This window comes from Streptomyces sp. ADI95-16 (genome assembly GCF_003721495.1).
Taxonomy (GTDB): domain Bacteria; phylum Actinomycetota; class Actinomycetes; order Streptomycetales; family Streptomycetaceae; genus Streptomyces; species Streptomyces goshikiensis.
This window is the reverse complement of the sequence record NZ_CP033583.1, coordinates 55,918-112,381: the sequence shown is the minus strand read 5'-3', so window position 1 is coordinate 112,381 and position 56,464 is coordinate 55,918. Positions and strand designations below refer to the sequence as shown.

Annotated in this window: 50 protein-coding genes, 7 pseudogenes and 2 CRISPR repeat arrays (1 of these 59 cut by a window edge); of the genes and pseudogenes, 15 read left to right on the top strand and 42 right to left on the bottom strand. The window is 69.9% G+C overall.

Features of this window, described 5'->3' with window-relative positions:
* Positions 1-557: 557 nt before the first annotated feature.
* The 4 genes from EES41_RS40440 to EES41_RS40420 all read right to left on the bottom strand — a co-directional run bounded on the left by EES41_RS40440 (position 558) and on the right by EES41_RS40420 (position 4,681).
* Positions 558-932 (bottom strand): DUF6009 family protein, encoded by a 375-nt coding sequence (locus tag EES41_RS40440; RefSeq protein ID WP_008742100.1) that lies wholly within the window; start codon positions 930-932, stop codon positions 558-560.
* Positions 929-2,446, bottom strand: coding sequence for a phage/plasmid primase, P4 family (locus tag EES41_RS40435; protein WP_047961336.1), 1,518 nt, complete (start codon positions 2,444-2,446; stop codon positions 929-931). The genes EES41_RS40440 and EES41_RS40435 overlap by 4 nt, the downstream gene beginning before the upstream one ends.
* On the bottom strand, positions 2,443-3,546 hold the full coding sequence (locus EES41_RS40430; RefSeq protein WP_254211963.1) for a bifunctional DNA primase/polymerase: 1,104 nt from the start codon (positions 3,544-3,546) through the stop codon (positions 2,443-2,445). The genes EES41_RS40435 and EES41_RS40430 overlap by 4 nt, the downstream gene beginning before the upstream one ends.
* Positions 3,547-4,492: 946 nt before the next feature.
* A complete protein-coding gene (locus EES41_RS40420) occupies positions 4,493-4,681 on the bottom strand; it encodes a hypothetical protein (RefSeq protein ID WP_216827332.1) in 189 nt (62 codons plus the stop codon).
* Positions 4,682-5,027: 346 nt separating this feature from the next.
* Here EES41_RS40420 and EES41_RS40415 point away from each other — a divergent pair, with 346 nt between their 5' ends.
* The gene (locus EES41_RS40415; RefSeq protein ID WP_008742104.1) at positions 5,028-5,456 is read left to right on the top strand and encodes a hypothetical protein; all 429 of its coding nucleotides are present in this window, start codon (positions 5,028-5,030) and stop codon (positions 5,454-5,456) included.
* Positions 5,457-6,229: 773 nt separating this feature from the next.
* Here EES41_RS40415 and EES41_RS40405 read toward each other — a convergent pair.
* The 8 genes from EES41_RS40405 to EES41_RS40375 form a co-directional block, all read right to left on the bottom strand.
* The gene (locus EES41_RS40405) at positions 6,230-6,502 is read right to left on the bottom strand and encodes a hypothetical protein (protein ID WP_008742106.1); all 273 of its coding nucleotides are present in this window, start codon (positions 6,500-6,502) and stop codon (positions 6,230-6,232) included.
* Entirely contained in the window at positions 6,502-6,735 is a 234-nt protein-coding gene (locus tag EES41_RS40400; RefSeq protein WP_008742107.1) for a hypothetical protein, read from the bottom strand. The genes EES41_RS40405 and EES41_RS40400 overlap by 1 nt, the downstream gene beginning before the upstream one ends.
* Positions 6,736-6,839: 104 nt before the next feature.
* Complete coding sequence (locus tag EES41_RS40395; protein WP_037793743.1) at positions 6,840-7,181, bottom strand: hypothetical protein; 342 nt, start codon at positions 7,179-7,181, stop codon at positions 6,840-6,842.
* Positions 7,182-7,399: 218 nt separating this feature from the next.
* The gene (locus EES41_RS40390; RefSeq protein WP_123083506.1) at positions 7,400-7,855 is read right to left on the bottom strand and encodes a hypothetical protein; all 456 of its coding nucleotides are present in this window, start codon (positions 7,853-7,855) and stop codon (positions 7,400-7,402) included.
* A gap of 460 nt (positions 7,856-8,315) precedes the next feature.
* Positions 8,316-8,576: a hypothetical protein gene (locus EES41_RS40385; protein ID WP_008742110.1), complete on the bottom strand. Its 261-nt coding sequence runs from the start codon at positions 8,574-8,576 to the stop codon at positions 8,316-8,318.
* Positions 8,573-8,971, bottom strand: a complete 399-nt coding sequence (locus EES41_RS43665; RefSeq protein ID WP_235441345.1) for a hypothetical protein — start codon at positions 8,969-8,971, stop codon at positions 8,573-8,575. Before EES41_RS43665 ends, EES41_RS40385 begins: the two co-directional genes overlap by 4 nt.
* A gap of 120 nt (positions 8,972-9,091) precedes the next feature.
* The gene (locus EES41_RS43660; RefSeq protein ID WP_164496246.1) at positions 9,092-9,334 is read right to left on the bottom strand and encodes a hypothetical protein; all 243 of its coding nucleotides are present in this window, start codon (positions 9,332-9,334) and stop codon (positions 9,092-9,094) included.
* A gap of 440 nt (positions 9,335-9,774) precedes the next feature.
* The gene (locus EES41_RS40375; protein ID WP_123083505.1) at positions 9,775-10,632 is read right to left on the bottom strand and encodes an alpha/beta fold hydrolase; all 858 of its coding nucleotides are present in this window, start codon (positions 10,630-10,632) and stop codon (positions 9,775-9,777) included.
* Positions 10,633-10,694: 62 nt separating this feature from the next.
* Here EES41_RS40375 and EES41_RS40370 point away from each other — a divergent pair, with 62 nt between their 5' ends.
* Positions 10,695-11,285 (top strand): TetR/AcrR family transcriptional regulator, encoded by a 591-nt coding sequence (locus EES41_RS40370; RefSeq protein WP_008742114.1) that lies wholly within the window; start codon positions 10,695-10,697, stop codon positions 11,283-11,285.
* A 513-nt stretch (positions 11,286-11,798) separates the two neighbouring features.
* Complete coding sequence (locus EES41_RS43655) at positions 11,799-13,355, top strand: TnsA-like heteromeric transposase endonuclease subunit (RefSeq protein ID WP_254211961.1); 1,557 nt, start codon at positions 11,799-11,801, stop codon at positions 13,353-13,355.
* On the opposite strand, the gene EES41_RS40360 is transcribed toward EES41_RS43655, so the two are convergent.
* The 7 genes and pseudogenes from EES41_RS40360 to EES41_RS40330 all read right to left on the bottom strand — a co-directional run bounded on the left by EES41_RS40360 (position 13,318) and on the right by EES41_RS40330 (position 17,920).
* Positions 13,318-13,821: an NUDIX hydrolase gene (locus EES41_RS40360; RefSeq protein WP_254211960.1), complete on the bottom strand. Its 504-nt coding sequence runs from the start codon at positions 13,819-13,821 to the stop codon at positions 13,318-13,320. The genes EES41_RS43655 and EES41_RS40360 overlap by 38 nt on opposite strands.
* Before the next feature lie 79 nt (positions 13,822-13,900).
* Positions 13,901-14,219, bottom strand: a pseudogene (locus EES41_RS40355) (trans-aconitate 2-methyltransferase); the annotation flags it as partial.
* 47 nt (positions 14,220-14,266) lie between these two features.
* Positions 14,267-14,776 carry a hypothetical protein gene (locus EES41_RS40350; protein WP_123083503.1) on the bottom strand — a complete coding sequence of 170 codons (510 nt, stop codon included), beginning with the start codon at positions 14,774-14,776 and terminating at the stop codon, positions 14,267-14,269.
* Between the two features lie 22 nt (positions 14,777-14,798).
* Positions 14,799-15,869 (bottom strand): MerR family transcriptional regulator, encoded by a 1,071-nt coding sequence (locus EES41_RS40345; RefSeq protein WP_123083502.1) that lies wholly within the window; start codon positions 15,867-15,869, stop codon positions 14,799-14,801.
* Between the two features lie 103 nt (positions 15,870-15,972).
* Positions 15,973-16,952 (bottom strand): annotated as a pseudogene (locus EES41_RS40340) (IS5 family transposase).
* Positions 16,953-17,143: 191 nt separating this feature from the next.
* Positions 17,144-17,314 (bottom strand): annotated as a pseudogene (locus EES41_RS40335) (terminal protein); the annotation flags it as partial.
* Between the two features lie 150 nt (positions 17,315-17,464).
* Entirely contained in the window at positions 17,465-17,920 is a 456-nt protein-coding gene (locus EES41_RS40330; RefSeq protein ID WP_123083501.1) for a DUF732 domain-containing protein, read from the bottom strand.
* Positions 17,921-18,074: 154 nt separating this feature from the next.
* Between EES41_RS40330 and EES41_RS44005 the strand changes: the two genes are divergently transcribed.
* Positions 18,075-18,206, top strand: a complete 132-nt coding sequence (locus EES41_RS44005) for a hypothetical protein (protein ID WP_302186206.1) — start codon at positions 18,075-18,077, stop codon at positions 18,204-18,206.
* Positions 18,207-18,376: 170 nt separating this feature from the next.
* On the opposite strand, the gene EES41_RS40325 is transcribed toward EES41_RS44005, so the two are convergent.
* Positions 18,377-19,447, bottom strand: a complete 1,071-nt coding sequence (locus tag EES41_RS40325; protein ID WP_254211958.1) for a hypothetical protein — start codon at positions 19,445-19,447, stop codon at positions 18,377-18,379.
* A complete protein-coding gene (locus EES41_RS40320) occupies positions 19,444-22,899 on the bottom strand; it encodes a DNA polymerase III subunit alpha (protein WP_123083499.1) in 3,456 nt (1,151 codons plus the stop codon). The genes EES41_RS40325 and EES41_RS40320 overlap by 4 nt, the downstream gene beginning before the upstream one ends.
* 161 nt (positions 22,900-23,060) lie before the next feature.
* Here EES41_RS40320 and EES41_RS40315 point away from each other — a divergent pair, with 161 nt between their 5' ends.
* The gene (locus tag EES41_RS40315; RefSeq protein ID WP_367995825.1) at positions 23,061-24,056 is read left to right on the top strand and encodes a Ku protein; all 996 of its coding nucleotides are present in this window, start codon (positions 23,061-23,063) and stop codon (positions 24,054-24,056) included.
* The gene (locus EES41_RS42000) at positions 24,053-24,193 is read left to right on the top strand and encodes a hypothetical protein (protein WP_164496250.1); all 141 of its coding nucleotides are present in this window, start codon (positions 24,053-24,055) and stop codon (positions 24,191-24,193) included. The genes EES41_RS40315 and EES41_RS42000 overlap by 4 nt, the downstream gene beginning before the upstream one ends.
* Positions 24,194-24,249: 56 nt before the next feature.
* On the opposite strand, the gene EES41_RS40310 is transcribed toward EES41_RS42000, so the two are convergent.
* From EES41_RS40310 to EES41_RS40285, 6 genes are all read right to left on the bottom strand, one after another.
* Entirely contained in the window at positions 24,250-24,450 is a 201-nt protein-coding gene (locus EES41_RS40310; protein WP_008742125.1) for a hypothetical protein, read from the bottom strand.
* Positions 24,451-24,578: 128 nt separating this feature from the next.
* Positions 24,579-24,845 carry a metal-sensitive transcriptional regulator gene (locus EES41_RS40305; RefSeq protein WP_008742126.1) on the bottom strand — a complete coding sequence of 89 codons (267 nt, stop codon included), beginning with the start codon at positions 24,843-24,845 and terminating at the stop codon, positions 24,579-24,581.
* A 66-nt stretch (positions 24,846-24,911) separates the two neighbouring features.
* Complete coding sequence (locus tag EES41_RS40300) at positions 24,912-25,484, bottom strand: rhodanese-like domain-containing protein (RefSeq protein ID WP_123083497.1); 573 nt, start codon at positions 25,482-25,484, stop codon at positions 24,912-24,914.
* Between the two features lie 111 nt (positions 25,485-25,595).
* The gene (locus tag EES41_RS40295; protein ID WP_008742128.1) at positions 25,596-26,342 is read right to left on the bottom strand and encodes a sulfite exporter TauE/SafE family protein; all 747 of its coding nucleotides are present in this window, start codon (positions 26,340-26,342) and stop codon (positions 25,596-25,598) included.
* Complete coding sequence (locus EES41_RS40290) at positions 26,339-26,698, bottom strand: rhodanese-like domain-containing protein (RefSeq protein ID WP_008742129.1); 360 nt, start codon at positions 26,696-26,698, stop codon at positions 26,339-26,341. Before EES41_RS40290 ends, EES41_RS40295 begins: the two co-directional genes overlap by 4 nt.
* Positions 26,699-26,754: 56 nt before the next feature.
* Positions 26,755-28,140: an MBL fold metallo-hydrolase gene (locus tag EES41_RS40285; RefSeq protein WP_123083496.1), complete on the bottom strand. Its 1,386-nt coding sequence runs from the start codon at positions 28,138-28,140 to the stop codon at positions 26,755-26,757.
* Between the two features lie 152 nt (positions 28,141-28,292).
* Here EES41_RS40285 and EES41_RS40280 point away from each other — a divergent pair, with 152 nt between their 5' ends.
* Positions 28,293-28,688: a DUF302 domain-containing protein gene (locus EES41_RS40280; RefSeq protein WP_123083495.1), complete on the top strand. Its 396-nt coding sequence runs from the start codon at positions 28,293-28,295 to the stop codon at positions 28,686-28,688.
* Positions 28,689-28,925: 237 nt separating this feature from the next.
* Positions 28,926-29,417 carry an OsmC family protein gene (locus EES41_RS40275; RefSeq protein WP_123083494.1) on the top strand — a complete coding sequence of 164 codons (492 nt, stop codon included), beginning with the start codon at positions 28,926-28,928 and terminating at the stop codon, positions 29,415-29,417.
* Positions 29,418-29,700: 283 nt separating this feature from the next.
* Here EES41_RS40275 and EES41_RS40265 read toward each other — a convergent pair whose 3' ends face one another.
* Positions 29,701-30,372: an HNH endonuclease family protein gene (locus EES41_RS40265; RefSeq protein WP_346775113.1), complete on the bottom strand. Its 672-nt coding sequence runs from the start codon at positions 30,370-30,372 to the stop codon at positions 29,701-29,703.
* A gap of 305 nt (positions 30,373-30,677) precedes the next feature.
* Here EES41_RS40265 and EES41_RS44360 point away from each other — a divergent pair.
* From EES41_RS44360 to EES41_RS40240, 6 genes and pseudogenes are all read left to right on the top strand, one after another.
* Positions 30,678-30,869 (top strand): annotated as a pseudogene (locus EES41_RS44360) (hypothetical protein); the annotation flags it as partial.
* 73 nt (positions 30,870-30,942) lie between these two features.
* Positions 30,943-31,922 (top strand): annotated as a pseudogene (locus EES41_RS40255) (IS5 family transposase).
* A gap of 7 nt (positions 31,923-31,929) precedes the next feature.
* Positions 31,930-32,160, top strand: a pseudogene (locus tag EES41_RS44355) (phosphotransferase); the annotation flags it as partial.
* 6 nt (positions 32,161-32,166) lie between these two features.
* Positions 32,167-32,352 carry a hypothetical protein gene (locus tag EES41_RS44350; RefSeq protein ID WP_008742137.1) on the top strand — a complete coding sequence of 62 codons (186 nt, stop codon included), beginning with the start codon at positions 32,167-32,169 and terminating at the stop codon, positions 32,350-32,352.
* A gap of 181 nt (positions 32,353-32,533) precedes the next feature.
* Positions 32,534-33,931 carry a hypothetical protein gene (locus tag EES41_RS40245; RefSeq protein ID WP_050779372.1) on the top strand — a complete coding sequence of 466 codons (1,398 nt, stop codon included), beginning with the start codon at positions 32,534-32,536 and terminating at the stop codon, positions 33,929-33,931.
* Between the two features lie 521 nt (positions 33,932-34,452).
* Positions 34,453-34,698, top strand: a complete 246-nt coding sequence (locus EES41_RS40240) for a hypothetical protein (protein ID WP_008742140.1) — start codon at positions 34,453-34,455, stop codon at positions 34,696-34,698.
* A 6-nt stretch (positions 34,699-34,704) separates the two neighbouring features.
* Here EES41_RS40240 and EES41_RS40235 read toward each other — a convergent pair whose 3' ends face one another.
* Positions 34,705-34,995 (bottom strand): hypothetical protein, encoded by a 291-nt coding sequence (locus EES41_RS40235; protein ID WP_008742142.1) that lies wholly within the window; start codon positions 34,993-34,995, stop codon positions 34,705-34,707.
* A gap of 49 nt (positions 34,996-35,044) precedes the next feature.
* On the opposite strand from EES41_RS40235, the gene EES41_RS40230 reads away from it, so the two are divergent.
* Positions 35,045-35,389 (top strand): hypothetical protein, encoded by a 345-nt coding sequence (locus tag EES41_RS40230; RefSeq protein WP_050779373.1) that lies wholly within the window; start codon positions 35,045-35,047, stop codon positions 35,387-35,389.
* Here EES41_RS40230 and EES41_RS41995 read toward each other — a convergent pair.
* The 13 genes and pseudogenes from EES41_RS41995 to cas3 all read right to left on the bottom strand — a co-directional run bounded on the left by EES41_RS41995 (position 35,376) and on the right by cas3 (position 50,277).
* Positions 35,376-35,534, bottom strand: coding sequence for a hypothetical protein (locus EES41_RS41995; protein WP_164496245.1), 159 nt, complete (start codon positions 35,532-35,534; stop codon positions 35,376-35,378). The genes EES41_RS40230 and EES41_RS41995 overlap by 14 nt on opposite strands.
* 50 nt (positions 35,535-35,584) lie before the next feature.
* Positions 35,585-35,842: a transposase gene (locus EES41_RS40225; protein ID WP_164496249.1), complete on the bottom strand. Its 258-nt coding sequence runs from the start codon at positions 35,840-35,842 to the stop codon at positions 35,585-35,587.
* Between the two features lie 412 nt (positions 35,843-36,254).
* Positions 36,255-37,829, bottom strand: coding sequence for an amidohydrolase (locus EES41_RS40215; RefSeq protein WP_254211956.1), 1,575 nt, complete (start codon positions 37,827-37,829; stop codon positions 36,255-36,257).
* Complete coding sequence (locus tag EES41_RS40210) at positions 37,735-38,607, bottom strand: IS3 family transposase (RefSeq protein WP_123083449.1); 873 nt, start codon at positions 38,605-38,607, stop codon at positions 37,735-37,737. The genes EES41_RS40215 and EES41_RS40210 overlap by 95 nt, the downstream gene beginning before the upstream one ends.
* Positions 38,608-38,624: 17 nt before the next feature.
* Positions 38,625-38,903 (bottom strand): annotated as a pseudogene (locus EES41_RS40205) (transposase); the annotation flags it as partial.
* A gap of 265 nt (positions 38,904-39,168) precedes the next feature.
* Positions 39,169-40,844: a CRISPR direct-repeat array (repeat unit 29 nt; unit sequence CGGTTCACCCCCGCGTCGGCGGGGAGCAC).
* Between the two features lie 20 nt (positions 40,845-40,864).
* Positions 40,865-41,188, bottom strand: coding sequence for a type I-E CRISPR-associated endoribonuclease Cas2e (gene cas2e / locus EES41_RS40200; RefSeq protein ID WP_123083492.1), 324 nt, complete (start codon positions 41,186-41,188; stop codon positions 40,865-40,867).
* 1 nt (position 41,189) lies between these two features.
* The gene (gene cas1e, locus EES41_RS40195; RefSeq protein ID WP_123083491.1) at positions 41,190-42,119 is read right to left on the bottom strand and encodes a type I-E CRISPR-associated endonuclease Cas1e; all 930 of its coding nucleotides are present in this window, start codon (positions 42,117-42,119) and stop codon (positions 41,190-41,192) included.
* Positions 42,120-42,175: 56 nt separating this feature from the next.
* Positions 42,176-42,826 (bottom strand): type I-E CRISPR-associated protein Cas6/Cse3/CasE, encoded by a 651-nt coding sequence (locus EES41_RS40190; protein WP_123083490.1) that lies wholly within the window; start codon positions 42,824-42,826, stop codon positions 42,176-42,178.
* Complete coding sequence (gene cas5e, locus EES41_RS40185) at positions 42,823-43,632, bottom strand: type I-E CRISPR-associated protein Cas5/CasD (RefSeq protein ID WP_123083489.1); 810 nt, start codon at positions 43,630-43,632, stop codon at positions 42,823-42,825. Before cas5e ends, EES41_RS40190 begins: the two co-directional genes overlap by 4 nt.
* On the bottom strand, positions 43,629-44,759 hold the full coding sequence (gene cas7e, locus EES41_RS40180; RefSeq protein WP_123083488.1) for a type I-E CRISPR-associated protein Cas7/Cse4/CasC: 1,131 nt from the start codon (positions 44,757-44,759) through the stop codon (positions 43,629-43,631). The genes cas5e and cas7e overlap by 4 nt, the downstream gene beginning before the upstream one ends.
* Positions 44,756-45,484 (bottom strand): type I-E CRISPR-associated protein Cse2/CasB, encoded by a 729-nt coding sequence (locus tag EES41_RS40175; RefSeq protein ID WP_254211954.1) that lies wholly within the window; start codon positions 45,482-45,484, stop codon positions 44,756-44,758. Before EES41_RS40175 ends, cas7e begins: the two co-directional genes overlap by 4 nt.
* Positions 45,481-47,097, bottom strand: coding sequence for a type I-E CRISPR-associated protein Cse1/CasA (casA, locus tag EES41_RS40170; protein WP_123083487.1), 1,617 nt, complete (start codon positions 47,095-47,097; stop codon positions 45,481-45,483). The genes EES41_RS40175 and casA overlap by 4 nt, the downstream gene beginning before the upstream one ends.
* A gap of 291 nt (positions 47,098-47,388) precedes the next feature.
* On the bottom strand, positions 47,389-50,277 hold the full coding sequence (gene cas3 / locus EES41_RS40165) for a CRISPR-associated helicase Cas3' (RefSeq protein WP_123083486.1): 2,889 nt from the start codon (positions 50,275-50,277) through the stop codon (positions 47,389-47,391).
* A gap of 168 nt (positions 50,278-50,445) precedes the next feature.
* A CRISPR array of direct repeats spans positions 50,446-56,464; the repeat unit is 24 nt; unit sequence GTGCTCCCCGCCGACGCGGGGGTG; it runs 42 nt beyond the window's last position.

Sequence of the window (56,464 nt, the reverse complement as noted above, 5' to 3'; positions counted from 1 at the left end):
TAGCGACGGCGACCGGAGGCGTTCCGGCACGGGCGGTTTCCGCCCTGGCCAACCCGGGCCAGGCAGACGCCCGTTGTCGGCTCTCACGGTAGGGAGGGGCCTGCCGGGGCGGCTACTTCTCCCGTGCGGAATACGCCCCCGTCACGCGCTCGGTCCGCCCGGCTGGCCCGGACCCGCCCCGTGTCAGGATGGCCCCAATACCGCCTCGACCGTGTTGTCGCTCCTCCGGAACCGCACTGACGGATCGTTCCTCTCGCTCTGGTCGAAGGATTCGGTCCTGTCCATCGGCTCGGTCGGCAGTGCCCGGTGGTACTGACCCCAGAGCGCTCTGGGCACCGGGCACCCGTGCACCCAATCCGGCACGAGCTGAACCCGACCCTGTCCTCAGCGATGCCGGGCGCAGGATGCAGATGAGTAGAGACGGATGTCCGCTGGTTGAGTCGCTGCACACAAAGATGCAGGTCAGATGACATGAAGCCAGATGGTCAGCGACTGAAGCGACCGAACTTCAAACAATCACGTACAGAAAGCAAGGCGTCTGCCGCAGAACCGTCCTGTCAGGCGTCCGCAGCCTGCGCGGGCCTTTCCGAACGTTCCGTCTTGCGGCCTCTGCTGCCGGCGGTGAGCGTGGTCGGGTCGACAGCTTCGGCGGGGGCGCCGGTGGCGTAGAGGCCGTCGGGGACGGTGTCGCGGTCGTGCGGCAGGAGCCAGAAGACCCGGCGGCGGAAGGTACCGCTGGAGCGCGAGGGCTTGGCCTGGGGGCCGAGCTGAGCGTAGCCGACGAGGCGGCCGTCTCGGTGGTAGGCGGGTTTGCCTCGGCGGGTGGGGAGGCGGTCGAGGGACTGGCGGACGTAGTCGAGTTCGGAGACGTCTTCGAGCCAGATGAGGTCGATTTCGTGGTGGAGCTCGTCGTCGGAGATGAGGGAGCTCATGCGTTCTCCTCTTCTGCGAGCAGTCCGATGCCGGGGTAGTACTTCTTCGAGTTGGACAAGATCATTTCTTTGGGTGAGGCAAGGCCTACGAGCTCGCGTGCCCGCGACGCGAAGGCGCGGGAGGAGACGGTGGGCGCGCCTTCATTCTGGCACCAGGTGCGGTAGACGCTGTAGAGGCGGGCTTGTTCCGCGCGGTGGTCGGGGTCAAAGGTGCAGCATTCTTCGAAGAAGCGGCCGGTGTGGTCTTCGGTTTCCGCGTAGGCGGTGGTGGCGATGCGGACCGGGGCGGGGCCGGTGAGGTCTTTCTCGCCGGCGAGGTAGCGGCGGGCTCCGTCGATCAGCCAGGCGAGGATGCCGGGGCCTTCTTCGGTGACGAGGATGTCGGCGAGGTTGTCGATCTTCCGGTCGTCGGAGACGACTTTCTCGAAGGGGACCAGGCGCATGCGGCGCCAGAAGGCGAAGCCGCCGGTGCCGACCTCGGGGCGGTGGTTGCCGATGAGCCACAGTTTGTGGGTGGGGGCGAAGGAGAAGAAGTCCTGTCGCATCCGGCGGGCTTTGATGCGGTCGCCGCCGGTGAGGAGCTTGACACGGGCTTCGTCGAACTTGTCGCCGGGCTTGACCTCGGAGCAGACGATGACGCGCCGACCGTGGAGTTCGGCGAGTTCGGTGGGGTGTCCTTCGAAGGTGCGGGCCATGAGGAAGCCGGGCGGGGCGGCGTCGGCGTAGTCACCCAGGAGTTTCATCAGGACGTCCAGGAGGACGCTCTTGCCGTTCTTGCCGGATCCGAAGAGGAAGGGCATGACCTGGGCTCCGACGTCTCCGGTAATGGAGTAGCCGAGCATCAGGTGCAGGAAGTCGGTCATCTCCCGGCCTTCGGCATCGTCTCCGAAGGTGTCGGCCAGGAAGCGGTTCCAGCGCGGGGTGGGCTGCGACTTGGGGGCAGTGGATGTCGAGCGGGAGTGGAAGTCCTTGTCCGGCTCGGGGGTACGGATGAGGCCGGTGTGGAGGTCGACGATGCCCGCGGGGGTGCACAGGGCATAGGGGTCGGCATCGAGGAGCTCTGCTCGCAGGACCATGCCGGGGGCGGCTTTGGCCTGGGTGAGCATGGCGTTCATGCCGGAGGTGCTCAGGGCGCGGCGGCGGTGCTTCTGCAGGGCTTGGTTGCTGTGGATACCGCGGGGGTCGGTGGTGGCGATGGCTTCGGCGAGGTCTCCGGCGGCCCAGACGACGGTGTCATCCTCGTCGACTTGCCAGCGGGTGGTGTCCCATCGGTACCAGCCGAGTCCGGGGACGTGCCGGTAGTCCCCGGCGTACAGGCGCACGAACAGCTTGGCGTTGCCGCGGTCGCTGAGGGTGTCGGGGATGAGGCCTGCGACTGTCGCGTGGTGCAGGTGTGCCTGTTCCCCTCCTTGCGCGGGGACGGGGGGCGGGGCGGGCTGGGCGAGGATCTGTGCGGCGATGGCCTCGGGGTCGAAGTTGAAGAGGAAGCCATCGGTTTCGGGTGGGGTGCTCACCGTCGGCCTCCGAGGTGCAGGGGGCGCTTGGCGCCGGCGGTCATGCCGCTGCGGATGATCTGGCCGGAGCGCTGCGTTTGTCCCGGGCGGACCGCTTCCGCGGTTTCCTGGAGTGCTGTTTCGGCGTCGGTGACGGAGAGGTGGCCGGCTGCGGCGAGTCCGCCGAGAGTGTAGGCCGCCCGGTTCAGTTTCTCTGTGAAGCCGGCGCCTTCGGTGACTTGGGCGCACGCCGCGACGTCCGCGAGGAGCGCGGTCAGCAGGCGGGATGTCTGGTTGTGGCCTCCGCCTGCCGCGAGGACTGCCTGGCGGGCTCGGGGTGGGACCGGCCGCGGAGCGGGGATGTGCGGGGCGGGAAGGTGTCCGGTGCGCTGCAGTTCCTGGGCTAGCCAGGCGGGCAGCGGAGCGGGCCTGCGCTCGGGGCCGACGGGGGTGTAGCTACCCGCGGTCGTGGTGGTTCCGGGGGCGATGATGTAGCCGCCGTGGGCGCGGACGTCGACCTGCCAGGCCAGGGCTCGCTTGCCGGACCCGGTGGAGCACTGCCAGCGGCGGCCATCGGTGGCGCGGTACCAGACGTGCAGGCCGCCTGAGGGAGTGCGGACTCGCAGGGTGGAGGTGTCCTCGGCGGGGCTGGGTTCGCCTCGGAGGGCCGCGAGTACGGCGAGGGAGTGGTAGCCGGTGGTCATGCCGGAGAGGTCGATGTGCTCACCGATGGGGATGCCCGGAAGTACCTTGTCACGGTGTGGGGGTTCGCTCTGGTGCGCGTCGATGTCGATGACGACGAGGCTGGCGGGGCCGCAGGCTACAGCGACGCCGAGTGATGGGGTTTTACCCCACCACTGGTCAATGCGCTCGTAGTCCAGGGTCGCTGCATGGAAGCCGTGGCACCAGCGGCCGGCGGCCGGGCAGAGGCATCCGGTGCGGGTGTGCCCGGGTTGGGAGCATTCGCGGCAATTGGCAGCAGGTGTCTTCCGGCCCGGGGCCAGTGGGTGGACCGGCCAGCCGTTGCTGGCGCACCAGCGGGCCAGTCTCAGGGCAGCGACTGAACGCTCAGGGGTGGGCTGCCCTGAGTCGCTGCGAGAAAACCGCAGCTCAGCGGGCATGTACTTCCCCTCACAGCGACTGAAGCGACTCAACAATGAACACAGACTAGCGAAACCTGCCAGAGACCGTGCGCAGTGTGTCGCACGTACCTCGATCGGCGTGTCGCGCTCCATGGTCTGGAGGACCGTGGAGCGACTGAACTCAGGAGCGGAGCGACCGAGTCAGCTTCAGTCGCTTGAGTCACTTCCGGAGTAACTCCTGGTCAAGAGGCTGAGGGGTTGGAAACAGCGACTGAAGCGACTGAAGCCTCCTATATATGACGCACACGCGCACACATGAATGTCCTCATATACCGGAAGTTGAGTCGCTTCAGTCGCTGTCTGACGAGAGAGAACGCTCTGAGCTGCGGTTTCATCAGCGACTGAAGCCAGCGACTGAACTTCTCCCCGGTCGCTTGCCTTTCGTTTGCCAAGGCTCTGGGGAGCGACCGAAGGCGCGACGCTGGGTAGGAGTTGAGAGATGCCGGCCTTCCCTGGCGGAGTCCGGTCAGCTGGGGAGGGCTAGCGAGGTGAGTCCGGTGAGATCCCGAACCGGCTTCTGCACCGTGCTTGCTGGTGCACGTTTTTTGCTGGTGGCCCGTTCAGCGGACCGCCTTGGGCCCGTCGGCCAGGTCGGGCGCTGTGGGAGCGGGTAGGTGCCGTGAGCCGGAAGGGGGTCTCTGGAGGTGGTGGTGGTCGTGGCACGTTCTGCGCGGGTCGGGAATGTGTCGTTCGGGCTGGTCAGCCAGCTGGTGGGCTTGTACACGGCCGCTGGCAGTCACACGATCCATTTCCATCAGCTGCAGGCCGGTACCTCCGACCGGATCCGCAACTGTCGCGTGAACGAAGGAACGGGGGGACGAGGTCGCCGGCATAGTGAAGGCCTACGCCGCCGGCGGCGAGTACATCTTCATTTAGCCGAAGGAGCTGGACGAGATTGCCTCGGGCCGTTCCCGCTCGCTGGACATCAACGGCTCGGCATCTTTTTCGACGTGGGTTCAACGACCCCCGCGAGCAGCATCGAGCCGTCAAGGCGCTCCCCCAGGACATGCGACTGGACGGCGGCGACTTCGAAGACGAGTACGAGCGCCGCTTCCAGCTCCACCTGGCCGAGAAAGCCCGCAAGGCCGAAGCGCAAGGCCAAGGGCGACGTCACACCCATCACCAAGTCGACTCGCCTCAAGCGCGTCCACTGACTTGGCACCGCAGCCCGGCGCCGCACTGAGAGGTGCGGCGCCGGGCTGCGGTGCCAGCAGGATGTACGCCCGGTGCCCAGCCCGACAAGCGTTGGTAGCACCAGGGGTACCGTCCTGTTCTGGTAACAAGGGTGAAGAACCGCGCCGCTTCCGTGTATCCCCCACAGCGGTTCCAGAGTGCGCGGTGCTCCGGTCAGTAGCACTAGGTGAACCGCGTTGTTCTGGATATGCAGAACAACCCGATGGCTCGAACGGCGACCCGCGCGCCGCCTGCCAGCGTTGCGGCGTTGGCGGTACGTATGGGAGGTGACCCACAACTACCGTTCCTACCTTTGCCGGGCGCTGACCACTCGCTACGGCGTCTCCACCGTCGACTGGCCCCCGAGCGCGGAGTACGTCGTTCCGCTCTTCTCTGCCATCATCGACGCGGTCGATCTGGAAGAAGCAGCGGAGCTTTTCGGGGCCGGCATCCGAGCCCACCGTCAAGCCACGCGGCCCCAGACGGGGCCCCGTGGGCGCGATTTTGCGGGGTCCCTGGCGCTTCAGCTCCCCCAGAAGGACTCATCATCCCTCGCCGATATCGCCGTATGGGCGTCGTTTCAAACGATTCACGGGCTGGTGCAGCAGGATGATGCTGCTGACTTCGAGACGTACTTGGAGTGCGCCCTCGACGCGTGCGAGCGGGACGGCGGCCGACCCCGGCGTGAACAGGTCACCGCGGCTGCAGGGGCGTAGATCTGTAGCGGTGCATGCACACGAGCAGCCGCCGCGCGCCGCACGGGCCGTGCGAATGCTGCGCTGTGCTCCTCGGTCCAGAAGCCCAAGCTGCACCCTGGCCGACCAACCAACAGCGCCGCGAGCAGCGGACTCGCCTTGTGCCCTTCAGGCAGCAGAGGCACAGTGAGCAGTCCTCCGTGCTGCGCTTGGCTGCTGCCTGAAGGGCTGCGGCCGGGGTCCGGCCACCAGAGCCGTCCTACACCCCGGCCGGTCACCGGTCAGGTGACGGACAGGGGCCGTGGTAGCCAGGCGCGGACTCGGCCAGGCCTGCAACGCGGGGTGCAACACGCGCCCGGATCCCGCTGTGCGAGGTGTTGCCGCAGGCCAGGCTCGCAACGCGGCCCTTCGGGCGAGCAGGACGCGGTCGGCCTGGTCCAGGACGTGGGCCCACCCGTCCTGCGCCGCCGAGTCCACTCCGGTCAGGGACGTGAGCCACAGGTCCGCGCGCGACTGGAGCTGCTGCTCGCCGGAGCGGTAGTCGAGCACGGTGCCGCACGACATGGTGCCGGTGTCCGGGTGGTCCGCGGCGCCAGGCCAGCCGCCGAGATCCGCGGCGTGCACGGGACACAGGTACGCAAGCCAGGCCGCGCCCGGCCCGGGGTCCTGCGCCGGGCCTTCGCGAAGCACGGTCGCCTGGGCCTGGCACACCACCACACCATGCGCAGCCCGCCGAGGTCACGGTGGCCGGAGAGCTCCTGGACGATTGACGGCACGCCGGGCTCCTTCGCTGGTCAGACTTCGATGTAGGCGACGACAACCACGGTGCGCAGCGCGGTGACCCAGTACAGGAGCCGGACGCGTTCGATGTCGTCGGTGTACTGGCGCAGCTGGGGGCCGGCGGTGTCGCCGGGGAGGGCCTCGCCGACGTCGGGGTCGACGGAGACGACGACCAGGGCGCGGTCCAGGGCGTGGAGCTCCGCCTCGCTGGTGATGGTCTCCAACTGCTTGGCGGCGGAGTCGGAGAAGGCGATCCGGGCGCGGCGGGGGCTGTGCTGCGGGGCCATCAGGCGACGGCCGGGCGCTGGGCTGCGAGCCGGGCCAGGTGGGCCTCGCGGAGCTCCTCCCACGGCGTGCAGTCCTCCACCGACGGCAGGCCGTTGGCGGCGATGTCCTCCAGGACGGCGGCGAACTGGTCGGCGTTCTCGCGGGTCCGGGCCGCGTACGCACGGACCGCGTCGGCGGCCGCGGGCTCCAGCTGCTGCCGGACGGTGTCGGCGGGGGTCGGCTGTTCGCTCATCGAGGGCCTCCAGGGCGCGAACGGGCGTGTGTCACCACGGTATCGGCCGCACGGCGGCCGTGGGACCGCTCTGCTCAGTCGGGTACGGGGCTCGCGCCGGGGTCTCAGGCGGGCAGGCCGGGGAGGACCTGGCCGTCGGTGATCTGGGTGCGGGCGGTCAGGGCGTGGCCGTCGCAGACCACGTAGCGGTCGCCGCTGTCGGCCTGGACGGTGTGGGTGGCCGGCCCAGTGCAGGCCGTGTCCAGCCGGTCGTACGGCCAGACGTTGAAGCAGACGGGGTCCGTGCACCAGGAGTCGAAGCCATCGGCGGTGGCTCGCGCGCGGGCCTTGAGAGTCGCGCCGTGCTCGGGGCACACGCCCCACGGCACGGTGCACCGGCTCGGGTCGGCGGCGGCGCTCTGCAGGGCCTGGGCGTAGAGTGCGGCGGTGGCGCTGTCGATGCTCACCCCGGCGATTCTTCCGCATCCGTCGGCCGCCCGGCACCTATCCCGACGACTACGTTCCGTATCCGCACCCGTGAAAGTGTCACGCTGCTGCGGGTGCCGGAAAATCGGGGTCAGCCTCGTGATTACGGGCCTGACGGGCAGCGTGACACCCACCGTGACAGCCGGTTCGGGCGGTGCGTGACACGGGAGCGTGACAGCCCGATGTGCACGCTCGGTGATCATCGGTCGGGCCGATCGGGAGGGGCGTCGACTTGCTGCTGCCAGGCCGACAGCCAGGTGGTGAGCTCATCCTCGGTGTAGCGGGTCGCCTGCCCCTCCAGGCTTCCGGTCGGCACTGGGATGCCACGCCTCGGCGAATGCCCTCGCATGTACTTGCGAGCTGTGGGAGCCGTCCAGGGCAGGATCTTCTTCGCGCAGGCTTCCGTCAGCGAGTACCTGGGAGGAGCCGTAGGCGGCTCGGGCGCAGTCGTGGACTGCTGCGGTCGGCTCTCGTGCTCGATCATCGGTTCCATCGTGGCCAGGATGCGGCGCAGGGGCGCGTCCGGGGCGCCGGCGGCGAGGGCCTGCGCCGCCAGCTCGGCCACGGTGGACCCGGCGGTGCGCAGGCTCGCCACCCTGCGATTGCGTAGCTCCACTGCGTCCGCGAGGTCCTTGAGCAACTCCGTCCAGTCCATGCCCCGCTCAACGTCCGTGGTCGGGCGGGAGTGACGGGCAGCGGCATGCGGGCAACCGGGATCCGGGCGCGGTGGCGGGGTGCAATGCAGGGGTACAACACGCCTGCTTGCGTTGCAGCGGAGGAGTCTTCGCAGGTCAGGCCCGCAACGGGGGTCTGTTGCAGTGTGTTGCGCGAGTGCGTTGCACGGCAGCGTTGCACCCCGTGTGCAACCGAGGGTGACGAACGCCGAGGTTGCGGGTCTGGAGCCTTACAGCTCACAGGCCGGATGATCTGAATCCTGTTCACCAGGGAAAACAGCCCGCCGCCTTATAGGTAAACAGGGCATACCGTCGTATTTTGGCTCACAGCTCACAGCTCACAGCTCACAGCTCACAGCTCACAGCTCACAGCTCACAGCTCACAGCTCACAGGCTGTCCGTCAGGGTGTTGTGAGGTGTTGTTGTCGCTCAGGGTGAACCTCACAGCAGGCGCGGGGGGAAGCAGTCGCACTGCCCGCACTTGTCGCAGCCGGCGCAGTCGAGGCAGAAGGCGAGCGGCCATGGCCCGGGGCAGGAGCAGATCGGGTTGTAGTCGGGGTCGCCTTGCCCGGGGTAGAGCGGTTCACCGAAGGGCGGCTCGGTCCAGGCGTCGACGGTCCCGTCGGCGCGGAGCTCCTCGTAGTGGTGGCCGATGTAGCTGTGCTCCTCCCAGACGGCGACGACCTCCTGGCCGTGGTTCATGCCCGGCTCCCCGGGGTGATGGCGCGGGTGAGGAACGCGGCGAGCTCGCCGGCGGCTTCGGAGTCGGCGGTGGCGAGCCGGGCCGCGAAGGGCAGCTGGTCGACGTCGGCGTCGGCCACGAGCCGGGTGAGTACCGCGAGCAGCGCGGCGTGGGCGAGGACGGGCGGGTGCAGGAGGCCGGCTGCGGCTTCGCGGGCGGCCGGGTCGGCGTAGTGCCCGCGGTGCGCGGCGAGGGCGCGGGCGAGCCAGGCGTCGACGTCGGGCTGCACGTACGACCCGGCGCGGCGGGTGAGCTCGTCGCGGACCGCTTCGTCGCCATGGCGGGGCTCGGTCTGCTCCAGCGTGCCGAGTTCGCGCAGCGCCTGGAGCTCGTCGGCGCGGACTGCGATCTGCATCGCTTCGCGCAGCTCGGCTTCCCGGGCGGCGGCGAGCTCGGCCTGGACGACGACGTCGACGTCCAGGCCGTAGACGGTGCCCGCCGGCGCCGCGGCGAGCAGCTGTGCGATGCGCTCCCACTACGCGAGCTCCGCCGGGCCACGGAGGTCGTCGGCCAGGTCCTCGTACCGGGACGCCTGCCGCGCGTCGAACCGCGCCTCTTCGAGGGCCGCCGCGACTACGCCCGCGTCCATGCCTCTCGCCTCCCGCCGTACGACGCGGCGGCCGATGCGGGCCGGGTCGACCGGCTCGCGGGGCGCGGCGACGCGTGGGGGGAGCGGACGGCGGGCGGTGTGCTGGGGCGGCCAGGGCGTGGTCATCATCGGCCTCGCAATCGTGGTCCGGACAGGGAGCGGGTCGCCGCCAGAGCGTTGTCGGCGACCCGCCGAATTGAGCCGAAGCACGGCAGGTGTCACCGGCAGAGCCAGTTGAGCTGGTGAATGAGACCGTGTGAAGCGGGCTGGTTGTCACCAGCGAGGCAGGCGGCTTGTCACCAGTGCTCATTCGGCAGCCTTCCTGTCACCAAGAGCGAAGATCGCAAGCCTCGGTCTCTCCGGGGCAATGGACGGTCTGGTGGGGGCTGATGGGGGACGAGGCGTCCTGCTCGGTACGGTACCTCGTACGCGCGCCGGCGCTGACGGGTGATCCGATGCGTCACTTCACGCGGCGCCAAGCGGCACCGGGCCCGGCTGCGGTTTCGACATCGACATCGACATCGACGGGAGGGTGGTAGCGGCTGTCGCGTCCGCCTGCCGCCCCGCGCTCAGGAGACCTTTCGGACCGGTTCCGCTCCGGTTCGGGTCAAGAAGTCGGTGAGCACTTGGGCGAGTCGTTCGGGCTGGTCCTCGGGGATGAGGGTGGACGAGTCGGCGATCTCGACCAGCCGGCCCTGCGGGTACAGCTCGGCCAGCCGGGGGCCGTGCTCACGCGGCATCAAGCGGTCCTCGGTCGCCCAAACGACCAATACCGGGCGGTCGAACTCACGCAGTCGATCGCTCCAGGCGAGCAGGGTCTCGCGTCCGGGTGCCCCGGTGGCGAATTTGGCGAAGTCCCTGCGGATGGCCCTGCTGCGGGTGGCGGGTGCGAACCAGTCGTCCATGATCTCGTCGGGGACTCCACGCAGGCTCATCCCGCCGTATCCGCCCCGGTTGTGGCGGAAGGCGGGAACGCGCATGAGCCGCGTCAGCAGCCAGACGCCGCCGGGAATCCTGCACACCTGTGCCATGGCCTTGGCCGGCCCTGGAGGAAAGTTGTCGAAGGCCTCGCAGGCCACCAGCACCAGGCGGGCGATGCGCCGGTCCTGCCCTTCCGACACCAGAAACTGTCCACCGCCCCAGTCATTGAGGACGAGGGTCACCCGGTCCAGGCCGAGCCCCGCGATGAACTCGCCCAAGAGCAGGGCGACACCGCGCTGGGACAGATCGGCATCCGGGTTCATCGGCTGACGATGACCGCCCAGGGGCAGCGTGGGCAGGACGCAGCGGTATCCGTCCAACAACGGGACCACCTTGCGCCACTGAGTCTCGTTCATCGGTAAACCGTGGGCGAGGACCAGCACAGGCCCTTCACCGCCGGTGTCCTGGTAGTCGATCGGTCCGGACGACAACTCGATCCTCGGCATCCCGGCCCCTCACTTGATAGATCGTTCTACTGTAATCTTGGCGGAGAAAGGGGTGAGGGGCAATGGGAGAGTCGAACACGCGAGCAAGAATTCAGAGGGCCGCCACGGTGCTGTTCCGCCGACACGGCTACTCGGCCACCGGCCTGAAGCGGATCGCGATGGAGGCGGACGCACCGTTCGGCTCGATCTACCACTTCTTCCCCGGCGGCAAGCAGCAACTGGCCGAGGACATGATCCGCACATCCGGAACCGAGTACGGCCGAATGGTCCTGGCCCTGCTGGACAGCGTGCCCGACCCGATGGAGTCCCTCGTGCGCGCGTTCGAAGCTGCTGCAGATGACCTTGCTGCGGCCGACTATGCCGACGCGTGCCCGATCGGGACGGTGGCCTTGGAGGTCGCGAACAGCAATGAGGTGTTGCGCATCGCGACGGCGGAGGTTTTCGAGGAGTGGGTCGGCACGGCGACGCAGTGGTTCGGCCGTTGGGTGACCGAGCCGAGGACGGCGCAGTCCCTCGCGTACTCGATGATCATGATGCTGGAGGGTGCTTTCATGCTCAGCCGGGCTGCCCGAGATCCAGAACCGCTGCGGGTGGCCGGCCGATCGATGGCCACCTTGTTGCGCACAGCCATCACTCCGGCTGGCGAGGACTGATCCCGAACACCGAGAAAGACAGCCTGTGCGTGAGCGACGCAGGTTCACGGTCGGCTCCACGCACACACCGTTCGGCGACGACAAGCCTGCCGTGGTGACAACCATCCTGCTTCGGCTCATACGGGTAATTGAGCCGAAGCTCAGGAGTTGTCACCAGCGGGACCGGCTGAGCTGGCGAATGGGGACGGTCGAGGCAGCCTGGTTGTCACACACGAGGCATCCGACTTGTCACAGACGCTCAATCAGCAGTCTTTCTGTCACCAGAAACGAAGATCGGCAGCCTGAGGTTCTCCGCGGGGCTTCGATGAGCTCATGGCCGCTACACGTGCTGGGTCGGGAAGGATAGTCGAGGCCGCTGACACTGGGTCCGTCTGGTCGCATCGGTGCAGCTGGGAGGACCTTTTCGTGCCGACGGGCGTCGACGCGGGCAGGTCCGGCCTGGATCTGGGCGACAGCTGGACGAGACGGTGGACGGTCTCGTGGCGGGCTGGCGGGGACGATACGTCCTGCTCGGTGCACGATCTCGTACATGAACCGGTGCTCACGAGCGACCCGATGCGGCACTTCACCTGGCGCCGGGACCAACGGCACCGTCCTGGCCTGCAGTTCCTGACCAGCACCGGCCGTCACCACGGCGCGGAGAGCCTGGAGGAGAGCCGGGTGCTGCTGGCCCTGGACTTCGCCGGCGACGTGGTCGACGTCGTCTCGCAGCCGCTGAGGATCTCCTTCGCCACCTGCGGGAAGCGCCGCGCCCACACCCCCGACTACCTCGCGGTGACCCGCCGCGGCATCTGGCTGATCGACGTACGCCCCGAGCCCCTGATCAAGGAGGCGGACCGGGAATCGTTCGCCGCGGCCGCCGAGGTCGCCGTCGCCTGCGGCTGGCGCTACGCGGTGGCCGCCCGCTGGCGCGAGCACTCCTTCGCAGGGCTGGACGCGATGGCGTCGCGGCGCCGGCTGCAGTCCGATCCGCTGAGGCTTCGGCCGGTGCTGCTCGCCGAGGCCGGGGGCGGGCGGAGGTTCGGCGAGCTCGCGGCGGCGACGGGCTGCGAGCCGGTCGCCCGGGCCCAACTGCTGCACCTGCTGTGGTCGAGGCTCGCCTGCGCCGGCCTCCTCCAGGTCACCGATCGCATCCTGACCGCCGACGACCTGCGCGAAGCACTCTCCCCGCTCGCACCCGAGGAGAACCGCAGCCGCAGCGGAATCCCGCCCACACGGCACCTGATCTGGGACAACGTCTTCAAGAAGCAGCGCAGCGCATGCTCCGAGCGCTTCCAGCTCGCCGCCGACACGATCGTTCCCACCTTCCGACGCACCGGCAAAGGCGGACTCCGCCTCCCCTCCACCGGCGTCGGCCTGCGACCCGAAAACATCCCCGCGTGCTTGCCCCAAGCCCTCGCCGACCGCCACCTCGGCTTCCTCTCGGACACCACGCCCAAGATGCGCCGACGCGCGGCTGCGGTCTTCCTCGTCCGTCGCGCACGCGGCGGCGGCCTGGACAAGGCCGCCCAGTTCCTCGGGATCAACCCCGAAAACAAGAGGCTCGGCTACACGCAGCTGCTGAACCGCCGCCTCCGCACCAGCGGCACAGCCCGTGACTTCGAACAAGCCCTCGACGCCATCACCGCCGAGCTCCTCGCAGGTCCCGCCATCGACTACCAGCGCCGACGCGAGGCCCTCGCCACCTGGACGCTGGAACCCGAGAACTGGCAGCACATGCTCACCCGGCTCCCGGACCTCACCAGCCATCGAAAGCCCCTCAGCGACGACCGCAGGCGCCTGGCCGTCAGCGCCTATATCTGGACCCGCGTCACCGAAGGCGAGCCCGACTTCGCACCCTGCCCGCAACACATCGCCCCCAACCCCGCACTACGCGCCGTCTGGACCCGGGAGCGACACAACGTCTTCCACTGGCTCCGCACCACTGACCACCAGCCCTACTACGGCGCCCTCAAAACCACTGCTCGAAGACCACGCCGAGCACCTGGCCAAGGAGATCGACAGACGCTGAGCCTGAGCGTGATGGGCAAGGTCAGGACCGCGCGGTCCGGAACGCCAGATACCGGCTGAAGGCTTCGTTGCTGTCGGGGGTGAAGCGCCACTCCAGCAGGGCCGACCGCAGCTCCGGCTCGGTCAGCCAGCCATGCCAGGCGACCTCGTCGGGATCAAGGACCACAGCGTCCGGCACCACGGCTTCGTGCACGCCGAGCCAGTGAGGGCTCAAGCCGCTGCGGTTGATGAACGTGAAGAGCAGGCGCGGCAGCGCACGAATGCCTAGCTCTTCGGTCAGCTCCCTCGCGGCGGCCTGTTCATAGGATTCGCCGACATTTGCGGCGCCACCGACCCCGACCTCATAGAACCCGGGGAAGCGCGATACCTGCTCCGACCGTCGGTGGACGAGGGTCCGTCCATGCTCATCACGACACACCGTCATGGCGACTCGGTGCAGCCAACCCTCCTGGATGGCCTGATGGCGGCCGACCACCATCCCCAGCACACGATCTTGATCGTCGACACGCTCCACCAGTTCATCCACGACGCACACCCTGGCAGAGCCCACTGACAACGCCGCTTCTCCAAGCCCGCAGAGGTCGACCCAGGAGAACCGGAACTCTCATCGAATAGTGGGCCAGTATGCCGCCGAGCGCGCCGTCTTTGATCGGCAGGGAATCCATCCGAGCCTCCTGGAAGCGCAGCTCCGGATGGGCCCGCCGGGCGTGATCGACCATGCCCGGGGAGAGGTCGAGACCGAAGGCGTCCGTGCCCTGTTCATGCAGCATGGCCGTCAGATGTCCGGGACCGCACTCGACATTCGAAGGTGCCGATCATGGCCCGGGAGAAGCAGTGCTCCTCCAGCCGATTTGCGAACAGCGAGGCGTACAGTTCGACGACTCCGTCGTAGGCCGCCCTGGTCTCGTTCTGATGATCCACCACCGGTCTGACAGTCCGTCCCTCCAGGGTCAGGGGGGCGTTTCTGTGCGTCACGCAGCGGAACCAGGCGCGGAGGCTCGCCGTGACCGATCCCGCCTGACGATGGCCTCAGCGACCTCTTGGATGGCGCCGCGAAGGAGGTCGCCGTAGGGATTCCGTGGAAGGCTGGGAGCGTGCGATTTGGCCGTGTCGATGTGCTTGGTGGCAGCTTCGAAGGAGCCGAGCCGCCGGTAGTTGTCGGCAAGGTTGAGGTACAGGGAGGGGTAGAAGCCGGCGATGTGGAGACCGGCGTCGTGCTCCTGGACGCGCTGCTCCGTCACGGCCTCGGCAGCGTCCAGGGCCCGGATGTCCCAGGCCAGGGCTTGGGCAGGATCGTCGTAGAGATCTGCCAGGTAGTGAGCGAGAGAGCAGCGGTGCAGCGGGTCACCGGTGACGCCGATCGTGGACCATAGGCCCAGTAGCTTCTGGCGGGCGGAAGCGGTGCCACCGGCTCGCCCCTCGGCAACAGCGTGGCCTATTGCTTCCATGGTCGGGTCGGGGCTGGCGGGTGCGGTGGTCATGGAGTGTTCCTCGTTGTCTTTCTCAGGCGGCATGGTCGGACTTAATTGGCATGGCCAGGGTGGTGAGATCGCCGCGATCCGCGGAGCGGATCGTGACGGGCTGGTCGTGTCCTCGCAGGTCGAGCAGTACGTCAGGACCGATCGCGGTGCTCACGGCGGGATAGAGCGTGGTCAGCTCGAAGCAGATCCGGAGGGGCCGGCCCGTCGCGGTGGCTGGAAGTGTGATGCCGGAGTGTTCCTCGTCCGCTGACGCGACGTTCACTGCGTGATCGGCGACATGCAGTGCGACGCGCTCGCCGGGTTGTTCTTCCAGGGCTCGCAGAAGCAGGTCCTTCGAGACCGCCGCACGAGTGCTGACTTTGCCCAGTGACGCGAGCATCAACCGGTAGTCGGGGAACTCCGCGGGCAGCAATCGGCAGTGCTGGCCCTCCCGGTCGTCCACGCGGAACCAGATCCCGTTCGAGACCGCTTCCAGTCGCACCAGCGGACTGCGACGGATCTCGGCGACCGCAGCTCGCAGCTCGGCGCCGTTGACCGTGCCAGCCCACGTCTGCCTCGGTGCTTCAGCCGGCACCAGCGTTCTGGTGGAGAGTCGGTATCGGTCCGTTGCAGTCAGCGTGACTGCCTCATGACTCGCCTCGATGCGCACACCGGCGAGTTCCGCAATGCCACGCTCGTGCGCGGTCGCGGTCAGGACCTGCTCGACCGCGGCCGCCAGCACGGGCCCCTTCACCGCCGTAATCGGAAGACCCGGCGCGTCGCCGAGCGCGGACTTGATGACAGCGGCCTTCTGCTGCACGGCCGCTGCCTCTCCGACGACCTTCGCGACATGCTCATCGAGGAGCCGGGAAGCCTCGTCAGCCCCGGAACCAAGCACAGCCTCGACAACGGCCAGGGGCATGGCGAGCTCGCGGAGCTGACGCAACGTGGTCCCCCGAACCACCTGGGCAGTGCTGTAGTAGCGGTAGCCCGAGGCCGGGTCGACCTCGGCAGGGGGCAGCAGCCCGGAGTCGGCGTAGAACCGCAGTGCGCTGGAGGTCAGTCCACTGCGTTGGGCGAAGACCCCGATCGGCATCAGCTCATCATTTGGCACCGCGTCATCATCGAGCTTCAACCAACTTGAAGGTCAACACCGACAAGCACTGACACCACCTCATGGCCAGCAACACCCAGCTAGGGCGTGTGTGAGGTTGTGATCAGTCGGCGGGCTTGAGGAGGTCGTCGATCCAGATCATTGCGGCGCGGAGGTGGAGGCCGGCGAGGTAGCTGTCTGGGGTTTTGTCGTATCGGGTGGCGATGCCTCGCCAGGCCTTCAGCTTGTCGATCAGGCGTTCGACGGTGTTCCGCTGCTTGTAGAGGTCGGCGTCGTGGCTGATGGGCCGGCCGCCTCGTGCGCCCTTCTTCTTACGGTTGGCGGCCTGGTCTCGTTTCTCGGGGATGACGGCTTTGATTCCGCGTTTTCGCAGGTAGGAGCGATTGCCGCGGGATGAGTAGGCCTTGTCCGCAGCGACCGCACCAGGTCTGGTGCGGGGACGGCCTACCGGCAGGCGAACTCGTACTCTCGCGAGCACGGGGACGAACTGCGGGCTGTCCCCGGCCTGCCCGGCGGTCAGGACCAGTGCGAGGGGACGGCACTGGCGGTCCGCGGCGAGGTGAATCTTGCTGGTGAGGCCGCCCCGGGACCTGCCGAGCAGGGCTTCCTTCAGACGGAGCTTGTGTCGGCGTCGGACGCGCTGCCGTTCGGCCTGTCCGTTCTGTTCCTCCGCGCCGCCCCCTTTTGGCGGGCTGCTTCCTGCTCCTGCGCGGCTTCTTCCAGGGCCTTCATGAGGTGCTTGCTGACGCGCATCCCCGCCGCGTCGTGGTGGGCGCGGACCGTGGTGGAGTCCACGCTGATCAGCGACAGGTCCGCCCTTTCGGCGACGGCCCCCTGGGCGATCAGGCCTTCCAGCAGGGCGGTAAAGACGCCGGCGTCCCGCCAGACGCGGAAGCGTCCGTAGACGGTGGCCCAGGGGCCGAACTCGGCAGGCATCTCCCGCCACTGGGCACTGGACCTGAACCGCCAGATCACACCCTCGAACTGCTCCCGCAACCGCTCCGGGTACGGGCCGTATCTACCGATCGGCAGATACGGCTCGATGAACTTCCACTGGGCATTGGTGAGTTGCCTGCGTGTCACGACCACAGTCCTACCGGGTTCCACCCCGCGAAGAGGACAGAACTCAGGAACTGATCACGACATCACACAGGCCCTAGGAGGCCGGACACGGATGACCACAGTTGTCGACCTGTCGCGCTCAGGCTCAACCGCCCACAACACCGTCGGTGACAACCAGCCTGCCTATGTGACAACCATCGTGCTTCGGCTCAGCGCTCGGCCAGGGCCTTGGTCGAGCCCTTCGCGCGCGTGAGGAGGAATTTCATCTGGGCCTTTGCGGATTTCGGCGCGGGCCGGGTGAAAGCCTTCCGCTCCGCCCGCGAGAGGGCCGCCAAGACCTTGCCGCGGCCCGGGGCCGGCTGCTGTGCATCGTCGTTCGTCATACCGGCACGCTCTGGGAGCCGGCTTGGCCGTATAGGTCACAGTCGGTCCGCTTGGCCATGCGGCTTCCTCGTCTGCGGGGTGCCGCCCGGGGCCCCCGTCCCGGGCGGCCGTACCCGCACCCACCCGCACCGTGGTGTTCTGTGGCTCCGTCAGTACGTGGGGCAGAGGTTGGTTTGTACGGCGGCGAGGATGAAGGCGGCCTTGGTGGGGCCGAAGCCGTCCGGATGGTTGGGGCTGATGAAGCGCCGGTTTGTGGACTCGACACGCTTGGTCGGGTCCTTCTCGTCCTTCATGGACTGGCACTGGCTCAGCCCGCGGCTGATGGCCTTGTCGTCCTTGCCGTTGACGATCTCGGGGTCGATCTTGTTGAGCGCGGCGAGGTAGATGGTGCGCTGCTCGGGGGTGGGGCTGGGCGGGATGCCGGCGGCTGCGGCTGCGGCTGCGGCTGCGGAGCTGAGCGCCTCGGGGTCGGTGCTCGACTGCGGTGCGGACGTCGGTGCGCCGACCTTGGCGTCGGGCTTGGACTTGCTGGTGACGGCCTCGGAGCAGCCGGTGAGGGCGAGGAGGCCGGCGGCCGCGAGGAGGGTGAAGTGGTGTGTGCGCATCTCGTCATGGTGTCGGCACCGGGATCTGGGTGGGTGGGCTGTGACTGCTCTGTGACGCGCGAAAGCCCCGCACGTTGGCGGGACTTCTCTGTCCGGGCACGTGGTTCCCCGCCGGGCACTACCAGATGTAGAAGGGGCATCACGCTGACGGGCAATGATGCGGGTCCGCCTCGCCGCCGTCTCCTTCGCCGACCGCGACCGCGACCGCGACCGCGACCGCGACCGCGACCGCGCCGATGACGAGCTCGCACTCGTCGCGCGGTTGTGGCGCGGATACCTTGGCTAGCCCTGCGGGGCCCATGTCGAGGACGAGGATCAATTCGCCGAACGACGGATGCGCTACGGCTACCCCGACAGCGTTGTCGAGGCGGCCCGGCAGACCTGCGAGTGGTTGATGGAGAGGGTCCGTCGCGACGGCGATGGTGGTGGCGACGAACCCTTCGCGTCGACGTACCGCTACTGGCTCGGCCTCATCGGATAGCCCCTCCTCAGCGACATCCGCTTCGAGTCGTGCGACGGGGTATTCCCCTTGGTCCTTTTGGCGAGGGCGGCGGTTCGGATAGTGCCGGTGCCGTAGCGGGCACGGGCCCGGTCGGTGACCGCTTCGATGGCCAAGGCGCGGTCGTCGCCGGCGTCGAGGGTGAGTTGCTGGGTGGCTTCACTCGAGGGTCGGAGGTCGTGTGCGCGCAGGCCGATGGCTCGGACACGGGCGCGCTGGAGGGCGAGCAGGTCGTAGAGCTCGTAGGCGGTGGTGGCTATCGGCCGGGTGTGGGCGGTGGCTTCGGCGAGGGTGCGGCGTCGGGTGCTGGTGCTGCGGTCGGCGTAGCGGACGGACAGGGCCAGTCCGCCCGCGGCTTGCTGCCCGTCGCGCAGGCGGGCGGCGACTTCCTCGGCCAGATCGAGCAGGGTCCGGCGGTGTTCGGCCGGGTCCAGGGCGTCGTGCTCGAAGGCGCGGTCGGCAGCCAGGGACTTCGCGATCGGCTGCGTCTGGACGGTGCGCGGGTCCTGTCCGTGGGCGTGGGCGTGCAGGGCGCGGCCGGCGGAGGCGCCGAAGAGCCGGACGAGAGTGGGCAGGGGGGTCTCGGCGACGTCCCCGATGGTGTGGAGGCCGTACGTGCGCAGCTTGGCCGCGGTCGCCGGGCCGATGCCGTAGAGGGCCGCGACCGGGCGCGGCCGCAGCCACCGCTCGACGTCGCCCGTGTCGATCACGGTGGTCATGCCGGGCGGGGTGGCCGCGGCCGCCATCGTGGCCAGCATCCGGTTCGGTGCCACAGCGCACGTGGTCTGCACACCGTGCAGGGCCATCGTGCGCAGTCTCAGGAGCGCGGCGACTCCTTCGGGGTCGCGTTGCCAGTAGCGGAGCGCGCCGGTGATGTCGAGGTGCGCGGCGTCCGGCTCGATCGCCTGAACGCGCGGGGTGATTCCCTCGGCGACGGCCAGGAGCTGCGCGTACAGGTCCGTGTCGTCGTTGTGGGGGAGGTGCCAGTGGGCGTGGAGGATGCGGCGTTCGGCCATGGCGATTGTCACCCGGCGCTTCCGGGGCTGGTGTAGCCGAGGTTCTTGAGGTCGGCGGAGCGGGTGCCGGCGGGTTGGAGGTCGGCGTAGGGGTGGAGCTTCGCGCCGGTGGTTCCGTTGGCCAGGGTGCGCGCGGGGGCGCCGCTCTGCGCGGGGGTGGGGGCGAGCCGGCTCTGGCCGAGGAGGGTGAGGACGGCTTCGGGGCCGTGGTCGCGGCGGGCGGCGGCGAGTTCTTCCAGGTCCCACACCATCTGCCCGACAACGGTGCGCCGCGGCCCGCGCGCCTCGACGGTGCCACGCACGAGCAGCAGCGCGGAGTGGAAGACGGTGTGGGCGACGGCATCGTGGCTGTCCTCGAAGAAGGCGATGTCGACCAGTCCGGAGCCGTCCTCCAGGGTGACGAAGATGACGCGCTTGCCCGAGGGGATGGGCGGGGTCTGTGTGGAGGCGCGCACGCCCGCGACCAGGACCCGCTGCCCGGGATACATGGCCTTCAGGTGGGCGGCGTCGGTGGCGCCGATCTCGCGCAGCAGGCGGTGGTGGTGGGTCATCAGGTGCCGGGACACGTCGATCTTCAGTACGTCGATCTCCGCGCTGAGGGCCTCGCGGCTGGTCATCTCGGGAAGCCCGGACGGCTCGGCGGTGACGAGTTCCCCGCCGAGGGGGAGCTGGCCGTCGGCGGGCCGGGCCCTGGTGTGGGCGTGGAGCTCGGCGGCCTGCAGGAGGAGGTCGCGGCGGGTGAGCGGTCCGCGTAGCGGGTCGAGGGCGCCGATCTGGATGAGGCGTTCGGCGATCGGGAGGGCGGGGCGGGCGCGCTGCCAGAAGTCCTGGAGGCTGTTGTAGGGCTGGCCGGACGTGATCCTGGCGACCTGGTCCTCGCTGATCCCCTTCACCGACGACATCGAGAGCCGCACACCCCACACCCCGCCCTCGGTCTGCTCGATCCGGTAGTCGGCGGCGGAGCGGTTGATGTCGACGTTCAGAACGGGCACGTCGTGTCGGCGGGCGTCCGAGACGATCACCCGCGGCGGCCACATCCCCGGATCGTGCTCCAGCAGGCCCGCGTACAGGGCGGCCGGGTGGTGGGCCTTGAGCCATGCGGACTGCAGCGCGGGGACCGCGAAGGCGACGGCGTGGGCGCGGCAGAAGCCGTAGGCGCCAAACCCCTTGATGATCTCCCACACCTCGTCCAAGACCGCGCGGGAGTAGCCGCGTCGGCCGGCCTCGCCCTTGAACCAGGCTTCCACCTGCGGCAGGCGCTCCCTGTTTGCGAGTGCGCGGCGGGCGACCTCAGCCAGTGCCCGGTCGCATCCGGTGAGAACGGCGAACATGTCGATGATCTGCTCGTGCCAGATCGTCACCCCGTACGTGGAGGACAGGACTGGGACCAGGTCAGGGTGGGGGTACTGGGGGGCGGCGCCGTGGCGGGCGGCGATGTAGAGGGCGGGCATGCCGCCCTTGACCGGCCCGGGCCGGAAGAGGCTGATGTCGGCGATGACGTCCTGGACGTCGCGCGGCTGGAGCCGGCCGACCAGGTCCTGCTGGCCGGGCGACTCCAGCTGGAACATCCCGATGTTGTCGCTCTTGCGGATCAGGTCGAAGGCGTCCGGGTCGCCGAGGGGGACGTGGTCGGGGTTGTCGAGGTCGATCTGGCGGCCGGTCGTGCGGCGGACCTCTTTGACGGCGTGCGCCATCGCGGACTGCATCCGCACCCCGAGGACGTCGAGCTTGAGCAGGCCGAGGTCTTCGACGTCCTCCTTGTCGGCCTGGACCATCGGGTACTGGCCGCCCGGGGTCGGCTGCACCGGCAGCCGCTCCAGCAGGCTCGAGTTGGAGAGGATCACCCCGCACGGGTGCATGGCGATCCCCCGCGGCAGCTTGTCCAGGCCTTCGGCCAGCTCCCACAGCGGCCCGAACGAGTCGGCCTCGGATGCGAGCTGCTTCAGCTCCGGCAGCGTCGCGAGGGCGTCGCGGATGTCGCAGGCCCGGATGTGCGGGAACGACTTCGCGATCCGGTCGACCACCTGGGGTGCGATGCCCAGGGCGAGGCCGGTGTCGCGCAGGGCGTGCCGGGCCCGGTAGGTCTCCGGCATGCCGGTCACCGCGACCCGGTCGGTGCCGAAGCGCTCGATGATCCGGTCGTAGACCTCAAGCCGGCGCGCGGACTCGACATCGACGTCGATGTCCGGGAGCGAGGACCTGCGCTCCGACAGGAAGCGCTCGAAGAGCAGGTCGTGGTCCAGCGGGTTCGCCGTCGCCACGAACAAGGCGTGGTTGACCATCGAACCGGCACCCGAGCCCCGGGCCGCGACCCGGATGCCCATCGCGCGGACGTCCGCCACCACCTGGGCGACCGCCAGGAAGTACGCCTCGTACTCCAGCTTCCCGATGACCCCGAGCTCGTACTCGAGCTGCTCGACCGCGCGCCGGTCCCGGTCCAGGCCGCGCGCGAACATGCCCGTTTCACACCGCTGCCGCAGCAGGCGCATCGCGCCGCCCGGGCCCGGTTCGGCGCCGACCACTTCTGGCTCGGGGAAGTGCGGCGTGCCCAGCCCGAGATCGGCGACCGGATCGAGGACGCACTCCTCTCCGGCCCGCACGGTCTCCGCCAGCAGCGCGGCCGCGCGGCCGCTGTCGGCGCCGGACGCTTCCGCGATCCGCTCAGCGGCGGCCTGCATGGCGGCCGGGTCCTTCAGCCAGCGCTCGCCGCAGTCCAGGCGGCGGCGGTCGATCGGCCGCAGTAGTCGGCCCGCATCCAGCACGTCGGCGATCCGGTGCTGCGCTGGATCCGCGTACCGAACCGCGTTGGTCAGCACCGCGCGGACTCCGAGCTGGTCGGCGAGACCTATGGTGCGGGCGGCCAGCCGCAGCGAGCCCGGCCCTGTGCCGGGCACACCCCAGCACACCGTCTCCAGCCGCAGATTCGCGCCGGCCATCTCCCGCCAGGGGGCGATCAGGTGCTCGGCGAGGTCGGGCCTCCCCGCCGACAGGGCGCGTGCCGGTTCCGAGACCGGCCCCAGCAGGACCACCAGGTCCTCGTCCGCATACCGCCCGAGCGTCTCCCAGGACACCACCGGCAGAGCGCCCGCCGCATCGGCGTGCGCATCCGACACCAACCGGCACAGGCGAGCCCATCCCGCGGTGCTCCGCGCGAGCAGCGTGACCCGAAGCGGCGGCTCCACCACGTGCGCGCCGCCGCGCACCGGGGTGCGGGGCCGGATCGTGGATCCGGGGCGGGCCGGGGTGTGAGGGGCGACTGCGACGTCGACGCCGAAGACGGGGCGGATGCCGGCGGCCGTGGCCGCCTTCGCGAACCGCACGGCGCCGGTCACGGTGTCGCGGTCGGTCAGCGCGAGCGTGCCGATCCCGCGCTCCGTGGCCCTGCGGACCAGATCGCGGGGATGGGAGGCGCCGTAGCGGGCCGAGTAGCCGCTCGCCACGTGGAGGTGGACGCCGTTGCTCATACCCACCTCCCACGGCCGAACAGTTTCAGACGATATGGCTGAAATTCCTCCTTCCAAGATATCGAACGAAAATCGAACAAGGCGAATCGGTTACTCCGACGTAGGGATGCGATCACCGGGCCGAAGCAGTCAGCTGGAAGGACGAGGGGAGACTGGAGGAGGTGGCGACTGTGGCTCGTCCCGTTTGGGCTGGAAACTTGTCATTCGGCCTGGTTAGCCTGCCGGTGGGCCTCTACACGGCCACCGACAGCCACACCATCCACTTCCACCAGCTCCAGCGCGGCACCTCCGACCGGATCCGCAACCGCCGGATCAACGAGCGCACGGGCGACGAGGTAGAGCTGACGGACATCGTCAAGGGCTACGACGCCGGCGACGAGTACGTTCTGGTCGAGCCGAAGGAACTCGACGACATCGCACCGGGCCGCTCCCGGTCGCTGGACATCGCCGGGTTCGTCGACCTGGCGGAGGTCGACCCGATCTTCTTCGACAAGACCTACTACCTCGGCCCGCGCGGCAAGGAGTTCGGGAAGGTCTACAGCCTGCTGGAGCAGGCCCTGGCCAAGGCAGACAAGGCGGGCATCGCCACCTTCGTGATGCGCCAGCACCAGTACCTGGTCGCCCTCAAGGCCGAGAACGGACTTCTCACCCTGCACACGCTGCACTGGGCGGATGAGATCCGGAACCCGAAGAAGGAGATCGACACCCTGCCCGGGAAAGTGAAGGCTTCGGACAAGGAGCTGAGGATGGCCGAGCAGCTCATCGGCGCCATGAGCATGACCTGGGACCCCGAAGAGTTCCACGACACCTTCCAGGAAAAGGTCGCCGACCTCATCGAGGCCAAGAAGGCCGACGAGACCGTGGAGAAGGCCGAACCCGCCGCAGAGCCGACAGGCGTCGTCGACCTCATGGAGGCCCTGCGCGCCAGCGTCGAGCGCGCCGGAAGCCCGAAGACCACAGGCGGGAAGGCCACGGTCTCCGGGAAGACCGCGGTCGGGAAGAAGCCGACGGCGAAGAAGCGGATCCGCTCCGCCCCGCAGGAGGACCTGACCGACGTGTCGAAGGCAGACCTCTACAAGAGAGCGGCTGCTGCCAACGTCCCCGGCCGCTCGAACATGACCCGCGACGACCTGGTGAAGGCGCTGTCCCGAACATGACCGAGACAGATCGCGACCGGCACGACCCGTCCGCCTTCGCCACCGCCCGCGCACGCCTGGCAGCCGACCGCGCCGACACCCTGAGCCGCGACCCCTCACAGTGGCCCCGCTGGCGTGAGGACGTCGCGGTCGAGTGACTTGCTCGTACGGGACGGTGCAGGCGGGGCGTGACAGAGCCCGGCGCTCGTGCGCTCTACATGCGGGTGGCGGCGAAACCGATGAGGATGACCGCAGTGATCACGATGCCGGTCAGCCCGGCCCAGCCGCCCAGAAGTGCGCATGCCGCCACGATGGCGAAGGCGCCCAGCATCAGTGCGGCGAACGCCCAGGCCGACAACCCACGGTCATCACTGTCTTCTGCATGCGTCTTCGCTTTCTTGGTCACCGTGCGCACGGTATCGAGTCTGGCCGGCGGGTCTCGCGTCGGGGGCTCACGGGCGGGACGCGACGCTGCGCCATGGCCGGTGCGGGTATGCGGACGGCCCGGTTCGCGGTGGCGGCCGGGCCGTTCGGGGTGGTGCGTCAGGCGAGGGCGAGGAAGAGCTTTTCGAGTTCTTCCTCGGTCATGGGGGCCTGGTTCGCATCGGTGTTGGTCATGCACTGGCGCATGCCGCTGGCGACGATTTTGAAGCCGGCGCGGTCCAGGGCTTTGGAGACGGCGGCGAGCTGTGTGACGACGTCTTTGCAGTCGCGGCCGGCTTCGATCATGGCGATGACGCCGGTGAGTTGGCCTTGGGCGCGGCGCAGGCGGTTGAGGACTGCGCTGACTGAGTCGTCGTCGACTTTCACCGGGTGCCTCCTGGCCTTGTCTGTTCTTACCCCATGGTACCCCAGGGGGTATCTGGGTCGACGGGGTCAGTGGTTGCGGAGGGCGGCGAGGGTGGCTTCCAGGTCGCCCTGGCGGGGGCGGTTGTGGGGAAGTTTGGCGAGGAGGGAGGCCATGCCGCAGGTGTTGGTGAGGGCGGCGTAGACCAGGCCGCCGGCGATGCCAGCGGAGGCGAGGCGGAAGGCGGGGCGCAAGCGGCCGAGAGCGAGGCCGGTCAGGACGACGGCGCCGGCGGTGAGTCGGACTTGGCGTTCCATGTTCCAGGCGGTGCGTCGGGCGCTGTCGGGGTGGTGGAGGGTGTGGCCGTCCGCTGCCCAGGCTGTTGTGCCGCCGGTGAGGGTGGCGGTGGTGATGCCGTGGGCGGCGAGGGTGTGGCAAGCGTTCTCGGAGCGTGCGCCGGAGGCGCAGACGACGAGGATGTCGCCGCGCCGGGAGGCGTGGTGGATGTCGGGCAGGGCCCGGTCGAGGTGGTCGAGGGGAATGTTGTGGGCGCCGGGGAGGTGGCCGGAGGCGTATTCGCCGGGGGTGCGGACGTCCAAGACGATCAGCTCGTGCAGGTGAGTGCGGGCCTGTTCGGTGTCGAGGGTGCGGGGCGCGGTCATGATGAGCGATCCTTCCTAGTTATCAGTGATGCCCGATTACAGGCATTACGTTACCCCGGGAGGTATTGGTGGGGGTGTGGTGGCGGGGCTCCGTCGAGGGTCGCGGGAGGGTCAGTGGAGGGCGTCGGTGAGCATGAGGGCGGCGACGGTCAGGAGCACGATTGCGAAGATTCGTTGGAGGGTGGGGCCGGAGATTTTGGAGGCGAGGCGTTTGCCGTCCCAGGCGCCGAGGATCGCGGCGCCGGTGAAGGGGGCGATGACCGTCCAGTCCAGGGGGGTGCTGGTGCCGGCGCGGGCGGCGAGCGCGGCGAGGGAGTTGACGGTGATGACCAGCAGGCTGGTGCCGACCGCGGCGCGCATGCGCAGTCCGAGGACGCCTACGAGTGAGGGGACGGCGAGGAAGCCGCCGCCGACGCCGAGAAACCCGGTGACCGCGCCGAGCCCGGCGCCCGCTCCTGCGGCCCGCGCCGGTCTGACGGGCCTGGGCTGCTGTTCGGGATGGGGTGGCTTGAGCATTCTGAGGGCGGCGAGGGCGGCTATGGCGGCGAACGCTGCGGTCAGCACCGCTTCGGGCAGGCGGGTGGCGAGGGTGGCTGCGGCGATCGCCGGTACGATCCCGGCGGCCGCGAACAGGATGCCGGTCTTCCAGCGGACGTTGCCGGAGGTGGCGTGGGTGTAGAGGGCGGTCGCGGAGGTGGCGGTGACGATGATCAGTGAGGCGGTGGTGGCGGCGGCCGGTGTGAAGCCGAGCAGGTAGATCAGGGCGGGGACCGCCAGGACGCTGCCGCCACCGCCGAGCGCCCCGAGGGCCAGGCCGATGACGGCCCCGGCGGCGAGGGCGAGTATGAGCGTGCTCACGCTATCCGGCCGCTGCTTCCGCGTTCGTCGACGACCGGCAGGCCGGCTGCCGCCCAGGCGTTCATGCCGCCCTTGACGTCGACGGCCTCGGCTCCGCGCCCGGCCAGGAGTTTGGCGGCCTGCTGGGAGCGGTGCCCGGAGCGGCAGATCACCACCAGCGGCCGGCCTTCGGCGACGGAGGGCAGGGCGGCGCCGGTGACCAGCCTGGAGAGCGGAACGTGGACGGCGCCGGGGGCGTGTCCCGCGTTCCACTCGACCTGCTCGCGTACATCGAGGAGGACAGCGTCGCCGTCGATGGTGGTCTGGAGGGCCTGGGCGGGGGTGACGCGGTCGGTGCCGCGACGGAAGAGGAACATACGTCTTCCTTCCAATTCTCTGGTGGCAGGGGGCAGACGGGCAGACGGGCAGCAGTTCAGCTGCCGGTGCCGGTGCCGGTGCCGGTGCCGGTGGCCAGGGGCAGGCCGGCGTCGGCCGCCGCGTCGAGGGAGTCGTCGACTGCGACGACGTCGCGGCCCGCGGCGTCGAGCAGGGAGGCTGCGATGCCCGCGCGCATTCCGCCCGCGCAGTGCACCCACACCGTTCCGGCCGGTACGTCGGCCAGGCGGCGGTGGAGGTGGTGGATCGGGATGTGTACGGAGCCTTCGATCCAGCCCGTGGCGCGTTCGGAGTTCCGGCGCACGTCGAGGATCACGTCCGGGCCGGGGTCCTGGGCGGCGAGGTCGGCGAAAGTGGCGCGGGGGAAGGAGCGCGGGGCGTGGCCGTCGGGTATCCAGTCGCGGGGGGTGCCGGTGGCGGCCGCGGCCGGGCGGTCGATGCCGACGCGGACTAGTTCGCGCTGGGCCGCGGCGAGCTGGGAGGGTGACTCCGCGAGCAGCGTGATGGGCTTGCCCCAGGGAATCATCCAGGCGAGGTAGGTGGCGATCTTGCCGTCCGCCTCGAAGTTGAACGAGCCGGCGACGTGTCCGTCGGCGAACGCGATCCGGTTGCGCAGGTCGACCACCCACTCCCCGGCGGCCAGGCGCTCGGCGATGTCGGCGGCGTCGGCCAGCGGGGGCGCGGTCAGGTCCACCGGGGTGGGGCCGGCGGCGTTGGCCGGGCCCATGTGGGCGTAGTAGGCGGGCACGTCCTCCAGGCCGGCCAGCAGGGCGGCGACGAAGGAGTCGACGTCCTTGACCAGGGCGTCGTTGCCGACCTTCTCCTTGCCGATGGTGGTGGTGTCGCCCTCGGACTGGGAGGAGGAGCAGAAGCTGCCGAAGCCGTGGGTGGGCAGCACGGGGGTCTCGTCGGGGAGCTCGGCGGCCAGGCGGTGTGCGGAGGCGTGCTGGGCGCGGGCCAGTTGTTCGGTCAGCCGTGGTTCGACCAGGTCGGGGCGGCCCACCGAGCCGATCAGCAGCGACCCGCCGGTGAACACTGCCGCCGCCGCCCCCTGCTCTTCCAGGACGTAGGAGGTGTGGTGCGGGGTGTGGCCGGGGGTGGCCATCGCCCGCAGCGTGATGCCCTCGTCCACGCTCACCGTGTCGCCGTCGGCGACCGGTGTGCGGGTGAAGGCAACGCGGGCGGCGGCGGGCACCAGATAGGCGGCGCCGGTCAAGCGGGCCAGGTCCAGGCCGCCGGTGACGTAGTCGTTGTGGACGTGGGTCTCCACCACGTGCGATATCCGTACCCCCCTCGCGGCGGCCGCTGCCAGGACTCGGTCGATGTCTCGGGGCGGGTCCACCACCACCGCGGTGTGCGCGCCGCCTGCCAGGTAGCTGCGGTTTCCGAGGCCCTCGGTCTCGATGGTGTCGATGAAGAACACGATGCTCCTTTCGGCTGAACGATTACCCCCGGGGGTATATTTTCGAGCCTAGCATGGGTACCCCGGGGGGTATTTTGGGCAGTGCAGCGAACCCGCTCGCACCGGGCGGCCACCCGCCGCCCGGTCACGCACCCCCGGACAGGGATGACGCCATGCGCTACGACCGGACCGTCCACCTCGATGCAGACTTCCCCACGACCGTGGCCGCGGTCCGCGAGGCCCTTGCCGCACAGGGTTTCGGCATCCTCACCGAGATCGATGTCACCGCCACCCTGAAGGCCAAGCTCGGCCACGACATGGAGGACTACCTGATCCTCGGCGCCTGCAACCCGCCGCTCGCCCGCCAGGCCCTGGACGCCGACCGCGCCATCGGCCTCCTCCTGCCCTGCAACGTCGTGGCCCGCACCGACGGCGCCCGCACCGCCGTCCAGGCCCTGGACCCCGGCGTCATGGTCACCCTCACCGGCCTGCCCGCACTCCAGCCCGTCGCCGAGGAGGCCACCCGCCGCCTCGACGCCGCCCTCAGCACCCTCGAAAACACCGGATGACCGCCTCACACAGGCCACCGGGGCGGGAAGAGGCCAACCCCGCAGCAGCCGAGCGCCGGACGACGAGTCGATCCGGCCGATCCCAAACGGTGCCCGCGAGGCCGACCGGAGCGCTCCGAGCCGGCTGAGTCGACCCTCGGGGGCCGAAAGGTCCCCGCCAGGACCCGAAAGGCCCATGCTTGAGGACCGTCGGCGAGATCAGAATGGCAGTACCCACCGGAACCCGGAGACCCTGCCATGACGGACACCACACCGGCACAGTCGTCAAAGGACCTGCAACGGCTCGACGTCACCCATGTCGAGGGCGACGTGTACGCGATCGACGTGCGCGGACACCAGCTCCGCGTGGACCAGCCCCTCGATGCGGGCGGGACGGACACCGCACCCACGCCGACCGAACTGTGCGCCGCCTCCCTGGCCACGTGCGTCGCCTTCTACGCGGGGCGCTACCTGCTGCGCCACGGCCTGCCCCGGACGGGCCTGAGCGTGCGGACGGAGTTCGCGATGGCCGCCGACCCACCCGCCCGCGTGGCCGCGGTACACGTCGTGGTCACCCCGCCTCCCGAGCTGCCCGAGGAGCGACGCGCCGGCCTCCTCGCCGTCGCCTCGCACTGCACCGTCCACAACACGCTCCGGCAACCCCCGGAAACCACCGTCGAGCTGGAACCCTCCACTCCCGGCCGGCGTACAGACGAGTCGGCCCCAAGCCGACCGTCCGCCAGGCCCTGAGCAGCGCCAATTCGCTCCACTCCGAAGAAGGACCTGAGCGGCTTGTCGAAGGCCGACCTCTACAAGAAGGCCGCAGCAGCCAACCTGCCCGGCCGCTCCCAGATGACCCGGGACGACCTGGTCAAAGCCCTGCCCCAGGCCTGACCCCCGGCCGCCCGTCGGTTCTGCGCGGTTGGCAGCGTCTACTTCAAGGTGTCGAAGGGGACGGTCTCGTAGGAGACGGTGGCGCCTGGGCAATCCTCAGCAAGGCCGAGGAGCGCTTCACGCTCGCGGTCGTCGGCGGTCAGCGACCAGCGCAGCTTCGTCTCGACCCAGCCGGTGACGTAGGTGAGTGGTAGCCGACGGCCGGGGGCAACCACTCGGCCGGGTCCTTGTCCGCCTTGGCCCTGTTGGACTTCGCGGTGACCGCGATCAGCGAGGTGGGGCTGGCCAGGTCGTTGGCGTAAGCCTCGCGGCGCTTCGCGGTCCAGGTTGAGGCCCCGGAGTCCCAGCTCTCGGCGAGCGGTACGAGGTGGTCCACATCGAGGCCGGTGGCGGCGGTGACCCAGGTGTCGTCGTAGAGGGAGAACCAACGACCGCCGGTCAGCTTGCAACCCGGGGCGATCTCCGGGTAGTCGACGGCCTCCTGGAGAAGGGTCTCGGCGCGGGTGTTGCAGCCGTCGTCCGGGATCGCGCCAGCGTTCCAGTGCTTGAAGGCGGTGCGGACGTATCCGTCGCGGGACTCGGCGGCTGCGGGGATGCGGTCGATGCCGTCGAAGAGGGTGGTGGTGTTCAGCGGGGCGGGCAGAGTGACGGCTGTGGCTGGTCCGTCGGCGGTGGCCGGTGCGGCGGTGGCGAGCAGGGCAGGGCGGCGAGGGCGAGCGCGGGCAGACCGCGCCGCAGCAGTTTTGTGATCACGGTCCGGGTTGTAGCCGGACCGACTGCCCGCCCGGGAGGGAACCGGCCGGTGCGTCACCCGGGCGGGCGCCCCCGTTCACCGGAGAATCGGCACTCCACGAGGACGCGATTCGTCGACCGGGAACCCCTCGGCGACCTGGCTGAGCGCTCCGGCCTCACCGTGTAACAGGTCGCGGCCTCGCCACTGAGCTGCTATCCAAGGACGCGGCCGCCGTCTCCCATAGGTAGGACCGGGCTTAGTGACGCGAGAACATGGAGATCGTTAACCAGGCCATGAAGACACCCACACACACCCTTTGTGCCCTTGCACTGGCGGCGGCCGCTCTGTCCGTCACCGGAGCCGCGCAGGCAGCCGACGGTCCCTCTGTCGAGTTGACCACCGAGTTCGATGGCGTGACGCTGACCGCACTCCCTCAAGAGGTCGTGGACGACGCGACTTCCACTCCCGGCACCCAAGCCGACATGACGATCACGCCCGGACGCCCGCTCGACACCCAAAACGGGCTCTACACGGCCGACATGACCGTGATCTTCGACGCTGTGCCCCGCGCCTAGGGCCTGTGTGATGTCGTGATCAGTTGCGGGGTTCCGCCCTCTTCGCGGGGTGGGACGCGGTAGGACTGTGGTCGTGACGCGCAGGCAACTCACTCATGCCCAATGGAAGTTCATCGAGCCGTATCTGCCGATCGGTAGGTACGGCCCGTATCCGGAGCGGTTGCGGGAACAGTTCGAGGGGGTGATCTGGCGGTTCCGCTCGAGTGGTCAGTGGCGGGAAATGCCTGCCGAGTTCGGTCCCTGGGCCACCGTCTACGGACGCTTCCGCGTCTGGCGGGACGCCGGCGTGTTCACCGCCCTGCTGGAAGGCTTGATCGCCGAAGGTGCCCGGGTGGGCAGAACGGACTTGTCGCTGGTCAGCGTGGACTCCACCACGGTCCGCGCCCACCACGACGCCGCAGGGCTCCGCATCAGCAAGCACCTCATGTCGACCCTGGAAGAAGCCGCGCAGGAGCAGGAAACAGCCCGACAAAAGGGGGCGGCCCGGAGGAACAGAACGGACAGGCCGAGCGCCAGCGCATCCGGCGCCGACACAAGCTCCGCCTGAAGGCAGCCCTGCTCGGCCGGTCCCGGGGCGGCCTCACCAGCAAGATTCACCTTGCCGCGGACCGCAGATGCCGTCCCCTCGCGCTGGTCCTGACCACCGGCCAGGCCGGAGACAGCCCGCAGTTCATCCCCGTACTCCAGAAGGTGCGGGTCCGCCTGCCCGTCGGCCGCCCCCGCACCAAGCCCGGCGCAGTCGCCGACGACAAGGCCTACTCATCCCGCGGCAACCGCTCCTACCTGCGTAAACGCAACATCAAAGCGGTCATCCCAGAGAAGAAGGACCAGGCCGCCAACCGGAAGAAGAAGGGCTCACGAGGCGGCCGGCCCGTCGGCCACGACGCCGATCCCTACAAGGAACGGAACACCGTCGAACGCCTGATCAACAAGCTGAAGGCCTGGCGAGGCATCGCCACCCGCTACGACAAAACCCCGGACAGCTACCTCGCCGGCCTCCACCTCCGCGCCTCAATGATCTGGATCGACGACCTACTCAAGACCACCGAATGATCACGACATCACACAGGCCCTAGACGCCCTCGCCGACGTCCCGCCGCCGACGGACCGCGAGGCCGTACGCGAGGAGTACCTACGCCGCGTCATCCCCGAGTTCACCGGCCACCAGGTCGAGGACGTCACCTGGACCACCACCCACGGAGACCTCCACTACGGCAACGTCACCCGCGGCCCGCACATCCTGGACTGGGAAGGCTGGGGCCGCGCCCCCTACGGATACGACGCCGCCACCCTCTACGTGTACGCGCTGCTGGCCCCCGCCACGGCCGCCCGCATCCGCACCGAGCTGGACCCCGTCCTGGACCGGCCCGAGGCACGCACCGGACTGCTGACCGTCGCCGCCCAGAACCTCCAGGCTCAGGACCGCACCGACTTCTACGCCGAGCTCGCCGGCCCCGTACGCGGGCAGCTCCCCCACCTTTAGGAGGGCTGCTGCACACCGCCGCCGTTTCCAATGGAAACGGCGGCCAGTCCTTCGGGCACGACGGCACTCCCTCTCCAGGGCCCGGAGCCGGGCCCGTCCCGGCTGCTCAATGAGAAGGCGCGATACGCGCGGTGGGCGAAGCAACGGTGTCCGCCAGCACGTCGGCTCTGTTGAACGCGGTATGCCGTCCTCACGCCCTCGCCGCCGCGCGCCGCGGCCGCCTGTCGTCCACCCCCACGCACCGCTGACCGGCGAGTTCGCTGCCGACCCGACCGTGTGCCATCACGCCTACCAGGTCGCACTCGACTTCGGTTTCGTGGCCGTCGACGCGATCGCAGACCGACTCCCCGAGGAGGTCTCCCTCGCTCTGGCCCAGCGCATGGGGTTCTGCGACTGCGGCCGTCTCACACTGGACGACGACGACCTCACCCGAGTCTTCGACGAGGTCAACCAGCTGCGCAAAGAGGTCAACAGGACCCTCAAGCCCGCCTCCGGCGACCTCTTCACCAGCAAGACCGACGAGGTCACCAGCCTGCTGCGCGCCGAGCTGACCGAGCTGCGCACCACCCTCAACCACCTCAACGCCCTCACCCCGACTCCTCCCGCCGCACCCGGTGCTCCCGCCGCCCTCACCGGCCCCGACGGGCCGATCACGCCCCTTCAGCCGGCGATCCCCGCCCAACGCCGCTCCGACCACGAAGACCCCACCCTCGGCTCCTACTCCGTACCTGCGCCCACGTCCGGGCCGGGGACCGGCGATGGGCAGGAACCCGGGTCGCAGACCGTCCCCGCCGCCGGGGCGCAGGAGCTGGGCGACGGCCCGGCCGGGGAGGACCCGGCAACCGAGACCGCGCCGGAAACGGCGGAGCCGACGCGGTCGCAGGAGTCCCTGCGCCAAGCCGTGCGCGAGGTCTTCGCCCAGGAGCTCGCTCCCCTCGTCGAGCAGCTCACTACCGACAAGCAGCGGGACGGCGCCGTCGCCGAGCAGCTGCGCGAGACGGTCCGCGAGGCCGCCCACCAGGTCAGGGAAGAACTCGTCACCGCACTGGAGGAGGCCCGCGCCGGCTTCACCGCCCTGACGCAGGAACTTGCCGAACTGCGCATGGTCGTCGACCAACTCCAGGCCGGCACCGTCGAAACCTCCGAGCCGGTACCGGTGGCCAAGGAGCACACCGCCCTGCTGCGGTCCGCAGCCCGGATCTCCTCCGCCGACCTGTACTGCCACCGCGACACCTGGGAGTTCATCACAGCCCGTACCGCCGGCCACCCCCACTTCCGCGTCCCGCCCCGCGTCACCGAGGAACCCGGCGAAGGCATCTTCGCCCCGCTGTCCGGCCGCTCCCTGATCGCCTTGCTGATCAGCCTGCACGCCATCACCAGCGCTCCGTCCGACAACAGCGGCGACCACGAACTCGCCGCGACGGTCTACGACCGGATCAACCAGCGCCTGACCCGCCTCAGCCTCGGCGAGGGCGAGCGCGTCACCATTACTCTCGACGACCGCGTCACTCCCGACCAGGCCACCGACGGCGACGACCAGGCCGACGAGAGCGGGAGGCAGAACGGCTGGGGAGCGTAGGGGAAGCCCCGGCCTGCGAAAGCGCTCATCCGGCCTGGCGCAGGACGGACTCGCCGCGCACGCGGACGCGTACGCACGGCGGCCAAGGACCGGAGCGCTGGTCCGGGGCCGTGAAGAGGTCGGGCATCGAGCCCAGGAGGTGGTCAGTCGGCGTCGGAGCGCTGGCCGGAGCGGGTGGTCGGCTCGGACCGCACCATCAGCTTCAACTCCGTGCGCTACTCGACCCCGCCCGGCCACACCGGCGCCAGGGTCTGGTGCCGGGTCGTCGGCGACGAGCTGTCGATCACGGCCCGCACCAAATCCGGTGACCTGTCAAAGATATGGCGTCACCAGCTGCCCACACCCGGAGTCCCGCGAATCCTCGACGCGCACTACCCCGACTACCCCGACGGCCGCAGTGTTCACCAGCCCAGGCTGCAGCCTCGCTCAGAGGCGGAGATCGCGTTCGTGGGCATCGGACCGGGAGCCGGACGCTGGCTGAAGGAGGCCGGACCCGCCGGGCGTCCCGCATCCGCGCCAAGATGGCCCATGCCGTCGAGCTCGCCGCGGTCCAGGGCAGCGACCGGGTCGACCAGGCCCTCAGGCTCGCGGCCGCGGCCGGGCGCTTCGCCGAGGACGACCTGGTCTCCATCCTGGAGCACATCGCGGCCAGCAAGCCCGTCGGCCAGGTCATCCGCGCGGACGAGACCCACTCCGTCCAGAACGGCACCATCGCCTGGCAGGCCCTGGGCCGGCAGACGGCGGCTCGGGAGCCAAGAGGCGGCTGACCGCAGTCAGTCGCCGATGAACCACAGATACAGATGCAGCCCGCGCTCCACGACCTGGCACAGCTCGCGAGCCTGCACGACCCAGTCATCGCCCAAGTCGGCAGGAAGCCGGTCGAGTTCCGCAAGCAGCAGCGGCACCTGCCGCTGGTTGAAGACCGCATCCCCATACGGATCCAGGGACCGGAGCATCGGGAACTCCGCCGGGTCCAGATCCGCGAAGCTGGCCGTCCACTGCACACCGGCCTCGGCGCGAGCCACGAAGTTCCCGCTGTCACCACGCACCGCCATATTGATCATCCGCCGAGCCTATCGGCGCCCACCGCGACCCGCGCAGGAATTTCCGACCGTGACGTTTCCCCAGGCCTCGGCCCTGCCCGAGGAGCTCGACAAGCTGATGCGCCGGATGCGTCTGCCCTGCATGCGCAAGGCCGCACCCGACGTCCTGGCGACCGCCCGCGCTCAGCGGTGGGACCCCGCCGAGGTCCTGCGACTGTTGATCGCCGAGGAGGTCACCGGCCGCGACGCGGCCACCCGGCGCCTTCGCCGGCACTCGGCGAACTTCCCCACAGACAAGACCCTTGGCTTCCTGGCGGGCCGAGGACTCCACCATCCCCGAACGCACCCAGAACTCCCTGATCACCCTGGAATGGATCGGCCGCGCGGGAGAATCGAGGGGCTCACGCCCCGCTGATAACCGACGGGCCCGCGATCACCAGCCTCTCGAAGGACTGGTCGCTGGAGCTGGGCGGCCGCAGCGCCTGGTCGATGCTGGCCCGTGCTCCGAGCGGTGGGCGGAGCTCGTCGCGCACCCCACGTACGGGGCGGCTGTCCAGCATCTGCTCCTGGGCCAGGCTGAAGTTCCACCCTGATCGTGGACAGTGGGTGGTTACGCTGCGGGGACCATCTCGCGGACCTTGCGGCGCAGGCGCGCCAGCTCCTCGCGCTCGGCCGTGGTCAGCGCGCCCACCGGCCCCTGACCGCGGTCGGTCTTGTCCTGGTTGACCCAGTTCCGCAGCCCCTCGGGGCTCACACCGATCTCCCGGGCGACCTCGGTGACCGTCTTGTCCGACGAGTGCACCAGGGCCACCGCGTCGCGCTTGAACTCGGCCGTATACCGCTTGCTCGTATTGCTCTTCTTGCTCACTGCCAGGGACTGCTTCCTCCGGGACTGTCCGTCCCAGTATCAGGCTGTCCAGCGCAGAGGGGGAACTTCACCGGCAGGCTCACCCGCAGCCGGCGGCGGATCACCGTCTGGACCCAGACCAGGGTCCAGCGTTCATCCTCGAAGCCGTGCGCCGTCGGCCCCCTGCCTAATTCCGCCTCGAGTACGGCGAACTGGGCATCGGTGACGGTCGGGGAGTTCGCCGGACCCGTCGAGCGCAAGGCCGCCATGCCGCCCTCACGCCAGGCGCGACGCCAGCGTTCCACCGACCGCACACCTGATGAGGCGAAGGCTGACGAGGTCAGGGAGTGTGACTGGCAGCGGCTGGCTGCAGCGACGTCTGGACGCCCGGCGGACGCAGCCGCCGGGCGTGGTGGGGCAGGGGCGAGCCGGTTCAGCAGGAGCAGCCCCACTGCGGGGTGGGTGCGGTCGAGGGGGTTCCGGAAGCCTGGTCGGTGGGTGCGGGCGGGTGGACGGTGGTGCCGGCCTTGATGGTCTCGATCACCTTGATGTCGCGGATCTGTTCGGGGTCGACCGTCAACGGGTTCGCGCTGAGGATGACCAGGTCCGCGAGCTTGCCGACCTCGATACTGCCCTTGCGGTCCTGCTCGCCGTACTGGTGGGCGGCGTTGATGGTGATCGCGCGAACCGCGTCCAGGGCGGAGACCTGCTGGTCGGGGCCGAGGACGTGGCCGCTGCGGGTGCGGCGGGTCACCTGGCTGGACAGCACGGCGATCGAGTTCGGCAGCGCCACCGGGGCATCGTGGTGCGAGGTGTAGCGCAGGCCCTTGTCGAGTGCCCAGCGGGCGGGGGAGATGCTCTCCGCCCGCTTCTCGCCGAGGACGGTCTCGCGGTACCAGTCGCCCCAGTAGTAGGTGTGCATCGAGAAGAAGGACGGCAGGATTCCCAGCCGAGCGAACACGTCGACCTGGTCCTTGCGGGCGGTCTGCGCGTGGATCGCCACGGTCGGCCGCCGGCCCGGCCCGGCGGCCTCGACCGCCTTGAGGAACTGGTCGATCGCCGCGTCGCCGTTGACGTGCGCCAGGACCTGCCAGTCCCGCTCGACCGCCGTAGCGATCTGCTTGGCCACCACCGCGTCGTCCGGCACTGCCGGGTACCCGCAGTAGTCCTCGGGCTGTCCGGGCGGCGGCGTCAGGTACGGCTCGGTGAGCCACGCGGTGCGCCCCTGCGGCGAGCCGTCCAGGACCAGCTTCACGCCGGCCGCGCGGACGCCGTCCACGTACTCGTCACTCACCCCGATCGGGTCGTCGAGCGTGGACGCGGTTGCCTCATCGGCCTTCACGTACGCGACCACGTCGACCGGGAGCGGCACGGCGGCGGCCGTGTCCCGCAGCGCCTTGAGGTTGGCGAGGGTGGTGCCGCCCTCCTGCACGGTGGTGAAGCCGAAGCTCGCCGCCTTGGCCGCGCCCGTCGCGAACAGCATCAGCAGCTCCCGTTCCGGGAGCCCCACGAGCGCCAGGTCCGAGGCCGGGGTGAACGCCTTCTCCTCCAGCACGCCGTCGGGCTCGCCGTACGAGGGCGGGACGGCGAGTTCGCGCCGCCGGATCACCCCGCCCTCGGGGTCGGGTGTGGCGGCCGAGTAGCCGAGCCGCTTCAGGCCGATGCTGTTCACCGCGCCGAGGTGGAAGGACTGGTGGATGGCGAGCACCGGGCGGTCCGTGGACACCTCGTCGAGGTCGTCGCGGGTGGGGTGCCGGCGCTCGGCGAGCATCGCGTCGTCGTACCCGAAGCCGGTGATCCAATCGGAGTCCGCACCCACCGGTCCCGCAGCCCAGGAGCGCAGCTTGTCCTTCAGAGCGGCGAGGTCGGTGACTGAGCTTGCTCCGCTTTGACGGACACCTTTGGTGTGTTGGTCAGGCCGCCAAGGCGGTCTCGTATTCTGCGGGACTGCGGTAGCCGAGGCTGCTGTGGAGCCGGTGCAAGTTGTACCAGCTCTCGATCCACTCAAATATCGCGGTGTGGGCGGCGGCCCGGGTAGGCCAGGGGTGGGTGTCGCCGAGCTCGTTCTTGAGGGTGGAGAAGAACGATTCGGCGAGGGCGTTGTCCCAGCACTGACCAGTGCGCCCGACCGACAGCCTGATGCCGAAATCCGTTGCCAGGCTGGCGAGTTCACTGCTGGTGTATTGGCAGCCGCGGTCGGAATGGAAGATCACCGGGCCGGCCGGACGGCGGGTTCGGCAGGCGGCCGTGAGGGCATCGGCGACGAGTTCGGTCCGCAGGTGGTCGGCCGTGGCCCAGCCGACGACACGGCGGGAGGCGATGTCGATGACGGTGGCAAGGTAGAGCCAGCCCTCGTCGGTGGCGATGTAGGTGATGTCGCCGCACCAGCGGGTGTCGATGGCGGCGGGGTCGGGTTGAAAATTGCGAAGGACCAGGTCAGGTCGGGTCACCGCGTGCGGGTCAGGAACGGTAGTGCGGTGGCGGCGCCTGCGGTGCCGGCCGGCCAGGCCGGCCTGCCGCATCAGACGTGCGACCCGGCGCCGCCCGCAGCCGGCTCCTTCGCGCTTGAGGACGGCGTGGACGCGCGGGGCGCCATAGGTCCCGCGGGACCGCTCGTGAACAGCGGTGATGTACTCGGTCAGCTCGGCGTCCCGCACCGAACGGGAACCCGGGGTGCCGTTGCGGCGGGTGTAGTAGGCGGTCCGGGAGACCTTGAGGAGTTCACACGTCCGTTTGACGTTGTGACCTGCGGTTTTCTCCGCCTCGATGAACGGGTCCACGTTCACCGGGTCTCCGTCGCGAAGAAAGCCGTCGCACGCTTGAGGATGTCGACGTCCTCGCGCAAGCGGCGGTTCTCCCGCCGCAGAGCCGCCAGTTCCTCGCGTTCGCCGCTGGTCAGACCGTCACGTTCACCGGCGTCGACCTGGGCCTGGCGGACCCAGTCGCGGACCGCGGTCTCGGTCAGGTCGAAGTCCTTGGCGACCTGACCGACCGAGCGGTCACCGCGTCGGCACAGCTCGACGATCTCGGCCTTGAACTCCGGCGTGAACGAGCGCCGAGGACGCGCCTTCTTCTTGCCCATGCTCTCCATGATGAACATCATCCTTCCGGGGCCCAAGCCCCTGATCTCCGATGTCCGTCAAAGCGGATCAAGCCCACGACTTCATCCGCCGCCCCAAGCTCAGCGGGTGCTATAGAGCGGCGCGGCGGGGGACACGGGATCGGTTCCGAAAGGGCCCTGGCCAGAGCTTTCGTAATCATGTGTCGGCGTAAGGGTTCATCTACCGAGCGAAGTACCAGGGGTGCAGAGCTCCTCGCTGACGGGAGGGACTGATGTACGTCGTAGCGGGGTCATCCCCGCGTCGGCGGGGAGCACGAACGAGTGCTGAAGCACTTGCTTCACTTTTGCGGAACACCCCCGCGTCGGCGGGGAGCACTCGGCGACGGCTTCCGCCTCCACCGACCAGAGCGGTTCACCCCCGCGTCGGCGGGGAGCACGACGAGGTCGACGAGCTCGGCGGCCTCTGTCTCGGTTCACCCCCGCGTCGGCGGGGAGCACTCCGCCACCGTCGCGGCGAAGGCCGCACGCGGCGGTTCACCCCCGCGTCGGCGGGGAGCACGCGGCGGGCTTAGGGGTTCGAGCCGAGGGGCGCGGTTCACCCCCGCGTCGGCGGGGAGCACGCGGTCCATGTCCTGGCGCGAGGTCGCTACGGCGGTTCACCCCCGCGTCGGCGGGGAGCACGCCTGGCTCAAGTTCAGTCAGGACAGCTGGGGCGGTTCACCCCCGCGTCGGCGGGGAGCACAGTCGGCCGCCCGGCGACAGGCCTTGGATGACCGGTTCACCCCCGCGTCGGCGGGGAGCACCGGAAGGCCTCCCACTGGTCACCCAGGGCGAGCGGTTCACCCCCGCGTCGGCGGGGAGCACGGCTACCTGGCGATCACCGGCGACATGGAGAGCGGTTCACCCCCGCGTCGGCGGGGAGCACACCATCGGCAAGAGCTATACCACGCCCACCAGCGGTTCACCCCCGCGTCGGCGGGGAGCACTCGCGCACCAGAGCCATCAGCTCCACGTCGCTCGGTTCACCCCCGCGTCGGCGGGGAGCACCCCCCCGGGAAGCAGTCGCCGGCGACCAGCTCCGGTTCACCCCCGCGTCGGCGGGGAGCACCGCCCCCACCCGGTCATGTGCAGGGCCCCGGTCGGTTCACCCCCGCGTCGGCGGGGAGCACAAGTTCATGGACAAGCTCCTCCACCGGAGCGGCGGTTCACCCCCGCGTCGGCGGGGAGCACAATCCCACGGAGATAATCGTGCCCGCTACCGGCGGTTCACCCCCGCGTCGGCGGGGAGCACTAGTGGTAGACGTCCGGCCACCAGTCCGCACGCGGTTCACCCCCGCGTCGGCGGGGAGCACGGTTCGCCGGTCACGCCGACGCGCCGCAGATCCGGTTCACCCCCGCGTCGGCGGGGAGCACCGCCCCCACCCGGTCATGTGCAGGGCCCCGGTCGGTTCACCCCCGCGTCGGCGGGGAGCACAAGTTCATGGACAAGCTCCTCCACCGGAGCGGCGGTTCACCCCCGCGTCGGCGGGGAGCACAATCCCACGGAGATAATCGTGCCCGCTACCGGCGGTTCACCCCCGCGTCGGCGGGGAGCACTAGTGGTAGACGTCCGGCCACCAGTCCGCACGCGGTTCACCCCCGCGTCGGCGGGGAGCACGGTTCGCCGGTCACGCCGACGCGCCGCAGATCCGGTTCACCCCCGCGTCGGCGGGGAGCACGAGTCGGCGGCCGAGCTGGCCCGGCTGCTCAACGGTTCACCCCCGCGTCGGCGGGGAGCACGCGGCACACTCGGTCAGTCCCATACCGAGTTCCGGTTCACCCCCGCGTCGGCGGGGAGCACTCGGGCACGCACGTGCTCACCACCATGTACAACGGTTCACCCCCGCGTCGGCGGGGAGCACCTGCCCTCGAACCCCAAGGTTGGACCGTACGTCGGTTCACCCCCGCGTCGGCGGGGAGCACTCTTTCTGACCTGCGCTCATCTATGCGCTTTGCGCTTTCTTTGCGAGCGTGGGTTGAGTTGTTCCTGTCATCTTGATCAAGGTTAGGCCGTCGAAGTCTGTCGGAATGCGTCGGCGGGTGCCAGCTGTTCGCAGGGCGTAGCCCTGTTCGGTGGGTGCCGGGTGGACGAGGACCGCCTGTCCATCCCCAACGACAGCCGATACCTGTGCCCATAGCTCGTCACGCACTCTTGCTGAGATGCTGCCGACGAAGATCCCAGGGACTACCTCCGTTGTCCAGCGGCTGAGGGCACCGCGGAGGTGGACAGGTACAGCAGTGGTGGCGATGACGACCATGGAGGGCATATCAACTCTGCTCTCGTGCGTAGTTGACACCTGCGGGCAGGACCCCTGCTTTGGGATCCCATAGGTGCACCAAGTCCACGCTGCGGCGATCCGTGCGTGCTTGCTCCGTGTCCGTGGTGTCGGGATGGAGAAGGGCCTGTACGTCGCGGACGATCCGGGGGAGCAGTTGCACGAGGCGGAGGTTCTCACGGAGCTTGCGGCGGGAGTCCTGTTCTGGGTTGGCCGAGCCGTTGAGGGCAAAGGCCAGGGGCAGTGTCACCTCGGCTTTGTAGAGGTCGGCGATGTCGTAGACGAAGGCGTGCTGCTTGCCGGTGTGGACGAATCCGAGCGCGGGTGAGCAGCCCAGGGCGATGAGTGCCGCGTGCACGATGCCGTAGAGGCAGGTGTTGGCGGCGGAGAGGGCCAGGTTGACCGGGTCCTGTTCCTGCCACTGGTCGGGGTGGTAGTTGCGGCGGAAGCGGCCGATGCCGTGCTGCTGGGCCAGGAGGCGGTACAGCGTTTTCATGCGTTGTCCCTCCATGCCGCGGAGCACGTCGAGGGTGACGTCGGCTGGGACATCGTCGTCGAAGCGCATTTCGTACATGTCCACGGCCACGGCTAGACGGCGTTCGGTGTCGGCGTAGGCGTGGACCTGCCGTTCGAGCCACGTCGTGGAGAGGGAGTCGGGCAAGACGGACGCGTAGGTGCGCACGCCTCCGGCGCCGGTCATGACCACGCTGGTTCCGTGGCGGGCCAGAGTGGCCATGGCGCGGGTGGTGATGGAGACGCCTGGTCCGAGCAGGAGGCAGGACAGGGCTGCCGTGGGGATGTAGACGGTGTCCGTCCGCTGCTCGTCGACGCGGATCTGCGCGCAGACGCCGGTGTCGTCCTGGACGACGCGCACCATGTCCAGGTAGAGGAAAGACAAGGAGTCTGCGATGCGCGGCAGCATGGCGAGTGTCGGGGCGGCCAGGCGCCGTCGCGCCTGGCCGGCGTTGGGTGGAGTTGTCACGCTGCTGTTGCCGGGGCCAGGGTGAGGAGGCCGGCGCCGTACGGCTTTCCGCGGCCGATTCCCGACAGGAGGGCGGTGGTGAGGGCAGCGGGATCGGTCACGGTGGCCGTTCCGTCATAGCGGACCAGGCTGTGGCGCAGCGGAGGGCCGCTGCGCCGGCGGGCCGGGTCAAGCGGGGTGGGCAGGAGAGACTTCAGCTGCAGGCCGGCTTCGGCGGCCCGGCGGGTCCACCACTGGTCGGCGTCTGGTCCGCTGAGGGGGACGATGCTGCCCCGTTTGTTCTTCTCTTCGATCGGCAGGCGTGCGCGTTTGGCCGGGTTGACGGCGATGCGATAGCGGACGCCCAGCCCGGGGCGAAGGGCGGCGAACATGGGACGGAGATCCTTGACCTCCAGCTCGCCGTATCCGTCTGGCAGACGGTCTGCCGTCAGTGCCGCCGAGGCCTGGACGAGGAGCGTGGTGGCGTTCTCGCTGACGTCGATCCGGTACAGCAGTCCGCTGCGCATGCGCGCGCTGTCGCCCAGGCTGTCGGGGACAAGCTTCATCAGGGTGCGGTGCATCTCGGTGGCGTCGCGCAGGTCCCGGTTGACCGCGCGGTGGTGGAGGTTGAGCCGGATCCTGGCGAGGACGGCACTGTGGGTGGTCATGCGGTGCTCTCCATGGGCTCCGTACGCGACGTGTGATGCGTGACGTAGTCGATCAACCGTTCGTGCACGGTCTGCTCGCCGTGGTCCAGCAGGCTGGCCGGCAGATATTCCACCGTCCGGTAGATGCGGCGTTTGGTGTGGGCACGCTCATGTTCACCGAAGCTGACCGGATGGTCGTGGCTGGTGAGAGGCACGGGATCCCGGCTGTCGGTGGGCGGCTGCTCCCAGACGAACGTGATCGGCACGCTCTGTGCTGCCGGCGGCATCGGCCGCCCGAGCCGCTCGTCCGTGTACGGGCTTGCCAGCGGAATCTCGGTCAGGAGCTCGGCGATGGGGTCTGCCACGGTATGCCGCAGCAGGAACGGCTCGTCCGGGACGCAGGAGCGGCGACCGAGGTAGGGCGCCCAGTACGGTCGTTGGAGGGCGGCTCCGATCTCGTTGATCCGCTGGTCAGGTCCGGTGACGGCGATCACGAATACGGCGTCGGCGAGGTAGTGGCGGCGAGTGATGACGGCATCGCCTTTGTTCTTGCCGCCACTGGTGGCCGCGGTGAAGCGAGCCGGGTAGCCGCCCCCGACGGTGTGGAAGTCGGTAAGGAGAACACCGGGCCGGTCGACCCGCACGGTCAGCTCCAGATCGGCATACCCATCGAGTGCGGCGCCGCGGGGCAGGCCCTCAGCGGCGGCCAGAATGCCGGTCAGACCTGAGCGGGTCGGGAAAGGGGCGGTGTCGCGCACAGCGCTGAAGGCCGAGCGTTCCCCCCAGGACTGCAACGGGCCGGCCAGCCTGAGGAGCAAGCCGGTCACTGGCCGTCCCCGCTCTCGGGCAGCGCCGCGTCCACGGCGGCGGACAGCAGCGCGTCGAAGGACTGGTGACTGCCGCCGAGGTTCTCGTAGGGGTCGGTGTCGATTCCGGCGTGGCCGTGGAAGAGGCGGTGGCGATGGCTGGTGAGCCGGTGGACCTGGCCCGCGTACCCGGCCAGCGCCGCCCGGGACGGACGGGAGAAACCCCCGGCCCTGTCTGCCGTCACGGGCGTCTCGAACGCGGCGGCCAGCGACAGGGGACGGTGGCTGCGAACGGCGAGATAGGCCAGGTCCGGGATGGTGTGGGGCGCGGTGCTGTTCTTCTTCGCCTGAGGCAGGGACATCAGGAAGTGGTCGCCGAACGAGGCAAGTACGGTGCGGGCCGCTTTGACGTCGCCTTCGAGGTTCTTGACGAGGTCCGTGACGTTGACCGAGGCAAAGCGGTAGAAGACACCCGCGCTGAACTCCGCAGTGTCAAGGTGACCGCTGCCGGTGTCGGCGTCAGCCAGCCAGTCGTCGACCGCGGTGAAGTAGTCCCTCTGGGGCTCGCTGGCGTGCGTGGTGAAGGCGTGGGCGACCTGGGCGGCACCGTCGACATTCGCGCCCGGGAGCTCGGCGAGCATCCTGCCCAGCAGGCTGATCGAGGCGGTCCGCTTCTTGAGAACAGCCTCGATCTTGTCCGAGGGCAGCAGCGCCCCGGCCTTCTTCCCCTTGCCCAGCCCCGCCTCCAGTACGCCGCGGTGGTCGGTACAAATTTCGAAGAGGTCGTCGATGCCCGCTTCGGGAAGGAACAGCAGGACAGAGGTGTGGCCTGCGGCTTCTGTACCCAGGCCCTTCTTGGTGGCGCTGAGCGCGACCTGGGCGCCTGCGAACTCCGCGAGGTCCTCGGGCCAGTCGGCGCGCACGAGGGCTTCCCTTACCTTGGCGGGCACCTGACGCGTCCGGGCGGCCTTCTCACCCAAGTCCCGCTCCACCCCGTGGCGCATCACGCGCTTCCAGGACTGGCTTGAGACGCGGATCCGGTTCGCGTTGCCGTACCGGACGCTCTTGGGGGAGCCGAGGTCATCCCGGTTCAGGTTGGACGCCGGCACCGACTGGATGGCGTTGAGGTCCAGGTAGACAGAGGTCACTGCTTCTCCTCGGAAAATGCGTCGTTGCTGTCGTTGCTGTCGTTGCTGTGGCCGTCGGCGGCCGGAAGCTCCGCCTGCCCGCGCTCGGCTGCGCGCTCGGCGGCGTCACGCACCCGGAAGTAGGACTCAAGCCAGCGGGTCGCGATGCGGTCCTGGCTGTAGTCCCACCCGGCGAGGTCGTCCAGGAGCACCGCCCAGTCGAGAACCACACCACGGCCGTTGACCTGGCCCACGAGCGCAGGGAGGCGCGAGTGCAGGGATTCACTGCCGACACGGGCCAGCAGGTGCAGCTCGGACTCTGCCGAGCCGGCCGCGAGTGCTCCCAGGTTCACGGCCTCGGCGAGCGAGGCGCCCAGGTTGGGCCGCTGCCACCACGACTGCGCAGTCCCGCCCGGCTCCGACGGGGAGGCATCCCCCTGCGTCGGGGCGGCTGAGTTCCGCTCCGCGTCCTCGTCACGAACCCCACGTGAACGCGCGGCGATCAACGCGGCCACCACGTAGTAGGGCCGGCGCGCCTCGGGATGCCGGTTCCGTTCCGGCACCAAGCGCATCAGGTGGCGGTGCATCCGCTGACACCGGTCATACGGCAGACCCAGACCGCTGCGCAGGTCGGCCTGGGCCCGCTTGCTGCCCGCGCACACCTCCAGTACCTGGCGCACGAACTCCTGCGCACGCTGCTGCCGGTCAACGCTCCCTTGCAAGGTGGCCGTGTTCGGTGCGGTCATGAGCTACTCCCCACAGTGGTCGCCGACGGTCGTGCCGGGCCTGGCTTCAGCAGCGCGCGCAGGACGGCTCGCGCCCGAACGCGCGCCCGGGCGACCCGAAGGTCGGCGCTGCGGGCACCGATGGCCCCATCCAGGGCATCGAGGGCGGCGTTGATGAACGGTGGCTGTGTATTGGCCTGCCGCCCCTCGGCGGCCAGCAGACTCCAGAAGACCGCTTCAGCGGACGGCCAGAAGCGGGCGGCCGCCGCATGCGCCCACGGGCCGGGCTTCTTCGGATCGAGTTTCACCTTCGCCGTCGGATCCGTCTCGGGATCGGTGGTCAGCCTCCATGCAAGCCGCGCGGCGAAGTGCAACCGCTCCCCCACCAGCTCGGCGAACTCGCGGCACTGCCCGACCCGCAGCGCCATCTCCGGCTCAGGACCGTCCTCACGCCACTGCAGCACCGGCGGGGTCGTCGCCTCGAACCAGGAACTGTCGCGCTGCTGGCCGTCCTGGTCAAAGCCGTAGGCGCGCACCCGCAGCTTGGTGCGCAGCGTGCGGGGCAGGTTCTCGAAGGCCGCCGGACGCCGGCTCTGTCCCCCGCCCTTGAGGAGCAATGCGTCCAGGTCCCGCCACAGAGCCCTCGATCCGTCGGCCGGCCGGGCGAACGGCGCCCCTCCTGCCCTTGGCGTATCGAGGATGATGTAGGGATCCCTGGCCAGGTGTGGCGGCTCATGGGTCGACCAGGTGAGATAGGCCTGCGTCACCGACCGCCCGTCCGATGCTGGCTCGAGGAGAGCGGCATGCCGGGCTCGCCCTGTCAGCACCCGCCCCGGCCAGCTCATCGATGGGATCGGCCCCAAGGGGTCGGGCAGCTCATCCGCTTCCCAGGGGCAGGCGTCGTCTTCCGCAGGGTCACCGCACACACCGGGTTGCGGAACAGCGAGAACGAGGGTGGTGAAAAGATCGTCCGCCCACGGATGGTAGGAGATGCTCTTGCGCAGGGGCCCGGCATCACCATTGCCGGGCTTGACGGCGGTGATCTTGCGTGGCGTGCACTGCCCGGACGGCCCGTAGTACAGCTGGGCGATCAGATGCCAGGCCGCCTCGGCAGTCGTCACCGGGACCGGGGCGCCATCATTGAAATGCCCGAACAGGACCGCCCCGTTGACTCCGGTCGGCCTCCCCAGCACCAGCTTGTTCACACCGGACGGATTCGGACGGCCCTGGCCGTCCACGCACTGTGATCGCAACCGCGGGTCCTGCAGGAACGGCCGCTGTGCGTCGAACAAGTCGAAATGCCCCTTGGGCACCTCCTGATCAAGGTAAGCGTTGACCCGCATCGGATCGAAACGCCCCTCGGCCAGCACCTGGTTGCGTAACCGCAGCCAGCCATTGATGTCCTCGCCAAGGTCCTCGTCACCGAGGCGCACACCGTCACAGCCGGCGATCCTCGCCGTCATCGCCGCCAGAATCCGCAGCAGCCCGGACGCCGCCGGCGCCACCGGCAACTCGAGGTCGGCGATCTCGTCCGCCCGCTGAAACAGCTCCCGTAACCCGACCCTCAGCGCCACACCGTCCGCGAGCCGTACCGGAATCCAGCGCTCGTCCCGCAGGTCGAACCCGTCCGTCATGGCCCCCCTTTCCCGTCGCGTTCCATGACGAGAACACCGCCATCCGACCCTTCGGAGCGGCTCACTCTCGTCCGCGCACAGTGAAGCAGTCACCACTGACAGTGATACCGCGAATGAGGAAATCCGCAGGTCAGGCCATCTCGGGCGCCATGCAGCCGAAGACAGCGACAGGGGCGCCGACCGTCGAGTGCGTGCCCCACCTGCCTGGGGTTCCGTCAGACGGCGGCCCACCAGCCGCTGCAGCACACAGCTTCCCTACAACGGGGGACAGGTGATCGCCCTCCCCGGTGCTCACTCGCGGCGCAGGCCGAGTTCACAATCAAGCCAGACCAGGCGGCCACCGACCGCCACCCTCTCGGCGACACCGTCACGTACCGGCTGGCGGAGTACCACGAGGTCGCCGAGCATCGGATGCTCGACCCAGCCCTCCGAAACCCCGAGATCAACGCCCTTCGCGTCACGGAACCAGTCAGCCCGGACCGCGATCGTGCGCCCCATCACCTGCCGCACATCCGACACCGCCGGCCGATCCCCCCGGCCTGCCGCCGGCAACGGCACCAGACCCTGCACATCTAGGGTCTCCCGGCCGTCCGGATGCACATACACGCACAGCAAACGAACCGAGTCCGCACCAAGCCGCGTCGTCGCCTCCCACTCCTCCCACCGGCCCTCACGGTGCAGAGCATGCAGCCCGGCGACCTGCCCCGCCCGCTGCACCACCGCAAAATTCCCCGCCGCACGCTGCGCGGACTCCTCCCCCAAGTACGCCGTCCACACCGCGGACTCCTCCGGGTTCGCCCAGTCGAACCGGTCCGCCCGGTCCCCGTGCACCCGTTCGACCAGACCCTGGACATCCTCCGGCAGAGCAACCGGCACCCCGCCACGCTCAGCCAGCACCGCGGACGTTTCCACCAGCAGAGCCTCGTGATACACCCCACGCCACGCGTGCGGCACCAGCCCGCCATCCGCCACCGGATCCAGCAGGACCAAACGAGGCCCTTCCTTCACCACCCACCCCGGCCGCTCCCGCCCACCCGGCCGGCCATGCTCCTTCCACCACGCCTCATGCCGCCAGCACCGCCCCGCCCGCTGCAACAACAACGCCAGCGGCGCCAGATCAGAGACCACGACATCCGCATCAAGATCCAACGACTGCTCCACCACCTGAGTCGCGACAACGATGCGGCCGACCGGCCGCGGCCCCGACCTGCCCATGCCCGACGTGACAGCCAGCGTCCGCGCCTCCCGCACGTCCCCCGGGAACCGAGCATGCAGCAACTGCAAATCCACCGAGGAACCCGCCCCCGACACAAGACCCTTTAAGTGCACAAAAGTGTCCTGCGCCTCCGACACCGTGTTGCACACCACCAGCGCGCAGCCCTCACCGCCCTCCAGCATCGGCGCGAGCACCCGCTCCAACACCGCAAGCCGCGACCCCTCCCCCAACCGCGCCCCACCATCCACAGGCTCCACCTGCACCTTCAACAGCATGTGCCTCTGCTGAACCTGCTCCTGACGACTCGCCTCATCGATCTGCGCACACTCGCCCGTCGACCCATCGACATACAGCCAACCCGGATACGGCACAGGAAAACTCCGACCCCGCAACGCCCTCGGCCTATGACCGGCGCCTGTGAGGTACTCCCTGATCAGCCGATCACTCACCGACGCCGGCAACGTCGCCGACAGCAACACCACCGGCACCCCGAACGCGCCCAGCCAATTCAAAAGACGCCCCAGAAGAACCTGCATATACGGGTCATAGGCATGCGCCTCGTCCACGATCAAGGTCTTCCCCGACAACGCCAGCAACCGCAGAGCGCTGTGCCGAACCGGCAACACCCCCATCAACGCCTGATCAAGCGTCCCCACGGCAAACTGCGCCAAAAGCGGACGCTTGGCACCACGCAGCCACTGAACCGGCCTCATGTCCGCCCGATGCCGAGCAAGCCCACCCTCACCTTCCTCATCACCATCACAAACCAGCACACGACCGCTCTCCCCTGCCGGCCCATCCCCCGCATACGCAGCGCTCAGCCAGGCCATGCTGTGCGTCAAGGTCAGTCCCGCCCCCACACCGCCCTGCCGCGCCAGCACCCCGGCCACGCGAGCATGCATCTGATCGCTGGTCGCCATAGTCGGAAGCAAAAACGCAAACCCCCGCGTACCGAAGCAATCAGACAACACTCGCTCCGCTTCCAGCGCAGCCTCCGTCTTCCCATCCCCCGGAGCCGCCGTCACGACAAGAATCCCGGCACCCCTCCCCCACTCCGCGCCCTGCCGGGACCTCGCCAGCACCTCCGGCAGAAGCGATACCACCGAGCGCTGCAGGGCATTCGGGCCATCGGCGATGCCGTAAGCCTCCGCGAAAGCCGGGCGCTGCAACTCCACAGGCAGCAGACCCGCCTCCCGCACCAGACGCTTCGCATCCCGGCACGACCTGGCGAAATGCTCCTCCAGCCCCAGCTCCATCGACCGCTGGCGCTCGATGAGATAGCCCTCCTGACTGACCAGCCAGTCCGCCAGAATCACCACACCCGTCACCAAAACCGCCGCCGGGGCCGAGAACGACCCAGGCAGCTTCGGCTCGCCCAGCAACCCGAACACAGCGCCGCCGTGCGCGACTCTCTGCTCAGCCCACGCCACCCCACCCAGCAGAGCCCGGTAAGCCGACCCCGTGTGTACAGGATCAAGGCGGTGGAAACAGCCGTGGTGGCCCCCCACCACCTCGGCGATCCGATCGACCACCTCCAGCTCGGCCTCCGTGAGGCTGTCCACGCCCCCAAATAGGACAGTCAGGACCTCAGGAACAGCTCGCATCCCCGCCACGTCATGCCCGACCCGCTCAGACCCGATCTTCCCCTGATCCCGAACTAGAAAGTCACTCAAGCGAGCCGCTGCACGCTGATCGCAGAACTGAAAGGCCGACACCTTCCCAACGTCGTGGAGCCCCGCACACAGCCCCATCAGCGACCGGGCTCTCGGCAGATCCTCAGACAACCCCCAGCCTGCAGCGATACGGCGGCGTTGGTTCTCCGACAGGTACTCGTCCCACAAGAACTCAGCCGCAGCCGCAGCATCCAACAAGTGCCGCACCAACGGGTACGGCGCCAGCTCCAGATCGAGGCCACGCGCCTTTCCCCATAACGACTGATCCGGCTCGCCCCACGGCCTCCGCATCACAGCGCTCCTTCCTACGCAGGCATCCACGTTACGGAGCACGGCACGCGGCGACACCAACATCGCCTCAACGAACAGCGGTTATGGTTCAGGCATGAACGCCAGCCTCATGCCGCCTCGTCAGGTAAAAGACTTGCAAACGACGTAGAACGCCGCAGGTCACGAAGTGTGCTCCCCGCCGACGCGGGGGTGGACCGGCTTTGTCCGCCAGGTTGACGATGACGCGCTTGTGCTCCCCGCCGACGCGGGGGTGGACCGTCGACGTCGTTGATCCCCGCGTGCAGGAGGACGTGCTCCCCGCCGACGCGGGGGTGGACCGGAGCAGGGCCGCATCGAGGGCGACTTCCCCGGGTGCTCCCCGCCGACGCGGGGGTGGACCGGTCGCCCTGGGCATCGCCGCCGTCGTCGGCGGGTGCTCCCCGCCGACGCGGGGGTGGACCGCCGGCGAGGACAACGCCCCGCCCGAGCCGGAGGTGCTCCCCGCCGACGCGGGGGTGGACCGCAGATTGCCCACGTGTTACTCACCCGTTCGCCGTGCTCCCCGCCGACGCGGGGGTGGACCGGTCCACCATGTCGACGACTACACCCACCCCCTGTGCTCCCCGCCGACGCGGGGGTGGACCGGTCGCCGCGCTGGAGACCACCGGCCTCACCCCGTGCTCCCCGCCGACGCGGGGGTGGACCGGACAGGTTGAACGCGATCAGCGGCATGCCGTAGTGCTCCCCGCCGACGCGGGGGTGGACCGCGGACATGCACGGCCTCGATCGCGTCGAGGAAGTGCTCCCCGCCGACGCGGGGGTGGACCGCGGAGGAGACATTGGCCGCGCCACGGGAGCCGGTGCTCCCCGCCGACGCGGGGGTGGACCGGCGAGGGCTTCCATGATGGTGTTCGGGTCGGGGTGCTCCCCGCCGACGCGGGGGTGGACCGGGTGCGACCGCAGGACCGTGCTCGCCGGGTGGGTGCTCCCCGCCGACGCGGGGGTGGACCGTCGCCGCGTGGGTGGCGGTGCTGACGATGCCGGTGCTCCCCGCCGACGCGGGGGTGGACCGCCCAAGCCCTCGCCGCCGCCGGTTCCTTCTATGTGCTCCCCGCCGACGCGGGGGTGGACCGTGGACGCGCTTACAGGGCCATCCTCGTTGAACGTGCTCCCCGCCGACGCGGGGGTGGACCCCGGGCCTGAGTCACCACGGCGTGGGTCGTGCGGTGCTCCCCGCCGACGCGGGGGTGGACCGAGGTTCCACGGCTGAGCGGCGAAGGTCAGAAGGTGCTCCCCGCCGACGCGGGGGTGGACCGACGACATCGGAGGTCGTGCGGTGACCACACACGTGCTCCCCGCCGACGCGGGGGTGGACCGCCTGCAGCTGGGCGTTGACGGCCTCGTAGCGGGTGCTCCCCGCCGACGCGGGGGTGGACCGACTCACACCGCCTGGCAGGCCACCCGCCGCTGGTGCTCCCCGCCGACGCGGGGGTGGACCGTTCGCCAGCCTCCTCCTGACGATCTGGCTGGAGTGCTCCCCGCCGACGCGGGGGTGGACCGACCGCCGACGAGTCGGTAACCAGCAGCACGACGTGCTCCCCGCCGACGCGGGGGTGGACCGTCGGCGTGCATGTGCCGAGCCAGGGACCGCAGGTGCTCCCCGCCGACGCGGGGGTGGACCGACCGGGTTCGTCCCGCCGAGCGTCCAGGTGACGTGCTCCCCGCCGACGCGGGGGTGGACCGATGGAGGCCGATATCATTGAGTCGCAGCAGGAGTGCTCCCCGCCGACGCGGGGGTGGACCATCAGCAATGATCCGAATGTCCCCAAGGATGCCGTGCTCCCCGCCGACGCGGGGGTGGACCGAGCTGGATCTGCCAGACCACGCGGTGCGACTCGTGCTCCCCGCCGACGCGGGGGTGGACCGACCTCGTGGTCGGTGATCTTGTGGAGGTCTATGTGCTCCCTGCCGACGCGGGGGTGAACCGTTGGCGACGACGGACGTGTGGCCTTGGCGGGTGTGTTCCCCGCCGACGCGGGGGTGAACCAGACCACCCCGCCGGACCGAGCCTCGACGATGTGTGCTCCCCGCCGACGCGGGGGTGGACCGATGACCGCGACCGTGGCCACTCCGGAACTCGCAGTGCTCCCTGCCGACGCGGGGGTGGACCGTGCACCGCCTCCAGCGTGGTCCGCTCCGGTGGGTGCTCCCCGCCGACGCGGGGGTGAACCGGCCATCTGCGGCGGCTGCCCAGACCGGCGGAAGTGCTCCCCGCCGACGCGGGGGTGAACCGAAGCGGCGCCGGACGCCGTCGCTGATGAAGATGTGCTCCCCGCCGACGCGGGGGTGAACCTGCCTGAGGTGTGACCGCTCAGGTCATCGCGAAGTGCTCCCCGCCGACGCGGGGGTGAACCGCCCACGCGCCCGTGTAGTACGAGTACCCGTTCGTGCTCCCCGCCGACGCGGGGGTGAACCGTCGACTGGCTGCTCGGGGTGCTGCGTCAGCCGGTGCTCCCCGCCGACGCGGGGGTGGACCGTCGCGGTAGTACAGATAGCTCGCCACTCCGGTGTGCTCCCCGCCGACGCGGGGGTGGACCGGTGGCCGTGATCATCGCGGCTACGGGGCTGGTGTGCTCCCCGCCGACGCGGGGGTGGACCGACGCACATCGCCTACGAGCTCCTCGACGTCACGTGCTCCCCGCCGACGCGGGGGTGGACCGGCCGAGGTGATGGTGACGATCCCGGCAATGATGTGCTCCCCGCCGACGCGGGGGTGGACCGTACTGGGCGTTCATGGTCGACGACGTCGACAAGTGCTCCCCGCCGACGCGGGGGTGGACCGGCGATCCCCATCGGCGTACGGTCGTTCGCCTGGTGCTCCCCGCCGACGCGGGGGTGAACCGACCGTCGAGGTCGACGAGAACAACCAGCCGATGTGCTCCCCGCCGACGCGGGGGTGAACCGATCTACGACGCCACCGCGCAGACCCAGGCCAAGTGCTCCCCGCCGACGCGGGGGTGGACCGTAGTTGATCACGCCGCCGGCGACGGGTGATGCGTGCTCCCCGCCGACGCGGGGGTGGACCGCTCGACCCCGGCGAGTTCGACCGCGCGTACCTGTGCTCCCCGCCGACGCGGGGGTGCACCGTCGAGGACCAGGCACCGGTAGGGGTGGTCCGGGTGCTCCCCGCCGACGCGGGGGTGAACCGCCGAAGGACAACGTCAACGCGGTGGCCATCCTGTGCTCCCCGCCGACGCGGGGGTGGACCGACGTTTTGCTCTGACGCCTGCCGAAAGCGGGCGTGCTCCCCGCCGACGCGGGGGTGGACCGAGCTGGATCTGCCAGACCACGCGGTGCGACTCGTGCTCCCCGCCGACGCGGGGGTGGACCGCAGGCCCAGGAGCAGCTCGCGCAGGCCCAGCAGTGCTCCCCGCCGACGCGGGGGTGGACCGTACCACGGCGGGCCTTTTGACGTTCTGGTCTGGTGCTCCCCGCCGACGCGGGGGTGGACCGATGAGGTACCTATGATGGGTCAACGACAGGACGTGCTCCCCGCCGACGCGGGGGTGGACCGTTTGGGGGTCCGCGTAGGAAGGGGAGCTGTGAGTGCTCCCCGCCGACGCGGGGGTGGCCCGGTAGCGGGGGTTCTCGTGCCGGGTGTTGATCGGTGCTCCCCGCCGACGCGGGGGTGAACCGTCCCCTGACCTGGTGGAGACGATCGAGACCGGGTGCTCCCTGCCGACGCGGGGGTGAACCGTTGGCGACGACGGACGTGTGGCTTTGGCGGGTGTGTTCCCCGCCGACGCGGGGGTGAACCAGACCACCCCGCCGGACCGAGCCTCGACGATGTGTGCTCCCCGCCGACGCGGGGGTGGACCGTGCACCGCCTCCAGCGTGGTCCGCTCCGGTGGGTGCTCCCCGCCGACGCGGGGGTGAACCGGCCATCTGCGGCGGCTGCCCAGACCGGCGGAAGTGCTCCCCGCCGACGCGGGGGTGAACCGGCCATCTGCGGCGGCTGCCCAGACCGGCGGAAGTGCTCCCCGCCGACGCGGGGGTGAACCGCGCCAGAACGAGGCGAAGGCGCACGGCGCACGGTGCTCCCCGCCGACGCGGGGGTGAACCGAACCGGAACGACGGGCTGCCCGGGCTTCCCGAGTGCTCCCCGCCGACGCGGGGGTGAACCGCGCGGTGTCCAGTTCGGTACGGAGTCGCAGGAGTGCTCCCCGCCGACGCGGGGGTGGACCGGACGTGGCCGGCCGGGCGGGGGTGTCCACGCATTGCTCCCCGCCGACGCGGGGGTGAACCGTAGACCTGCATGGGATCCGGCCAGTCGGAGTCGTGCTCCCCGCCGACGCGGGGGTGAACCGCCCGCGCCGAGGACCGAGGCCGTCTGGCGGCCGTGCTCCCCGCCGACGCGGGGGTGAACCGCCTCGTCGCATTCGTCCGTCAGCCCGCGCCGGGTGCTCCCCGCCGACGCGGGGGTGAACCGCCTCGTCGCATTCGTCCGTCAGCCCGCGCCGGGTGCTCCCCGCCGACGCGGGGGTGAACCGGGAGGCATCACCACCGCCTGCCTCGGCACCCTGTGCTCCCCGCCGACGCGGGGGTGAACCGCGGGCCAGCACGTAGTACGAGCGCGCCGAGCAGTGCTCCCCGCCGACGCGGGGGTGAACCGACCCGCTACATCAAGCCTACGAACTACGGCGAGTGCTCCCCGCCGACGCGGGGGTGAACCGCCCTCCACCCCTTCCTTGGGCTCAGGTCCCACGTGCTCCCCGCCGACGCGGGGGTGGACCGACCATGAAGCGGCCGCCGTTGGGGACGGTGGCGTGCTCCCCGCCGACGCGGGGGTGGACCGTCGTGCAACGCCATCTGGCCCACCTTGTGGCAGTGCTCCCCGCCGACGCGGGGGTGAACCGCCTCCGCCAGGGCCTTCGTGACCCTTGCGGACGTGCTCCCTGCCGACGCGGGGGTGGACCGCGGCACGCCCGAACGAACTGAGGACGGGATGGGTGCTCCCCGCCGACGCGGGGGTGGACCGCACCTGACCGCGATGCGGAACCTGATGATCGCGTGCTCCCCGCCGACGCGGGGTGGACCGGCGACATGCTCTGCGTGCAGGAGGTAGACCGCGTGCTCCCCGCCGACGCGGGGGTGAACCTCTGCCAGGGGGCGCCTGACCTGGCCGAGGCCCGTGCTCCCCGCCGACGCGGGGTGGACCGCCGCCGGCGTGAACATCCCGAGGACGTCGCAGGTGCTCTCCGCCGACGCGGGGGTGGACCGATCCGGGCGCAGCGGGTCAAGGCCGCCGAGCGGTGCTCCCCGCCGACATGGGGGTGGACCGTTCTTCGCGATCGGCGTGGACGTCGCGATCGTGTGCTCCCCGCCGACGCGGGGGTGGACCGGCCAACGATCACAGCCCCGGCCGCGATGAGAGGTGCTCCCCGCCGACGCGGGGGTGGACCGTACCGACCGGTGGTCATCCGAGACACGATCCTGTGCTCCCCGCCGACGCGGGGGTGAACCGCTGGGCTGCAGTCCGGCCCAGCCGGGCCAGCGGTGCTCCCCGCCGACGCGGGGGTGAACCGACCGCGGCGGCTTGGTGGCGATCCTGCACGACGTTCTCCCCGCCGACGCGGGGGTGAACCGTTCCGTACGACCAAGTAACGCAAGGCACTCACGTGCTCCCCGCCGACGCGGGGGTGAACCGCTAGGCGACGCCCGGTCGCGGGCGTGGTGGCGGTGCTCCCCCGCCGACGCGGGGGTGGACCGACCTCGGCGACGCGGTCAGGCTCACCGCGCGGGTGCTCCCCGCCGACGCGGGGGTGGACCGCGAACAGGGCGGCGGTATCGGTCATGATGGTGGTGCTCCCCGCCGACGCGGGGGTGGATCGCGCAGCACCCGGCGCCGCTTCCAGCTCGCCGAGTGCTCCCCGCCGATGCGGGGGTGGACCGCACCAGGAACGCGGCGGATTCGACCGGCAGCTGTGCTCCCCGCCGACGCGGGGGTGAACCGGACACCGTCACCGCTGCGCTCACCGAGCTGCAGTGCTCCCCGCCGACGCGGGGGTGAACCGGTCGGCCGGCGGGGCCGGTGGCTCTGATGGCAGTGCTCCCCGCCGACGCGGGTGAACCGTGGCCGCCGGGTGTCGCCTCGACGGTGATCAGGTGCTCCCCGCCGACGCGGGGGTGAACCGCGCTGCGCCCCGGT

What these genes read in the sequence shown, in the direction of transcription:
- EES41_RS40175 (WP_254211954.1), bottom strand. Translation starts at nt 45,484, where the DNA reads ATGACCGCACCGAACACGGCCACCTTGCAAGGGAGCGTTGACCGGCAG.
- EES41_RS40280 (WP_123083495.1), top strand. Translation starts at nt 28,293, where the DNA reads ATGCGCTACGACCGGACCGTCCACCTCGATGCAGACTTCCCCACGACC.
- casA (WP_123083487.1), bottom strand. Translation starts at nt 47,097, where the DNA reads ATGACGGACGGGTTCGACCTGCGGGACGAGCGCTGGATTCCGGTACGG.
- EES41_RS40390 (WP_123083506.1), bottom strand. Translation starts at nt 7,855, where the DNA reads ATGGACTGGACGGAGTTGCTCAAGGACCTCGCGGACGCAGTGGAGCTA.
- EES41_RS40400 (WP_008742107.1), bottom strand. Translation starts at nt 6,735, where the DNA reads ATGAGCGAACAGCCGACCCCCGCCGACACCGTCCGGCAGCAGCTGGAG.
- cas2e (WP_123083492.1), bottom strand. Translation starts at nt 41,188, where the DNA reads ATGCCCTCCATGGTCGTCATCGCCACCACTGCTGTACCTGTCCACCTC.
- EES41_RS40290 (WP_008742129.1), bottom strand. Translation starts at nt 26,698, where the DNA reads ATGTTCCTCTTCCGTCGCGGCACCGACCGCGTCACCCCCGCCCAGGCC.
- EES41_RS40240 (WP_008742140.1), top strand. Translation starts at nt 34,453, where the DNA reads ATGGCCCATGCCGTCGAGCTCGCCGCGGTCCAGGGCAGCGACCGGGTC.
- EES41_RS40330 (WP_123083501.1), bottom strand. Translation starts at nt 17,920, where the DNA reads ATGCGCACACACCACTTCACCCTCCTCGCGGCCGCCGGCCTCCTCGCC.
- EES41_RS40375 (WP_123083505.1), bottom strand. Translation starts at nt 10,632, where the DNA reads ATGCCGAGGATCGAGTTGTCGTCCGGACCGATCGACTACCAGGACACC.
- EES41_RS42000 (WP_164496250.1), top strand. Translation starts at nt 24,053, where the DNA reads ATGACCGAGACAGATCGCGACCGGCACGACCCGTCCGCCTTCGCCACC.
- EES41_RS40235 (WP_008742142.1), bottom strand. Translation starts at nt 34,995, where the DNA reads ATGATCAATATGGCGGTGCGTGGTGACAGCGGGAACTTCGTGGCTCGC.
- EES41_RS40275 (WP_123083494.1), top strand. Translation starts at nt 28,926, where the DNA reads ATGACGGACACCACACCGGCACAGTCGTCAAAGGACCTGCAACGGCTC.
- EES41_RS41995 (WP_164496245.1), bottom strand. Translation starts at nt 35,534, where the DNA reads ATGCTGGACAGCCGCCCCGTACGTGGGGTGCGCGACGAGCTCCGCCCA.
- EES41_RS43665 (WP_235441345.1), bottom strand. Translation starts at nt 8,971, where the DNA reads ATGCAGATCGCAGTCCGCGCCGACGAGCTCCAGGCGCTGCGCGAACTC.
- EES41_RS40350 (WP_123083503.1), bottom strand. Translation starts at nt 14,776, where the DNA reads ATGACCACCGCACCCGCCAGCCCCGACCCGACCATGGAAGCAATAGGC.
- EES41_RS40430 (WP_254211963.1), bottom strand. Translation starts at nt 3,546, where the DNA reads ATGCCCGCTGAGCTGCGGTTTTCTCGCAGCGACTCAGGGCAGCCCACC.
- EES41_RS40320 (WP_123083499.1), bottom strand. Translation starts at nt 22,899, where the DNA reads ATGAGCAACGGCGTCCACCTCCACGTGGCGAGCGGCTACTCGGCCCGC.
- EES41_RS40385 (WP_008742110.1), bottom strand. Translation starts at nt 8,576, where the DNA reads ATGAACCACGGCCAGGAGGTCGTCGCCGTCTGGGAGGAGCACAGCTAC.
- EES41_RS40370 (WP_008742114.1), top strand. Translation starts at nt 10,695, where the DNA reads ATGGGAGAGTCGAACACGCGAGCAAGAATTCAGAGGGCCGCCACGGTG.
- EES41_RS40440 (WP_008742100.1), bottom strand. Translation starts at nt 932, where the DNA reads ATGAGCTCCCTCATCTCCGACGACGAGCTCCACCACGAAATCGACCTC.
- EES41_RS40190 (WP_123083490.1), bottom strand. Translation starts at nt 42,826, where the DNA reads ATGACCACCCACAGTGCCGTCCTCGCCAGGATCCGGCTCAACCTCCAC.
- EES41_RS40405 (WP_008742106.1), bottom strand. Translation starts at nt 6,502, where the DNA reads ATGGCCCCGCAGCACAGCCCCCGCCGCGCCCGGATCGCCTTCTCCGAC.
- EES41_RS44005 (WP_302186206.1), top strand. Translation starts at nt 18,075, where the DNA reads ATGATGCGGGTCCGCCTCGCCGCCGTCTCCTTCGCCGACCGCGACCGC.
- cas3 (WP_123083486.1), bottom strand. Translation starts at nt 50,277, where the DNA reads ATGCGGAGGCCGTGGGGCGAGCCGGATCAGTCGTTATGGGGAAAGGCG.
- EES41_RS43660 (WP_164496246.1), bottom strand. Translation starts at nt 9,334, where the DNA reads ATGATGACCACGCCCTGGCCGCCCCAGCACACCGCCCGCCGTCCGCTC.
- cas1e (WP_123083491.1), bottom strand. Translation starts at nt 42,119, where the DNA reads ATGCTGCCGCGCATCGCAGACTCCTTGTCTTTCCTCTACCTGGACATG.
- EES41_RS40300 (WP_123083497.1), bottom strand. Translation starts at nt 25,484, where the DNA reads ATGACCGCGCCCCGCACCCTCGACACCGAACAGGCCCGCACTCACCTG.
- EES41_RS40245 (WP_050779372.1), top strand. Translation starts at nt 32,534, where the DNA reads ATGCCGTCCTCACGCCCTCGCCGCCGCGCGCCGCGGCCGCCTGTCGTC.